Below are 57409 nucleotides of genomic sequence, written 5' to 3' on the forward strand. Positions count from 1 at the left end.
GGGGCGGCGGCGGTAACGGCGGCGCCTCCTGGGGGCTGTACGAGGCCGGCACCGCCGGCACCGGAGGAAGCGGTGGCACCGGCGGCGTCAGCGGCGCCGGCGGAGTGGGCGGCACCAGCACCAACGGTCTAGGTGGCGACGGCGGCGACTCCGGCCAGGGCGGCCGCGGTGGCAACGGCGGTGCCGGTGGCAACGGCGGCAGCGGCTTCCAGGCCAAGGATGGTGGTAGCGGTGGTGCCGCGGGTGCCGGTGGCAGCGCCAGCACCACCGTCGGTGCCGCGGGCAGCCCCGGCGGAATGAACGGCGATGTCGGTAGCGCCGGCACGTCCGGCAATCGTGGCTTCAAAGGCAACCACGGCTGACCTCGGCGGCTGAGCCGGGTGCTGGTGCCCGTCAGGGCACCAGCACCACTTTGCCGACGTTCTCTCGTGCAGCCAGAATTCGGTGGGCCTCCGGGGCGTTCGCGAACGGTACCGCGGCATGCACGATCGGTGCTGCGATACCACTGGACAGTGCGTCAGACAGTGGGGTGATCCAGGGCCCGAGGGTCCCGCGGTCGTCCCACAGGCGCAGCATGTTCAACCCGATGACGGTTTTGGACTGCTCCATCTGGTTGATCAGACTGAAGCCGCGCAGCATCGACAACGCCTGCGGGGCGGCCCGCAGCAGTGATCGTTTCTCGCCCTGCTGCAGCGACGAGAGCCCGTAGGCGACCAGGCGGCCGCCGGGACGCAGCAGCGTCATCGAACGCCGCAGTGAAGTGCCGCCGAGCCCGTCGAGCACGAGGTCGTAGGGCGGCAGCCCGTTCCACCAGTCTTTGCGGCGATAGTCGATGGCACGGTCGATGCCCAGCGCGTCGAGTTGGCCGTGTTTGCCGGGTGATGCGGTGCCGTGCACGATCGCTCCGGCGGCCTTGGCCAATTGAATGGCTGCGATACCGACACCGCCGGCGGCGGCGTGCACCAGCACGCGTTCGCCGGGCTGCAGCGAACCGTAGCCGCGGAGCGCCGCCCAGGCCGTCGCATAGTTCACCGGTACTGCGGCACCCTCTTCGAAGCTCATCGATGGGGGCAGCGGGACGGTGTCGGCGGCGTTGGCGTTGACGATCTCGGCGTAGCCGCCGAACCGCGTGCCGGCCAGGACTCGCTCGCCGACACGCGCCGGGTCCACACCGTCACCGACGGCCTCGATGGTGCCGGCCACCTCGTAGCCGACCACCGCCGGCAGCTTGGGTGCATCGGGATACAACCCCACTCGGGCCAAGTGATCGGCGAAGTTCACCCCCGCCGCTCGCACCCCGATCCGCACCTGTCCGCTGGCCGGCAGCGCAGGTTCGGGGCGATCTTGCACCTGCAGCACTGACGGTGGCCCATGTTTGGTGATGACGACGACGCGCATGGGATCCAGCCTATGGCTCTGACGGGCCATAATCGGTCAGATGGACATCCTTGATGAGCTCAACCGGTTGGTGGCCCTGTCGGGCGATGTGCCGGCGGACTCCGATCCCGCGGTGGCCGATTTCGCCGAGCAGTTCGGCGTCGATGTCTCGAGGATCACCGAAACGCAGCGGGTCCGCTTATGGGAAGCGCTGGGGGAGAAGACCTTCGGCGTGGTGGTGCAGATGTTCGTCGCTGACTTCGCGCCCCGGGTGTATGCCGGCCTAGAGGCTCTCGGGGTGGCGCTGCCATCGCCCGTGGACGTCCCGGAGCCCTCGGGTGACTTGGCGGACGCACTGTTCCATCAGTTCATGCCTGCCGTGGCCCGACTGCGATCCCTGGACCCGGTGACGTCCGAGGTGGTTCGCCTGCGCGGTGCAGCGCAGCACAACTGCCGGCTGTGCAGATCCCTGCGCGAGACGACGGCCCTGGGTGCCGGTGGTTCCGAATCGCTCTATGACGACATCGAGCGTTTCGAGGATTCGGTGTTGCTCACCGAGGCGCAGAAGGCGGCGCTGCGCTATGTCGACGCCCTGATCTGGACTCCCGGGCAGCTCGACGCCGACGTGGTCGCCGGGGTGCGAGGGCACTTCAGCGACGAGCAGGCCGTCGAGTTGACGCTGGACGTGATGCGCAACGCGGGCAACAAGATTGCGGTGGCCCTGGCGGCGGACACGCCCCGGGTCGCCGAGGGCACGGAGCGCTACCTGCTCGATGACGACGGCCAGACCGTGTTCGGGTGAGCTCAGGAGCTGTGGCGCGCCAAGAAGCCCAGGATCGCGTCGGCGAAAATGTCGTTGCGGTCACCGGCGACCATGTGCCCCGCCCCGGCGACATCGACGAACTCCACCTGCGGGAAGCGGGTCAAAAATTCCTCGGCGTTGGCGGCGCTGACCAGATCACTGAGCTGGCCGCGGACCAGCAGCATCGGCACCGCGCCGTCCAGGATGGTCTGGACTGCGGTGTTGAGTCGCTCCACATCGTGGATCTCCATCGGACCCTGGTGGTCGGGACCGCTGATGAACTGTGGGTCCCAGTGCCAGTACCAGCGGTCGCCGCGCCGCCGCAGGTTGGTGGCGAGCCCGCCCAGGTCGGCCGGGCGGGGCCGGTGCGGGTTGTAGGCGGCGATCGCGTCGGCGACCTCGTCGAGTGAGTCGAAGCCGGACTCCATGTTCTCGGCCATGAACGCCTGCACCCGCTGTGCTCCGGAGGGGTCCATGTTGGGCACGATGTCGACCAGGACCACCGCACTGGCCGCCCCGGGTGCCACTTCGCCGGCGAGCAGCATCGCGGTGCAGCCGCCCAAAGAGGCGCCCACCAGCACCGGGTTCGGTGGCAGCGTGCGCAGCACCTCGTGGACGTCGGCGGCGAAACTGACCAATCGGTAGTCACCCTCGGCCGCCCAGTCAGACTCGCCGTGACCGCGCAGGTCCACGGTGACCGCCTGCCAACCGCGCTCGGCCACGGCCGCAGCCGCCCGGCCCCAGGACCGGCGGGTTTGGCCACCGCCGTGCAGGAACACCACGGCACGTGCGTCGGGGTCACCGTGCCGGTCGGCGATGATCCGGACGTCGCCGGGGGCGTGGGTGACGAAGGTTTCCGCGGTCATCCTGGGATAGTAAGCCGAGCTTGGTAATGGCCGATCACTTGGCCGCCGAAAGCTATGGTGACCTGCGGGTTAGCGGGGCTACGATGGCGGGGTCGGCATTGTCGGGGGGCGTTGGGAAGGGTTCGATGGCCCGTCATCTCGCCTTGGCCTACGGGGCGCTCAATTATCTGGGCTTCCTGGCTGTGTTCATGTATCTGGTGGGCTTCCTCGGCAATTTCGTGGTACCGCGCAGCATCGACCACGGCCCGGCCGCGCCTGTCGGGCCGGCTGTTGTCATCGACCTCGTACTGGTGACGCTGTTCGCTGTTCAGCACAGTGTGATGGCGCGCCCGGCATTCAAGCGAGGGCTGACCCGTGTGGTGCCGGCGAGCATCGAGCGCAGCACCTATGTCCTGGCATCGAATCTGGTTCTGGTCCTGCTGTATTGGCAGTGGCGGCCGATCACGGCGACCATATGGAACGCAACCCTGCCGGCGGAGCGGGCGGTGTTGTGGGCTCTGTTCTGGATCGGCTGGGCGATTGCCCTGGTATCGACATTCCTGGTCAGTCACGTTGACCTGTTCGGCCTGCGCCAGGTGTATCTGGCATGGCGAGCGCAGCCGTACTCGCACGTCGGCTTTCACGCGCGGGCGCTCTATCGGGTGGTGCGTCACCCGCTGATGCTGGGGTTCGTGATCGCCTTCTGGGCCACGCCCACCATGACTGCGGGGCACCTGCTGTTCGCGCTCGCGGCCACCGCCTACATCGTGATCGCGGTGCGGCTGGAGGAACGTGACCTGGTCGCCGCCCTCGGCGAGGAATACCGGCAGTACCGGCACCAGGTGCCGATGTTGGTGCCGGTGTGGTGGGGCAGCAGGCGAGGGTGAATAACCGGGCGGCGGACGTGGACACCCAAGCCGCCGGCAGCGTGAAGTTGACGCGTCATCGTCGCGGCCAGAGGCAGGCGCTAGTGTCGTAGCCGCCAGTTGGTTCCAGGGGCGGTAGCTCAGTTGGTTAGAGCCGTGGACTCATAATCCATTGGTCGCGGGTTCGAGCCCCGCCCGCCCTACGTCAGGCGGTGTTTTTCAAGATCAACTCTTGGAGCTCATCGCTTATTCATCGTTTATGAGGGTTTCTGCAGGTCGTGCTACCCGCCGCCACGCCTCGCGGACAATTTTGAGTGCTTCGGTCGCGGAGACGCTCAGGCGGGTCTGGCCGGCCAACTGTGCGTGCCACTGGGCGTCTGCCGGTGCACGGGTGAACATGTGCGGCTCGGGGTTCTTGTTGGTGGGTCCGTGTCGCCGGAACAGGGCTGCTGCGTCCGCGTCGATCGCGCCGAGCCCGCTCAGCGCCCACAGGTCCCACAAATCGCGCGGCGCGAGCCGGTCCGCCCATGTCGCGGTCTTCGACGCAGCGAACGCGGGCAGTGTGGGCACGAGGAGTTCCGCTGCAGGGGCATCGGTGTAGCGCTGGACCAAGTTGCGACGCTCGGTCGGCCACACCACGCGCTCGCGTGCCGAGAGCAGCTGCAGCCGGACCGGTCTTCCTTGTGCGGGGCGCAGCACGACCGCCGCGACGTCCGGTGTGGCGCTCAGGGCGGGTTCCACGGTGAGCCGGCCGTGGGTGCGTGCCACGGCGCGGGGGAGCGCTGCATCAAGCGCCTGCGCGACATCCTTGCGGCTGCCGACCGCGATGAGGTCGATGTCTTCGCTGAGGCGCCCGTGCGGGAGATGGGTGCGGGCCAAGGCGGTCCCGCCAATGAAGTGGATTCGGTCACCGAACTCTCGGTTGAGGAAGGCCAGGACGTGGGAGATGAGGTGGTCGCGCTCGACCTGTTCGGCGGAGACGCCGAATTGTGTTGCGACCGAATCGCGTTCGTCAGGATCCATGGTCGCTTCCGGCCCACTGTTCGGCGCGGCGCAGGGACGCCACCCGGCGCTGGTCGGTGGCAAGGCTTTCGAGGCGTTCCTTGTCGCTACGCGCGTAGAGGGCTGCGACGGCGGCCGGAACGTCGGCTTCGTTGTCACCGAGGGTGGGGCGGTGGGCCAGGTCGAGGACGGTCTGTTCCGGCGTGGTCACCAGCACCGGTCCGAGTTCGGTGCGGATCTGCTCGGCGTCCAGGCTGCCGGTGTCGCGTTGGACGAACTGCACGACGGCGGGCCGATCGGTCAGGGCGATTGGATGGTGTCGGCGTGGCACCGCCACGATTGCGGTTGCCACGGCCCGTGGAACGGCGCCGTGCAGGCGGGCGGCGCTGAGCCCCATGACGACGATCTCGTCATGGCCATAGATCGTGGTGGCGATTCCCGCGGCGGCGGCCTCCAGTTCGGGGATCCACCGACGCCCCACCATGTCTTGAGGCACGACGACGTAGTAGCCGTCGGCGAGTCGGTGCAGGAGTCCGTGATCGGTCAATCGGACCAGCTGGGTCCGGGGATGGGCATACACCGCGCCGGCGTCGCGTGGCCGGAACGTCCGCAGGGGCGCCTGTGCGAGGGCGGCAGGAAGCGGAGTGCTGCGGTTCCGTGCCATGGCTACCTCCAGTACGCATTCCGTACTTCTGTAGAGTACGAAATGCGTACTCACCGTGCAAGCTCAAGTCGAACTTTTCCCGTCATCGCGTTCGTTGACGGCGCGATCGAGCAGATCGATCCGGAAATCCTATGTGCCGCTGGGAAATACCCGGATTTTGTACGCGTACTCCGAGAACGGTCAAAAACGAATCCATTGGTTGCGGGTTTGAGCCCCGCCCGCCCTACAACGTACTGGTGAATGACTTCGGGTCACACCCCGAAGAACGTGTTCACCAGTGCTTGCCACAGCTCGCTGCTGTCGAGCATGGGGATCTCGTTGTAGGTGGTCATGCCGTCGACCACCGATGTGGCCGAGTCGATCTGCTCTGGCGTCAAGCCGAGGTAGACCTGGTGAAGTGCCAATCCGTAGAAGATCTCCTGCCAACCGGTGTTGGTGAACAGGAGTTCCCACCAGTTTCTGCCCAGGGTGTCCGCGTAGATGTCACCTTGGATGTTGAACACTTCCGTGGGGTAGAGGTCGTTGGGGACCGCGGCGGGGTTGGCGCCCAGCATCACGAAACGTAGGGCGTCGGTGGGGACGCCTGCCTCGACAAGTTGCTCCTGGGCGTAGGACGCGATGAGGCTGCTCTGCGAGTAGGTGAAGATCGTCAGTGGGTCACTGCAGACGCCAAGGGCGTCGCAGCCCATCTCGCCGGCGTTGAAGTCGGCGACGATCGAGTCGACGAGGATGGTTTGGCCCAGCGGGACGCTCTGAAAGAAGTCCCAGCTGTTGGGCAGGGTCAGCGGCAGTGTCGACGCGGAGTTGCCCTCGTAGCCCAGCGGCCCGAGATACAGGTCGATTCCATTGCTGATGTAGCCGGCGCCCGGCGTCGAGATGCCCGTGGGGCCCAGGACCAACGCATCGGTCGACCCGTAGAGAAAGTCGTACTGCCTGTCGTTGGCGGCGTTGGCCGCTCCGGCGAACGCTAACGCGGCGCCACACAGTGCGGCCCCGAAGATGAGTTGCTTCATCGATCCCCCTTGTTCGCAGCGTTCAATGGTGACGTTGGCAAGCCGCATGCACGACAAGTGATTACGTCGACCGACATGCCCCCTACAGATGTCGGTCGTACGGCGTGCGGTCAGCAAGCAACTCTCAGAATTGTTGCAAGTTGCGTCAATTTCTGTCGAGGGATTCGAAAGATTTTCTCAACGGAACCGCCCACGCCCGGCCCGCAGATGTGTTAAAGGAGGCACTGGGCGACAATAAGACGACTTATGTCCGCTCCTGGGGACTTGACCAGTGGCAGGGGTGGCCCGTGATTGCGGTGCGTCCGTGGGCCAACGGCCCGCGTTCTCGCCGCACAACAGCGGTCTATCCGCGGACGGCGCACTCAAAATCGCCTATTCCCGCGGCTGGCCAGCGAGCCAGAGTTACCGTAGTGGCTCCAGTCATGAAATGAGTGTTGTGGGATCAGCCAGTCATACCCGGACCACCGTCGGAGTCGCGGTGCTGGCCGCGGGTGCGCTTATCGCGACGCCGACGGCGGCGCCGCCGCCCGAGGCCGTCCTGCAGGCGGTCGCGTTGTCGGCCAACCCACTGGATCCGTATGTGGACCTGATCACCAACACCGTCAACAACCTGGGGACCCTCGGTGCCCACTGGCTGGAAGATCCGCTGCCCACGGTGGTCCAGCTGGCCACCAACTGGTTCGACTACGCCCAGACAACGGTCGACTTGCTCGGCGACACCGCCCGGTCCTTCGTCGATGGGGTGAACAATCTGCCCGGCCAACTCGACACGTTCTTCGAAGCCATCTCGGCCAGTGATGTCACGGCCATTTTGGGTCAGGGCATCATCATCGTGCTGAGCATTTTTCCGGTCGCGGGGCTGGTGGATCGCCTGATGTCGATCCCGTTCGAGATCGTCGGCAATGCCGTGAACGCGGCCATGGCCACGCTGCACGCACTGCAGGTGCCGGTCGGCCTCGCCGCTCTGAGCTCGGTGCAGGCTGCCGTCGCCGAAATCGGGACGCTGGCGCGCGATTTCATCGACGACCTGGCGTCCGGGGATATCGGCGGGGCGCTGGCGGGGTTGATCGGAGCACCGGCGCAATTCCTGGACGCCTATTTGAACGGTGACAGCCCCGGGATGGCAGGTTTGCTCACGCCGTTTGAGGATCTGTACCAAACGGGCTTCGTGGATGCCCTGGTGAACTTCCTGCCCCGCGCGGTGGCCGAGTCTATCGGCGCCGCGTTCTCGCCGATCGACGGATCGCTGCCGCCGGATGTCGGGTTCTTTGCCTTGGGCGACTCGGTTGATCCGAGCGTCCTGCTGCCTGAATTCTGATTCGCTCGGGCGTGCACGGCACGCCCTCGGGGGAATTCCGGCGTGAACAGACGCCAAGTTAATCAGAAGAATTCATTGAGCTCGATCTGTGATCGTGTCGTGTTACCGGTGTGATTATTGATGCCCATTGTTACGGAAGTTGTCTGAGTGATCCGTGAGTGAGTCGGCGTCGTAACCGAATGAGGAGTTGGTCCGTGGTTGATGGGGTGGCCTGTAAACGTTCTCGGCGCCACGCCGGGTGGACGGCCACACTAGCGGTCGCGACCCACCGACTGCGTTGGACCGCCGTGGCCGCCGTGCTGTCGGTGCTCGTCGCCTGGTCCGGGGCTGCGGTGATGGGACTGCCAGGGCTGGCTTCGGCAGCGAGCGCCGAGCCGCAGAACGTGGTGGCCGTGACCACCACCGCCACTCCCGTCAGCGCCGGATTGGTTGCGGTTCCGGCCAATCCGGCCACCCAGTTCGCCATTGTCACCCCGCCGGCGAACGGCACAGCGACCGTCAGCGGCGCCACCTTCACCTACACCCCGGCCAACGGCTATGTCGGCACCGACGCTTTCAGCTACGCCACCACCGATGGTGTGACGGTCTCGACGCCGGCCACCGTCGGTGTCACGGTGATGTCGCCGGCTTCGGCGCCACCCTCGCTGGCGACCGCATGTACTGACCTGGGTCCGGCCTTCACTCCGGTGTGTACGGCCATCGGCGACGTGACCAACCCGGTGGTGAACGCCTGCAGCACCGTAGGGTCCGTCGCCGCGTGCAGCTGGTTCGGCGGCAACAAGCACGGACTGATCAGCGCGTGCTTCGATGTCGCCACCGGACAGCTGGAGTCGGCGTGCAAGACGCTCGATGCGGCAGCACAATTGGTGGCCAGCCAGTGCCGGGTGATCAACGGCCCGATCGACTATTGCGCCCTGCGCAACGGCAGTCCGATCGGCAATCGCTCGGTGCAGCAGTACTTGGCCGGCCCGGTGCACCGGGCACTGGCGCAGCAGTATCGGCTGAACATGACTCTGCCGCTGGGGCAGACCCAGCTCCCTGCCACCCACAACTCGTTCAACTACACCAATGCCAATGTCCCGCCGACGTTGTCGGGCATGGATCCCGACCAGCTGTACTCGTTGGTCGACCAGCTCGACTTGGACATGCGCTTCATCGAGCTCGACCTGCACTGGTATCCCAGCCTGGGTGCTCCCGGCGGTTATCAACCGATCTTGTGTCACGGCTTCGACAACCACCTGGGCTGTACCTTCGAGGGGCCCGCGAGTAAGGGGCTGCAGGAGATCCGGGGCTGGTTGGACGCCCACCCCGACCAGGTGATCGTGCTCTATATCGAGAACCGGCTCGATGACCCGGTCGATGACGTCACCAAGTCGCTGCCGGCTGGGGCCGCGGTCATCGAGAGCACCTTGGGCAACACCTCCGCCCGCGATCTGCTGTTCCGGCCCTCGCAGGTGCAGCCCGGCTCCTCCTGCGACACTCAGCCGATCCCCCTGGGCGTGACCATGGCCCAGATCCTCGCGAGCGGCAAACAGGTGCTGATGTACACCAACAGCGGCTGCGGCCAGAACGCGGCGTGGGACGCCCTCGGATTCAACGACAGCAATGTGGCGGAGAAGGGCAGGCCGGTCACCGTCGCGTACCCCGACTGCTACTTCAGCAGGGCGCAGTACGAGAGCTCCTACACGCGGTTCTTCGACTCCAGCACGCTGGTCGACGTGCTTGCCGGTGGCGGCAATGCCCAGCCGATGACCTCGGCCGACATCCACGAGATGATGAAATGCGGTGCCAACGCGCCCGGGCCGAACTTTCTGGACCCCCAGGCCGACCAGCTGGCGGGCTTCTCATGGAGCTGGTCCTACGGCCAGCCGGTGTCCAGCCCCACCCAACAGTGCGCCGTACACAGCGGCGACGGTCGCTTCCAGGCCGAGGCCTGCGGGCAGTTCCTGAACTACGCCTGCCAGGCCCCGGACGGCTGGCACATCAGTTCCGGCGCCGGTCAGTTCGCCGGTGGGGCCCTGGGGTGCGCGGGTCAGGGCGCCTTCGCAGTACCTCGCACCGGGTATGAGAACGAACTGCTCAAGACGGCCAAAGCCCAGGCCGGTGTCGACCGGGTCTGGCTGGCCTACACCGCCGGCAATGACGGCAACTGGAGCATGGGATCAACGCCGCCGCCGGCGCCGTCGGCCCAACTGCGGCCGGTGACGCCGAGCCTGCCGCCGTACCCGGTGGAGATGCCCGATATGCCGTTCCCGATCACGGTGTCCTGACGCCAGGGGACTGCCTCCCAAACCTCTACAACGGTCATCGTGCCATTGACAAATGGCAGAATTGCTGGTGTCGTGTGTGCCGTGACCGAACCCGAGGGCTCGCCCCTGCCTGACGTTCCCACCCGCGCGCCGATGCGTGCAGTGGTTGGGGGCACCGCCGCCCGCTGGACTTTGCACGTCCTCAACACCATGATCCCGATGAATCCGCTGGGCATCGCGTTTGCGCGCGGACTGATCGCCACCATCATGGGAACGCTCGGGTCGATGCCCGCCGGAACCAGGGTCATCCCGGTACGCGAAGCGGGCGTGCGCGGCGAGTGGGTGCTGGCCCCCGGCGTCGAATTCGGTAGGCGGGCCGGGTATTACGTGCATGGCAGTGGATACGTGTTGTGCTCGACGCGGACCCACCGCAAGCTGGTCGCCCGGCTCTCGGAGGCCACCGGATTGCCGATGTTCGCCGTCGACTACCGACTGGCCCCCGAGCACCCGTTCCCGACCGCCGCCGATGACGTCGAAGCCGGCTATCGCTGGCTGTTGAGCCAGGGCTACGGCGCCCGTGACGTCGTGATCGGTGCGGATTCCGCCGGCGGCCACCTGACCTGCGACATGTTGCTCGCCTATGCCGATGAGCCGGAGTTCCAGCCGGCCGGTGTGGTGCTGTTCTCGCCGTTGGTCGACCTCACGCTGACCCTGGCCGAGCAGCAGGAGAAGCTGCGGCGCGACCCCGCGGCGTCGGCAGCCTCGGCGCGGCGCCTGGTTCAGCTCTACGTGCGGGGCCAAGACCCCGACAACGTGCGGCTTCGCCTCGATTTCGGTCGCTCCGCGCAGTTGCCGCCGGTGTTCACCCAGGTGGGGGGCTTTGAGATGCTCAGCGCCGACGCGCGCCACCTCGACGCGGAGCTTCGCCGCAACGGGGGCACCAGCACCCTGGAGGTGTGGCCGGGCATGGTGCATGTCTTCCAGGCACTGCCCCGGTTGGCTCCGGAGGCCGTACCCGCATTGCGCCGGGTGGCGGCCTTCATCTCCGGCGTCTATGCCGACCAGCGAACCGATGATCTCGGGGCGGCCCGCTGATGTTCGGAATCGACACCGTGCTGGCGCTGCTGCGCAGCGACCGGCGGACCGCCAACGCCAAAGCGGTGGTGACCGGTGCCGGCAGCGGCATCGGCCGTTCGTTCGCCCTGGAGCTGGCGCGCCGCGGCGGCGACATCGTCTGCGCCGACATCAACGCGCAACGCGCGGCCGAGACGGTGGCGCTGATCGAGCAGTTGCCCACCGGTTCAGCGCATGCGGTGCAGTGTGATGTGTCCGATCGCGGGGAGATCGAAGCGCTGGCTATGCGTGCTCAGGAGATCTTTGGTGGCCCGCCAACTTTGGTGATCAACAACGCCGGTGTGGGCATCGGCGGAAAGCCGGTCGGCGACATCGGTTTCGAGGACTGGGATTGGGCTCTCGGCATCAATCTGTGGGGCGTGGTCTACGGCTGCGAGGTTTTCACGCCGCTGCTGCGGGAAGCCGGACGTGGCGGAATCATCAACGTGGCGTCGGCAGCGGGATTCGCCGCGGCACCGTCGATGGCGGCCTACAACGTGTCCAAGGCAGGGGTCATGTCGCTGTCGGAGACGCTGGCCGCCGAGCTGGACGGCAGCGGCATCGCGGTCACCGTGTTATGTCCCACCTTCGTCAAGACCAACGTCTTCACCGATGGCCGGATCACCGCGTCATCGATGAACCTGAGTCAGCAGCTGGCCCGCTGGACCGGCCTGTCTGCGGACAGTGTCGCGGCGCGCACCCTGGACGCACACGACAGCGGGCGACTGTATGTGGTGCCGCAACTCGACGCCACGCTCATCTGGCACCTCAAGCGGCACTTTCCGGAACTCTATGTCCGCGGCACCGGGCTGCTGGCCCGTCTGCTTCCCCAGAACTGAACTGTCGAACAGCCTTCTTGTGAAAGGAATGAACAGATCATGGCGATGAACCTCGACGACATGTTGCAGAAGATCAAGGACAAGCAGTGGGCGCTGGTCGACATCGACTGGGACGCCCCCGGCGCGGAGCTCATCGAGCCGGAGCTATGGGCCAAGCTCAAGCCGTTCATGACTGACCTGATGTGGATCGAAAACGTCGGCGCCCGGGGGTTCGCGGCCCTGGCCAAGAAGGCGCCGACCCCGACCCTGAAGAGCATCTACGAGCACTTTCACGCCGAGGAGCAGAAGCACGCCAACGCCGAACTCGCATTGATGCGACGGTGGGGGATGCTCGACGACGACGAGATCCCGGCTCCCAGTGTCAACGTGCAGCTGGTCATCACCTGGCTGGACAAGTTCTCCGACGGCATGTCGCTGTCCATTCTGGGCACCGTCATCCCCATGCTGGAAGTCGCCCTCGACGGTGCGCTGATCAAGTTCATCACCGAGGAAGTCAAAGACCCGGTGGCCCAAGAGGTCTTCAAACGGATCAACTCCGACGAGTCCCGGCATCTGGCGGTCGACTTCGAGGTGATGGACATCTTGGGTCATGCCAACGTGCGGAAGCTGGCGGTCGAACTGGTCGGCAGCTGGATGAACCCCGCGCTGCTGATCGGCACGCTGAGCTACTTCCCGCTGCTGAACAAGATGCGCGACAACATCGTGGCGATGGGCGTCAATGAAGAGCGTCTGTATCAGGCCATGCGCCGGTTCCAAAGCGTGGGCGAGCGAAGCTCATTCGCCCGCCGGGTGCCGATGTACCGGTTGATCTCCTGGCATGGCAAGAAGGTGATCGATCGCAGTTCGAAGTACCACTGGCTGGCCGACTCGCTGGTCAAGATCACCGGTGTGATCCCGCCGTCCCTGGTGCACAACACCCCGACCTGGTCGCAGGAGCTGACCTACGAGCCGGTCGCGTGAAGGGGCAGGACATGGCGATCTCTGTAGCGATCATCGGAGCCGGATTCGCCGGCATCGGTGCCGCCATCCGACTCAAGGACCAGGGGATCACCGACTTCGTGATCCTGGAACGGGATTCACGAGTCGGCGGCACCTGGCGTGACAACACCTATCCCGGCGCGGCGTGTGACATCCCCTCGCGGCTGTACTCCTACAGCTTCGCGCCCAACCCGGAGTGGTCGCACACCTACTCGGGTAGCGGCGAGATCCTTTCCTACATCGACACCATGGTCGAGTCTTTCGGGATCGCGCCCTATATCCGATTCGGGCACAACGTCACCGCGATCACCTACGACGCAGAAGCCGGTGAGTGGACCATCGACCTCCACGGCCGGGAACCGGTGCGCGCCCGGACCGTCGTGGTGGCCTCCGGGCCGCTGGCCAACGCCAGTTTCCCCGACATCCAGGGGATCGAGACCTACGAGGGGCGCAAGATCCACAGCGCTCGTTGGGATCACGACTACGATTTCGCGGGAAAGCGGGTGGCCGTCGTCGGCACTGGTGCCAGCGGCGTCCAGATCATTCCCGAGCTGGTCAAAGTGGCGGAGTCGGTCAAGGTGTTCCAGCGGACCCCGGGATGGGTGCTGCCGCGTCTGAACACCAGTACCAGCGGCTGGCTGAAGAGGATCTACAAGGATGTGCCGCTGGCCGAGAAGCTGATGCGGTCGGCGTGGTTCTGGGGCCACGAGTCGGTGGCGGTCGGTGTGGTGTGGGACAGCCCCTTCACCCGGCTGGTCGAGGCCCTGAGCCTGGCGAACCTACGCGCCCAGGTGAAGGACCCGTGGCTGCGGCGACAGCTCACACCGGACTTCTCGGCCGGCTGTAAGCGGCTGCTGATGACCAGCGACTATTACCCGGCATTGCAGAAGGACAACTGCAAGTTGGTGACCTGGCCGATCGCCCGGTTGTCACCCAAGGGGATTCGGACGGTGGAAGGTATCGAACACCAAGTCGACGCCATCGTGTTCGCCACCGGTTTCGAGGTGTCCAAAGCCGGAACGCCGATCCCGATCACCGGAGTCGACGGCCGTGACTTGGGATCGGAGTGGAGCGCAGGCGCCTACGCCTACCGCAGTGTTGCCGTGTCGGGCTACCCCAACCTGTTCTTCACCTTCGGGCCCAACTCCGGGCCCGGCCACAGCTCTGCACTGGTCTACATGGAGGCGCAGATCGACTACATCGTGGGCGCCATCGCGAAACTTCTGCAGTACGAATGGAAGTCGATCGATGTACGTCCCGAGGTCCAGGATCGCTACAACCAGGACATCCAGCGTCGGCTGCGGGCCACCACGTGGAACTCCGGCTGCCAGAGCTGGTATCTGACCGCGGATGGTTTCAACGCGACGATGTTTCCGGGCTTTGCCACGCAGTTCGTCAATCAACTCAAGACGCTGAACCTGGAGGACTTCAAGATCACCGCTGCGACGACAAGCGGTGAACCGGTCCTGACTGCCTAGGATGCGAAGGTGACCGAGTACCGGATCGACGATCTTGCCCGACAGGCGGGGACCACCACTCGCAATGTCCGGGTGTATCAGGAGAACGGTCTGTTACCCCGTCCCCAACGCAGGGGGCGGGTCGCGATCTACACCGATCGGCACCTGCGCCAGCTGCAGGCGATCATTCGGCTGCTCGGCGAGGGATTCACCGTCAAGCACATTCTGAAGTTTCTGACGGGGCTCCAGCGGGGCGAGGATCTGCTCGAAGTCCTCGACCTCGCCGACCTGGGTGAGCTGGTGACGGCGCCCTGGTCACATCCGGTGACGAAAACCATGACGCGCGAGCAGTTAGAGGCACAGCTGGGTCAGTTGGATGCGCCGTTGTTGCAGCGCCTGATCGCCAGTGGCGTCATTGAGACCACAGACGCCGGCAATGTCTACCGGGTCACCGACACCGATCAGATATCGGACCTTGCGACATTGATCTCGCGAGGCATGCCACTGCAGGCGATGCTGCAGACCGTTACCGCGGTCGACAAGAAGCTGGACGAAGCGGCCGAGCTGCTGACCCGCAGCGGACACGCCGAGGTGGTGCGTCAGCGTGGCCCGGGATGGTTGCCGGCCAAGGACGACGAGCTGGCGTGGGCCGCCGACCTGGTGGCCGCCATGCGCAGGGTGGCCAGGCGTTCTGCGCATGCCAGTCTTGACCGGGCTCTGGATGCGGCGGTACGTGCCGAATTGCGGCAGTATCGGCAGCACAGTGATGAGCACGAGGCCGTTTCCACGAGCACGGAGTAGCGGCCGCGACAGGTCCACAACTTCTCCTAGGGGGCACCGTGACCGACCCGTTGAGGCCGCAGGGCATTGACGGACCGGACTAAACTCGGTAACTGATGGCTATCCGGCGCGCGGTACTCGTCATCGCCGACATCGGCGGATACACCGCATACATGAATTGGAACCGGACTCATCTGGTGCACGCCCAGATGGCAGTCGCGGCGCTGTTGGAGTCGGTCATCGATGCCGCCAAGGGCATGAAACTGGCGAAACTGGAAGGCGACGCCGCGTTCTTCTGGGCGCCCGGCGGCGACGCCCAGGTCTTGGTCAGCGAGCGGTTGGCGCGTATGCACCAGGCGTTTCTGGATCGCCGAGCCCGCATCGAGAGCGGTCGCCTGTGTGCTTGCGAGAGCTGCGCGCAGTTGATGAACCTGTCGTTGAAGTTCGTCGCACACGAAGGCGAGGTCGCCGAGCAGAAGGTCAAGCGGCACACCGAGCTTGCCGGCGTGGATGTCATCCTGGTGCACCGCATGCTGAAGAATCAGGTGCCGTTGCCGGAATACGTGTTGATGACAGATGCGGTCGCTCAGCGGTTGGACGAACCCGTCCGCGCCGTGTGCACGCCGCTGGTGCACGACTTCGAGGGTCTGGGGCAGACCTCGACCTACTACCTGGACCTGGCCCATTCGGCGATGCAACCGTCGGTCACAGCGATGGGATGGGCAGGCCGGCTGCGGTTCCGGCTGGGGGCACTGCCGTTTCTGTTCGGCACCAAGGAGCCCTGCGAGGGCTTCCGCAGCCTGGGACGCGGCGCCCCCGAGCCCTAGAGCCGCCCGGCGACGAAGTCAGCCGCTTGGTTGACCATGCCCGACGAGATGTAAGCGCTGGCCATGTGTTGCGGCCAGTTCTCCTCCCAGGTGTTCGGGTCGGCGGGGTTGCAGATCGGGTCGGCGCCGTGGCACTGCTCGATGGTGCGATCGTTGTAGATCGGGCTGAAGTTCGTGATGGGCCCCACCCATTGACTGCCGTTGCCGAAGAGCGCTACCGCGGCGATGTGCTCGTCGGCGCCCGGGGGCAGCGGATTGTTGAAGCCGAACGCGGAGAAGGGGACCGCCAGCACCACGTCGGTGACCGCCGCGCCGAGCGAGTAGCCGCCGGGCACAATGCGGGTGTTCGGGCATCCGTTGATCGTGTTCTGAATATGGGCGCTCATGTCGTTGGCGCCCTGGTCGATCTGATTATCCGCTGGGTAGTTCACCGCGTACAGGCTCACGTACTTGGACGTCTTGGAGCGCAGCGCACTGACGAACGCGTTGCCGACCGCGCCGGCCCCGGGCGATTCCAGCCGCCCTCGGGCGAACACCACTTCGACGTCGGGGCAGGCCGCGCTGGCCGGTGCAACAGCACCCGGTGCGCCCGCGGGAATCACGACGGGCGCGGTCAGCAAGGCTGCCGCCAGTACAGTGCCCACGCCAGTGAGCCGCAATCGCCGGACCGAAGAATCGCTCACGAGGGGGATAGTAGTGCGCGGTTGTTACCGCGTCGTCACCGACTGGGGGCGCTATTCGGACTCGGCCGGTCCCAGCAGGCGCATCTCCTCCAGATCCATCTCGGCCTGCACCTCCCGCAAGACGATGTCGTCGATCCGATTTCGGTCGCGCAGTTCGGTGACGGCACCGCGCTGGTGCTCCAGGACGCCCAGCTGCACCCGGCGCACCACGTGATCGCGCTCGGCGGCGTGGCTGTACTGGTCGATCGCGGTCACCAGCGCCGCCTGATCCTGGTACTCCGTGCGCAACTGCTCCGCCAGGTCCGCGCTGATGCCCAGCTCTTCGGCCACCCGTGGCAACGCCTCCAGTGCGGCTTCGGCGGCTCGGGTCCGTGCCAGATGCAGTTCCGCGGCGTGCTCGGTGTCCTCGGGCATCCGGGCCCAGCGCACCACCGCGGGCAACGTGCTGCCCTGAACCAGGACGGTCACCAGGATCACGACGGTCACCACATAGATGATCAGATTGCGATCGGGAAAGGGCGTGCCGGCATGGGTGGTCAACGGCACGGCCAATGCCGCGGCCAGCGAGACCGCGCCGCGGAATCCCGCCCAACTCGAGACCGCGCGCTGTCGCCAATTCACGCGACGAGCCTGCTGGGCCGGGCGCCGGTCCAGGGTCCGCAACAGCAGCGTGGTGATCTCCGTCCAGGCGATCCGGGTCACGACGACGACCCCGGTGACCGCCAGTGCGAGCAGCGTGGCGTGGGCCAGGCCTTCACCGACATTGACGATCCCGTGCACGGCGCCCGGGATCTGTACACCGACGAACACCCACAGTGAGCCGTTGATCAAAAACGTGGTCATGTCCCAGAACGCGAAGGCCTGCAGCCGCGAGCGAGCGCCGACCACTCGCGGGCCGACGTAACTGAGTACCAGGGCCGACACCAAGACGGCGACGACGCCGCTGCAATGAAATGTCTGGGCGAGCAGGAACGCCGCGAACGGCGTCAACACGCTCAGGGCGCCTTCCTCCAGTGGTGAGTCGATGCGCCGGCGCAGCAGCGTGACCGCCACCCCGATGACGAGCCCCGCCAGGATTCCGCCGAGGTACGAGCCCACGAATCGGCCCACCAGATCGATGGGGCCGATGGCCGGGCTGCCGACTGCCACGGCGACCGTCACGGCGAACAGCACCAGGGCTGTTCCGTCGTTGATGATGCTCTCGGCGCGCAACACGGTCAGCGGGCGACGAGGCAGGTGTTTGGCCAGCCCGGCCACCGCGGCGGCGTCGGTGGGTGACAGCACGGCTCCCAGAACCGAAGCGGCGTGGGGATCCATCCCCAGTGAACGTGCCGTCCAGGACACCGCCAACGCGGTCGCGATCACCAATCCCACGCTGATCAGCACGATCACGCGCAAGTTCGCCCGTATCTCCCGAAAACTGGTGTTCATGCTTTCCCAGTAGAGGATCGCCGGCAGGAACAGCAGCAAGACGATCTCGCCGTCGAGTTGTGTCTCACCGAATCGGGGGATCAGGCCCAGTGCACCGCCGAGCAGGATGAGCAGCACGGGAGGGCCGACGCGATACCGCTTGCCCAGGAGCGTGCCCGCGACAACGGTGGCGACCAGCGTGACAACGACGACGAGGCCAAACACCCTCACATCCTCGCGTGGGCGTCCGAGTTTCGCAGCCGCTCAGCCGATACGTGACTGATCCAGATACGCCGCCAGCGCATTGGTGAGCCCGCGGCGGGCCTCATCGAGGTCGGCATAGGAACCCAGTTGGCGTTCGGAGACCAGCCCGCGCATCGCGCCGGGAATGAGGGCGGCGACCTCGCGCACTCGCTGAGGGTCGACACCGAGATCGGCGAAGGCTGCGTGACACGTGGTCAGCCAGCTCTTGCCCCACGAATACAGCTCCGCCGCGGTGCGTGGATAGAGCCGTTCCAGTTCGTGGTGGTCGCGGGGGAGGGCGGCCCGCAGATTCTCGATCGCGCGGGAATCCGGCGACGCCAGTCCGTCATAGAGAGTGTCGATGATCGCCGCTACTCTTTCCCGCAGCGGCGCATCGGATTTCACGCTGCCAAAAGCCGCGATCGCCGCGTCGCGACGTTCGGCGGTGCGGTGCAGCACAGCGGCCCAGAAGCCGTCGACATCGCCGAACTGATATTGCACCGCGCCCCAGGTGGCGCCGCTCTCCTTCGCGATCCTGCTGGCCGACACCGCCCCGGGGTCGCCGGTGGCCAGGGCGCGCACCGCGGCGTCCAGCATCGCTTCGCGGGTGGCCTGCCCCCGCTTGTTGGTGCGTCGTGTCTCCGCTTGAGCCATCGCCGGAATCCTAGCAACATTTACATAGCGGTCACTATGATTCTGTGTGGGCGCGCACTATGCTGCGACAGTCGGCCCGCTGGCGAGACCACAGAGAGGACGCGTTGACATGGCCAAACCGCCCTTGTCGATGAACCCGACAGGCTGGTTTCAAGTCGCTTGGTCCGACGAGATCGGCATCGGCGATGTCCATTCCATGAAGTACTTCGGCCGGGAGATGGTCGCCTGGCGCGCCGAGTCCGGCCAGCTCACCGTGATGAACGCCTACTGCGAGCACCTGGGCGCACACCTGGGCTTCGGCGGAACCGTCTGTGGCGAGGTGCTGCAGTGCCCGTTCCACGGCTGGCAGTGGAATGCCCAGGGTCGCAATGTCTGTATTCCCTACCAGGACAAGCCCAATCGTGGGCGGCGCATCACCACCTATCCCGTCGTCGAACGCAACGAGTCGGTCTACATCTGGAACGACGCACAGGGGCGTGAGCCGTTCTTCGACGCACCGGACGTATTCGCCAGCTTCGACGATCGCCGCGCCGCCGACTACTACCCGCAACAGCGCCTGTTTCGCCAGGGCCTGGAGATGCACCCGCAGTACGTACTGGAGAACGGCGTGGACTTCGCCCACTTCAAGTACGTGCACCAGACGCCGATCGTGCCGGTCTTCACCCGCCACGATTTCGGCGAGCCGGTGTCCTATGTGGACTTCACGATCACCTTCGAAGGCGACGACGGTCAGAAGATCGAGGACGTCAACAGTGGCGTGGAGGCCATCAACGGCGGCTTGGGCATCGCGGTGACCAAGAGCTGGGGGATGATCGACAACCGCACCATCTCGGCGATCACCCCGGTCGACGACTCCACCTCGGATGTCCGCTTCATGGTCTACATCGGGCGCACACCGGGTGGCGATCCCGCCCGCGCTGAGGCCAGGGCCTGCGATTTCGGCCGCGAAGTGATCCGGCAGTTCGAGCAGGACATTCATATCTGGTCGCATCAACGCTATTCGGACCCGCCGGCTCTGGCGACCGCTGAATACGAGGGCTTCACCGCAATTCGGCAGTGGGCCAAGCAGTTCTATCCCGACGGCATCGGTGGCAGTGCCGCTGAGGTCGCTGAACTCACAGCGCAGAGAGGTTTCACCGCATGAACGCAGCCGCCGCACCCATCCGCGTGTTCCAGGTCGCCACCGGCAACGTCGGAACAGAGATGATCCGGCGGTTCGCCGCCCGCGATGACCTCGAATTGATAGGCGTGCACTGCTATTCCCCGGAGAAGATCGGCAAGGATGCCGGCGAGCTGGCCGGCATCGCGCCCAATGGGGTGATCACGACGGGCAGTCTCGAGGAGATCATCGCTGCCAAACCCGATGTTCTGACATTCCACGGGGTGTTCCCCGACGAGGACCTCTACGTCGCCATCCTCGAGGCCGGCATCAACATCGTCACCACCGCAGACTGGATCACCGGATGGCACCGCGACACCAACCACCCCCATCCGTCGGGCAAGCCGGTGACTCAACTGCTGGCCGAAGCCTGTGCACAAGGCGGTGCGACCTTCTACGGCACCGGAATGAATCCGGGAGTCAATCAGATTCTGGGCGTGGTGTGTTCGGCCGATGTCGCCGAGATCGAGAACATCACCACCATCGAGTCGGTGGATGTGTCCTGCCACCATTCCAAGGACACCTGGATCGAGGTGGGCTACGGCCAGCCGGTGGATGACCCGGAGATCCCGGCCAAGTTGGAGAAGTTCACCCGGGTGTTCGCCGACAGTGTGTTGATGATGGCGGACTGCTTCGGCCTGACTCTGGACGAAGTCGCGTTCAGCTACGAATTGGGCGCCTGCACAAGGGATGTCAACCTGGGCTGGTACACCCTGCCGAAGGGTTCCCTGGGCGGCAACTACATCAAGTATCAGGGCATGGTCGACGGCGTGCCGCGGGTGGAGACGCACCTGGAGTGGCAGATGACGCCGTTCACCGAACCGAACTGGAACATCAAGGGCTGCTACATCACCCGGGTCACCGGCGATCCGTGCGTCTACAACAAGCACATGATCTTCCCCAAGCCCGGCGTGGACCTGTCCAACCCGGACAACTTCGCCTCGATCGGCATGACGGTCACCGGACTGCCCGCACTCAACGCGATCAAGTCGGTGGTGGCGGCCCCGCCGGGCCTGTTGACCAGTGCCGACCTGCCGTTGCGCGGATTTGCGGGGCGATTCAAGCTCTGACCGCCACCGAACCCGCGTGGCTCAGGGAGCCTCGGCGGGAAGCGGCGTCCCGGAGCTGCCTTCGGTCAGTGGGGTTCCGGAACTGCTGGGCGGGGGAGCGGCCGGTGCGGGAGTGGCGGGCCGTGGCGGGGCGACACGCGCAGGTGCCGGCGCGCGATGGGTTCCGCCGCTCGCCGGGAGCTGGGAGCCGCTCGAAGAGGCCGGGGGCTGCGGCGGGGCCTGCGGTGCCGGCGCCACCCATCGGATCAGGTCATTGCCGCCGGTTTGATAGACCATGCTGTTCGGCGCGTCGCCGGTGACGTCGAAGTAGACCTTGCCGCTGGTCTTCTGGCCCTGGGTGAGGCCGGTCGGGACGATGCCCTGGGGCGTGGGCACGGTGAACAATGCCTGGTAGTTCTGACCGCTGGCCGAACGGGCGCTGAAGTTGGCGACGATCGGAAAGACGGTTCCCTGGATCGCCTCGTCGGTGGCGGTGGCCTCCCACAGCGTGCCGCGCGGCTGGTAGGGGATCGCGTCGGAGCTGGGACGCAGATCAACGACCGTCCAGCCGTGGACACCGGGGCCTTCGGTCACGGTGCCCTGGGTGCCGATCGCCTGGCTGGCCGGGTCCGGGTCGGCGCCGGCGACCCCGGTGCTGAGGGCACCTGCAGCTGCCAGGGCGCCCGCGGCCAGGACGGTCGAGATGGACTTCATGGGTCTCACTCCTCACATCGGCTGTATCCCGATGAATTTGATCTTGGAATTGATTCGATCGTAACGGGCGACGGATCAGGCTACCCAGAAACAACTCCGGCTCGGTCAGTGCGAGGTGGTCGAGGTTCCTGAGCCACTGGCTGAGGCGTTGCCCTCCGTGCCGGAGGTGCCGGACGAGCCCGCCGTGCCGCTCGCTCCGGTTGTGCCGGTCGAACCCGCCGCCTCCGAGGTCGATGTCCCGGAAGCCTCGGCGGGCAGCGGGGTGCCGGAGCTGCCGGCGGCAGCCGCGTTCTCAGACTGAGCCGGCGTTCCGGGCACCTGCTGAAAGGACGGGGCGGGGCCAATCTCCGAACCGGACTCCGAGCCGGCCGCCGCGGCCGGGGTACCGTCGGCCTCGGTCGGCAACGGCGTGCCCTGACTGTTGGCGGGTAGCGGCGTGCCCTGGCTGCCGGCCGCGGTCGGCACGGTCTCGGTCGCCGCCGGGACGCCTTGGGTGCCCGATTGGGCCGGCTTCGCGCCGGTGGCCGCGGGACCCGACGAGTGCTGGGCACCAGTGGCGGCCGGGCCGGCCGGTCCGCCTGCCGGGGTCGGCGGCGGGGTCCACACCAGCAGGTCCTGACCCGAACCCTGGTACACCGCGCTGTCGGGTGCGTCACCCGTGACGTCGAAGTAGACCTTGCCGGTGGTCCTCTGGCCCTGCGTCAGGTTCGCCGGGTTCACGCCCTGGGCGGTGGGGACCGTGAACAACGCTGGATAGGTCTGGCCACTGGCCGAGCGGGCGCCCAGGTTGGCGATCACCGGGATGACCGTGCCCTGGATGGCCACATCGGTGGCCGTGGCCTCCCACAGCGTGCCGCGAGCCTGGTAGGGAATGGCATCTGAACTGGGACGCAGGTCGCTGACCGTCCAGCCTTGGATGACGCCGCCGTTCTCCACGGTGCCCTGGGTGCCGATCGGATGCGTCGAAGGCGCGGCATCACCGGCATCCGCGTTGGCGGTCGCGACGGTAGCGGCTCCGGCCGCGGCGAACGCGCCGACGGCCGCCACGGCAGTGGTGAAGAACTTCATCGTTGATTGACTCCTCAGCTCGACCGGATCTCGCCAGGTGACTGCGTCACTCCAAAGCGGGAGCGTAACGGATCTCACTACCGCGGTGGTTCGCGTTGGGCGCGGCCACCGTCAGGAGTGCGAACTCCACCACGTGTAGAACTGCTCCAGGGTGGGCGTGTTGCGTTCGGTCCGCAATGAGCCGATCACCAGGTTGGCGTCGTTGGTCCATACCAGCACCGGTGAGCCCTGACGAGTGCCGCACAGCAAGGTGCCGGCCGTCTTGTCCGGGGTGGCGGTGCGGTGCCAGGCGCCGGGCGACTGGATGCGGCCCGGACAGGTGACGACGTTGGTGGCGTCGACGATGTCGCCGAAGCTCTGCCTCAGCGCTGCGGTATCGGGGAACAGTGAATAGGTGGCTATCGGCGGTCCGTCGACGTCGACGTTGCGACCGCAGGTCACCTCCGCGACTGCTCCACCCGTCGGTGTGGTCGAGCTGCAGGTGCCCGCCGGGTAGCCCGACGGCAGCAGTTTGAGCAGCCGCGCCTGCGCTTCGGCGGGTGAGACCGTGGTGGTGGGCTCGCTGGCGCCGGCGGCAGAGGTGGCGGTGTCGGCCGCCGAGTCGTCGGAGTCCGATCGGCTCGTCATCCACGTGATCAATCCGATGACCAGGAGCAGTGCCGCCCCGATCCGCAGCAGCCGTTTGCGTTTATCGGGGTCGCGTTGCAGGCCGGCGCGGTGCGGCGGCGTGAGCCAGTCGTCGTCGGTGGTCGCGGCGGGCTGGGCGGCAACCGGGGGTGAAGGCGACTCCGGGACGTCCTGAATCGGTGCGGCAGGTGGCTCGGCCGGCCGCACGGGCTCGGCAGGCACCACCTCGGCCGTACTTGACGCCTGCTCGATCAGCGGCGGAGTGGACTGCTGGCTGGCCTCGTAGATCTGCAGGGTGCGGTGCTGGTCGGGTGCGCTCAACGCCTGGTAGGCGGCGGTCGCCAGCTCTGCGGCGCTGCTGTAGCGGTCCCGCGGATCCTTGGCCATTCCCGTGGCGACCACCTCGTCGAGGGCCGCGGGGATGGTGGTCCCGGCAAGGCTGGGCCGCGGAATCGGCTTGGTCTGGTGCGCGTTGGACAGCATCGTGAAGCTGTCGGCGCGGTAGGGCGGCGAGCCCGTCAAGCACTGGTAGAGCACGCAGGCCAGGGAATAGACATCGACTGCCGGGCCGAAGTCGTCACCGGAGAACAGTTCCGGCGCGGCGTACTTCCACCGGGCACCGGCGTTCTCGGCGTCGGCCGCGGCTGCCCCGGGGGCGCCGGCGAGCCCGAAGTCCACCAGGTAGACGAAGTCGTCACTGGTCAGCAGGATGTTGCGCGGCTTGACACCCCGATGGATCACCCCGGCGCTGTGCGCGGCATCCAGGGCCGACGCCGCCTGCCAGACGACGTTGACCGCACGTGAGGGGGGCAGTACCCCGGTGCGCTTCAACACGGAGGCCAAGTCGCTGCCCTCGACCATGGGCATGTCGAGGAACACCTGGCCGTCGAGTTCGCCGTAGTCGCGAATCGGGACCACGTGGGGCTCCTGCACCCGGCCGACGACCAGGGCTTCGCGCTGCAGCCAATCACGGAATTCTGGATTGCCGCCCAACGCCGGTGCCAGCAGTTTGAGCGCGGCGGTGCGGTCCTTGTGGGTGTCGATCGCCTCGTAGACCTCACCGGTGGTGCCGTGGCCCAGGAGTCGTTTGAGAAGGTAACGGCCCACCCGTGACCCAGCCCGCGAACCCGACGCGGTCTCGCCCATCACCGACTCCTCACGGCCCATCCCATGAAATCCGGCCACCGAACTGCGTGCCCGACGGCATTGCCGGTAATGATTTCATCATCGAAGCCGTGGTTGCTCAGCGCCCGGTGAGGTTGCTGATCGTCATGATCTCCATATTGCGATACGCGCGACCGGTGGGCTGCACCAGATCGTGGAACCACACCTGCGGCTCAGCGGTGTAGGGATGGTCCCAGGAGTCCCACGGCAGGTAGGTCTGTGTTCTCCCGGCCACGAAACCCCAGTTGTAGGCCCCCACGTTATGGCGTTTCATGATCGGCAGAATCCCGTCGATGGTGTTGCCACGGGTGCGGGCCAGGTACTCGGTGCACATCATCGGCCGGCCGAACGGCGCCAGTTCGGCGATGCGCTCACTGAAGGTCGCCGGCTTGTCGTAGGAGTGGAAGGTGATCACGTCGGAGCTGTAGAGCTGGGTGTTCACGATCGTGCTGCCCTGCCGTGAGCCCTCCCAGATACCGCTGGTCAAGGGCTGGCGGGCGTCGACGGATCGCGCCCAGTTGAACACCTGGGGCAGCAGGTCGCTGATCAGATCGAGCTTGTCCGACCTCTCCACGGAGCTGTACTCGCGGGCCATGTTGTCCGGCTCGTTCCACAAGTCCCAGGCCAGGATTCGTTCGTCGTAGCGGAACTGGGACATCACACCGGTGACGTAGTCATACAGAGTGCGGTAGTAGTTGCGATCGCCCAACCGGTCGGCCCCGGGGCTCTGCACCCAGCGTGAATTGTGGATCCCCACTCGGGGAGCGGGCTGTGCGCCGGCCTTGGGATGCGGGTCCCAGCAGGAGTCGAAGAGCACGAACATCGGCTTGATCCGGTGGCGGGCGGCGACGGAGACGAACTGGCCCAGTCGGTACTGGAAGCCGCGCTGATCGGCCGCCCACAGCTGGTCGTGCAGGAAGACCCGGACGGTGTTGAAGCCCGCCGATTGAGCCCAGCCAAGCTCGGCGTCGATCCGGCGCAGATCGAAGGTGGCCGGCTGGAACATCTCCAGCTGATTGACCGCCGTGGAGGTGATGTAGTTCGAACCGACCGGCCAACCCTGCGCCTGATACCAGCGATTCACCCGGTCGATCGACCACCGGCCGGGGTCCGCGCCGGCTCGCGGGAGCCGGCTCAAAGTGGGACCCGCCGCCAGCAGAAGGGGGAGCCCCAGTGCCGTTCGACGCTTCACGAAGTAAACATAACGTCCGGAGTTGTTCTCGGACGGTCGAACGCGCCGCCTGTCGCCGAGCAAATCGGGCGGCCGTAACAAGTGCGGCCTTGGCCCCCTAAACTGGCCGACTATGTCGCAGCACTTGCAGGGCAAAGTCGTGGTCATCACCGGTGCCGGCGGTGGATTCGGCAAACTGATCGCCGAGAAATGTGCCGCCGCGGGGGCCCATGTTGTGGGCGTCGACATCGGAGCCGAAGGCCTCGCTGAGGTCTTCGACGGGATACGCGAAGCGGGCCTGTCCGGCACCTATCAGGTGGCCGACGTCACCGACATCGAGCAGATGCACGCCGCGGTGCAGCATGCGGTGCAGACCTTCGGAGCGGTCGACGTGATCGTCAACAACGCCGGCGTGATGCCGCTCGCCTTCTTCGCTGACCACGAGAAGGCGTGGCCGCATTGGCACCGGGCGATCGACATCAACATCAAGGGTGTGGTCAATGGCATCTCGGCGGTTTATGACCAGATGATCGCCCAGGGCCGAGGTCATGTCGTCAACATCTCGTCGATCTACGGCAACGCCGGGGTGGCCGGGTCCGGGGTGTACAGCGCGACCAAGGCCGCGGTCGCCGTGCTGTCGGATTCGCTGCGCAGTGAGGCGAAGGGAAAGATCAAGGTGACCACGGTCAAGCCGACCGGAGTCCTGGGCACCAATCTGGGCAAAGGAGTGGTCAACGGCTCGGCGATCCTGGGCATCGTCGGTTCCCGTGGCCAGAGCTACATGGAATCGGTGACCGCGTTCGCCAAGGGCACCTTGGCCCCGGAACAGACCGATGTCGACTCGGTGAAGTACTGGCTGATCACCCCCGAAGACCTCGCCGAGGCGGTGGTTCACGTGATCGACCAGCCCTGGGGCATCAGCATCAGCGACATCACCGTGCGCGCGAGCGGCGAAGACTACATCTACTGACCATCGAGTGGCCTAAGGCGGTAAGCGACGATGTCTCCCGAGATCGACTGGGAATCGCCCGCATACACCCCCGCCGAGGTCGCCCACTACCACGCTGTGGGCTGGTGGTCGCAGCGCACTCTGTCCGATGCGGTACGCCACAACGCAAGGCAGTTCCCCGACCGGGTGGCCTATGTCGATTATCCCGGTGTTGGGCTGACCTGGCCCGACTTCGACAGCGCGGCTGACGCGCTGGCCGCACGACTGGCCGCCACCGGCGTGGGCCCCGGTGACCGGATCGCCGTGTGGCACGGCGACTCTGCAGCCATCCACGTGCTGTTCGTGGCGATCGAGCGCTGCGGTGCGGTGGTCGTGGGTACCGGTGCGCGGGCCGGAACCCGTGAGGTCGGCGCGATTCTGGCCGCCTCGCAGGCCCAGCGACTCATCACCGACCAGCAACGTCTCGACACCGCGGCCGGGCTTGGGATCCCGACCATGAGCAGCGAGGCGCTTGGCGCCGCGACAGGCGTGGGCGTGCCGGGCCGGCCGCTGGGAGCGGACGACGTCTTCCTGATCAATTCCACCTCGGGGACCACGGGGTTGCCCAAATGCGTGGTGCACACCCAGAACCGTTGGTACTACTTTCACCAGTTGGCCGTCGCCAACGGCCAACTGAGCTCCGATGACGTCTTCATGCCGATCATTCCGACGCCGTTCGGCTTCGGAATCTGGACCAGCCACCTGACCCCGATCCACCTCGGCGCCACCGCCGTGCTGCTGGACCGCTTCAGTGCTGCCGCCACCTGCGCTGCCATAGAGCGACACCGAGTGACCGTATTGTGCTGCGTCAGCACTCAATTGACCATGATCATGGCTGATGCGGCCAGCCGTGAATTCGATCTGAGCTCGCTGCGGGTGGTCTACACCGGGGGAGAGGCGTTGCCCTACCGGCCGGCTGCTGAGTTCGAGGCGCTCACCGGGGCCAAGATCTTGCAGTTCTACGGCTCCAACGAGACCGGGGTGCTCAGTGCGACCACGCTCAAGGATCCCGTGGAGCGGCGGTTGCGGACCGGTGGGCGCATCGTCGCTGAGATGGCGGTGCGGCTGTTCGGGGGTGAGGACGGCAACACCGACGTGACCGCGTCCGGTCGTGGCCAGCCGGCCTGCCGGGGGCCCGCCACCAGCTTGGGCTATCTCAACGGTGTCGATCACGACAAACTGTTCACCGCCGACGGCTGGATGCGGATGGGAGACATCTGCCAGATCGACGCCGACGGCTATCTGAGCGTCACCGGCCGCACCTCCGACTTCATCCTGCGAGGCGGCAAGAACATCAGCGCCGCCCAGGTCGAAGACGCCGTCATGACCCATCCGGCGATCGCGGTGGCGGCCGCCGTGCCGATGCGCGACGAGGTGTTCGGTGAAAAGGTCTGCGTCTATGTCGAGCTCGCCGATGTCGAACTCACGGGTGCGCGCAGCCTGGGGCTGGCCGAGCTCGTTGCGCATCTGTTGGAGCTCGGGGTGTCCAAAGAGCTGCTGCCCGAACGTCTTATCGTCGTCGATCGGTTGCCGCGCTCGTCCGGTGGCAAGATCGCCAAGGGGCAGTTGCGTGAGATGAGCGGTTACTCGCTGCCGTCATAGGCCGGGGCGCTCGCGGGTGGGGGTCTGGGTCGGGCTCGTCATCGAACAGTGCCAGGTCCGCGCGGATGGCTTCCCGTGCCGCCGCGGTGGGCGGCATCGTAGCCACCCTGCGTGCGGTCACAAGTCACGCCGTGCCGCACCCGGGAACTGTCAGCGGCGTTCGGTAGGGTCCGTCGGCGTGAGCGCGAACGTGACCCTCAAACCGGTGAATACCCGCATTGCAGAGGAACTGGCAGTAACAGAGCGGCAGGTGGCGGCAGCCGTCGCGCTGCTCGACGAGGGAGCGACGGTGCCGTTCATCGCGCGTTACCGCAAAGAGGTGACCGGCAGCCTCGACGATGGCCAGTTGCGCACCCTGGAAGAGCGGCTGCGCTACCTGCGTGAGCTCGACGACCGTCGGGCGGCGGTCCTGTCGTCGATCGAAGAACAGGGCAAGCTCACCGACGATCTGCGCAACGCGCTGCTGACCGCGGACACCAAGGCCCGCGTCGAGGACATCTACCTGCCCTACAAGCCCAAGCGACGCACCAAGGCGCAGATCGCCCGCGAGGCCGGACTGGAGCCGCTGGCTGACAGGCTGCTCGCCGATCCCACCCTCGACCCCCAGCAACTCGCCGCGGAATACACCGGCGAGGAGGTCGCCGACGCCGCGGCAGCGCTGGAGGGTGCCCGGGCAATCCTGGTCGAACGCGCCGCCGAGGACGCCGAGCTGGTGGGAGCGGTCCGCGAGAAGTTCTGGTCGGCTGGATCCCTGCGGACCATGCCGCGCTCCGAAGATGCCGCGAAAAGTGCTGCCGCACAGAAATTCCGCGACTACTTCGAGTTCAGCGAAGCGCTGGAGACCATGCCGTCGCATCGGGTACTGGCGGTGTTGCGCGGCGAGAAGGAAGACGCCCTGGCGCTGGCCTTCGACGGCGGCGACAACGAGCCCTACCACGCGATGGTCGCCAAGTCGCTGAGTGTGAACATGACCGGATCAGGCCCGGCCACGCCCTGGCTGGCCGATACCGTGCGGTGGGCGTGGGACACCCGGTTGGCATTTTCGGCGGCCGTCGATGCCCGAATGCGGTTGCGGCAACGTGCCGAGCAGGACGCGGTGACGGTGTTCGCCAAGAACCTCAAAGACCTGCTGCTGGCGGCGCCGGCGGGCAACCGCACCACACTGGGTCTGGACCCGGGCTTTCGGACCGGAGTGAAGGTCGCCGTCGTCGACGGCACCGGCAAAGTTGTCGATACCTGCGCCATCTTCCCGCACCAACCGCAGAAGCAGTGGGATCAGGCCAAGGCCGCGCTGGCCGCGCTGGTGGCCCGCCATGGAGTCGACCTGATCGCCGTCGGCAACGGCACCGCCTCGCGGGAGACCGACGCCCTGGCCGCCGAGCTGATCGCCGATCTGCGTGCGGCGGGTGCCCCCGCACCGGTCAAGGCGATGGTGAGCGAAGCCGGGGCATCGGTGTACTCGGCGTCGGCGTACGCCGCCCATGAGCTTCCCGACCTCGACGTCACCCTGCGCGGGGCGGTGTCGATCGCCCGACGGCTGCAGGACCCGCTGGCCGAGCTGGTGAAGATCGAGCCGAAGTCGATCGGCGTTGGCCAATACCAGCACGATGTGACGCCGGGAATCCTCGCGCGCAGCCTCGATGCGGTGGTCGAAGACGCGGTGAACGCCGTGGGCGTGGACCTCAACACCGCCTCGGCTCCGTTGCTGGCCAAGGTGTCGGGGGTGTCAGAGTCCCTGGCCGAAGCCATCGTCGCCCACCGCGACCAGACCGGCCCGTTCCGCAACCGGGCCGCCTTGCTCGACGTTCCACGGCTGGGGCCCAAGGCGTTCGAGCAGTGTGCCGGCTTCCTGCGTATCCGCGACGGAGATGACCCGCTGGATTCCTCGGGGGTGCATCCGGAGGCCTATCCGGTGGTGCGGCGCATCTTGGACCGCTCGGCTGTCTCGCTGGCCGAGATCATCGGCGACGAAAGAACATTGCGGTCGCTGCAACCCGGCGACTTCGCCGACGAGCGTTTCGGGATCCCGACTGTGACCGACATCCTGGCCGAGCTCGAGAAGCCCGGGCGTGACCCGCGGCCGGCGTTCTCCACGGCGACGTTCGCCGCGGGAGTCGAGAAGGTAGGCGACCTCAAAGTCGGCATGATCTTGGAGGGTGTGGTGACCAACGTTGCCGCCTTCGGGGCCTTCGTCGACGTCGGCGTGCACCAGGACGGCCTGGTGCACGTCTCGGCCATGTCGGACCGCTTCGTCTCCGATCCGCACGAGGTGGTCCGATCCGGGCAGGTGGTCAAGGTCAAAGTGATCGACGTCGACGTCGACCGCCAGCGCATCGGGCTGACGCTGCGGCTGGGTGACAAGTCGGGGGACAAACCCGCCCGTGGCCCGGCGGCCAAACCGGCTGCGCGAGCCGACACCGCCAAGCAGAATCGTGGGCGGCGTCCCGGCAACAGTGCTGGGCGTCGGGACGCGGCACCGGCAGGCGGGTCGATGGCTCAGGCGCTTCGTGACGCCGGATTCGGAAGGTAGGGATTCCATGGGCACGGTAGACACCGACGCCACGCAGAGGTTCGCCGACATTGTCGGAGCGACCGGACTTCTGACCGGTGAGCAGATCGGCCCCGACTACGGCCACGACGAGGCGCTGGTCGGGGCGCCGGTGCTACCGCGCTATGTCGCCCGTCCCCAGACCGCCGAGCAGGTTGCGGCGCTGCTGGCCGCGGCGACCGAAGCCAAGGTTCCGGTGACCGCGCGCGGATCGGGCACCGGCATGTCGGCTGGGGCGCGACCGTGTCCGGACGGGCTGCTGATCTCCTTCGAGCGGATGAACGCCATCCTCGAGATCGATACCGACAATCAGGTCGCCGTGGTGCAGCCCGGGGTGACGCTGGCCGACCTCGACATCGCGACGGCTCCGGCGGGCTTGATGTACACCGTCTTCCCCGGCGAGCTCTCGGCTAGCATCGGGGGCAACGTCGGCACCAACGCCGGCGGGATGCGCGCGGTCAAATACGGGGTGACCCGCAATAACGTGCTCGGGCTGCAGGCGGCGTTGCCGACCGGCGAGCTGATCCGCACCGGCGGCCGGATCACCAAGCTGTCCACCGGTTATGACCTGACCCAGCTGATCATCGGCTCCGAGGGCACCTGCGCGTTGGCCACCGAGGTGACCGTCCGGCTCTACCCCCGGCTGGGGCACTCCGCGACGTTGCTGGCGCCGTTCACCGACCTGCCCGCGGTGATGCGCGCGGTTCCGGAAGTGGTGCGCAGCGGGGTGGACCCGGTGATCCTCGAATACGTCGACAAGCTCACGCTGGCGGCGATCAGTTACTCGCAGAATCTGAACCTGGGTATCCCTGACGAGGTCCGTGAGACCGCGGAGGCCTTCCTCGTGGTGGGAGTGGAGAACCGTGATCGCGAACGTCTCGACGACGATGTCGCCATGCTGGGTGAACTTCTGGCCACACTCGGTGCCGTTGATGTCTATGTGCTGGAGGGCAATTCGGCCCATGCGCTGATCGAGGCTCGGGAGAAGGCGTTCTGGACGGCGAAGGCGGCCGGTGCCCACGATGTCATCGATGTGGTGGTCCCGCGGGCGATGATGCACCAGTTCCTCACCAAGGCGCAGGGATTCGCGCAGGGTGTGGGGGCCGGCGTGGTCGGCTGCGGACACGCCGGCGACGGCAACGTCCACCTGGCCGTGTTCTGCGCCGACGACGAGGTCCGGCACGGGCTGCTGCATGACATCTTCGCGGCCGCCATGGACCTCGGTGGCGCCATCTCCGGAGAGCACGGTTTGGGACGGGTCAAGACACAGCATTTCCTGGAGCTGGAGGACCCGGTGAAGATCGCGTTGATGCGCCGGATCAAGGACGCCTTCGACCCCGCCGGGATCCTGAACCCCGGCGTGCTTCTATAGGCAGCAGATCGCGAGCATTCCTCCTACCCCGGTGCCCGGCAAGAAAGGCAGCCACATGACAAACGGAGCCCAGGCCCTGATCGCCACTTTGGTGGACAGCGGGGTGCAGGTCTGCTTCGCCAATCCCGGAACCTCGGAGATGCACTTCGTGGCTGCCTTGGATTCGGTGCCGCAGATGCGCGGGGTGTTGTGCCTGTTCGAAGGTGTGGTGACCGGGGCCGCGGACGGGTATGCCCGGGTGGCGGAGAAGCCCGCGGCCACTCTGCTGCACCTGGGACCCGGTCTGGGTAACGGCTTGGCGAACCTGCACAACGCCCGCCGTGCACACGTGCCGATGGTCAACGTGATCGGTGATCACGCCACCTATCACAAGAAGTACGACGCGCCCCTGGAATCCGACATCGAGCCGCTGACGGACTGGACTCACGGCTGGTCGCGACGCACCGGTGCCGGTGGTGACGTGGGCCGCGACGCCGCGGAGGCGGTCGCGGCCTCGATGGCCAGTCCGGCGGTGGTGGCCAATCTGATTCTGCCCGCCGACATCTCCTGGGAAGACGGGGCGCAGGCGGCAGGACCGGTCGACCCGGTTCCGGCGGCTGCTCCCGACCCCCAGGCCGTCGCCGAGGTCGCCGCCGTCCTGGGCAGCGGCGAACCCGTGGCCCTGCTGATCGGTGGGCCCGCGGTCGCTGATGTGCGTGCGATGGAGGCCGCCGATCGGATCGCGGCAGCGACCGGCGCGCGCGCCCTCGTCGAGACCTTCCCGGCGCGGCTCGTTCGTGGCGCCGGGGTGCCGGCGATAGACCGCCTCGGCTACCTGGCCGAGCAGGCGGCATTCCAGCTCGACGGCATCAGGCATCTGGTGGTGGCCGGCACCCGCTCGCCGGTGTCGTTCTTCGCCTATCCCGGTAAGCCCAGCGACCTGGTCCCCGAGGGCTGCGTCGTGCACAACCTCGCCGGCCTGGAGACCGACGTGGTGGCCGCCCTAGAGCAGTTGGCCGAGGCGGTAGCCGCTGGGGTGCAGCCGCGTCCGGCGCCCGCCGCCGTCCCGGAGCTGCCGAGTGGCCAGCTCACCCCGCAGAACTGGGTACAGGTGGTCGGGGCGCTGCTGCCCGAGAACGCGATCATCTCCGATGAGGCCAACACCTCGGGCCTGATGCTGCCCGCCGCCACCGCGGGGGCGCCGCGCCACGACGTTCTGACCCTCACCGGTGGGGCGATCGGGCAGGGTCTGCCGGTCGCGCTGGGTGCGGCCGTGGCCGCACCCGACCGGCCGGTGATCGCACTGCAGGCCGACGGCAGCGCTGCCTACACGATCTCCGCACTGTGGACCATGGCGCGCGAGAACCTGAACGTGACCACGGTGCTGATCAACAACAGCGCGTACGCCATCCTGCGCCTCGAGCTGGCGCGGGTGGGCGCCGAGGGTGGCGGGCCCAAAGCAAACGACCTGCTGGACCTGTCGCGGCCCAACATGGACTTCGCCAAGATCGCCGAGGGGTTCGGCGTACCGGCAACGGTCGCCACCACCTGCGAAGAGCTCGCCGAGCAGTTCAGCCGGGCCATCGCAGAACCGGGCCCGCATCTGATCGACGCGCGGATTCCGACGCTGTTCTGACCGCCCTCGCCGGGCCGGGTGGCGCTAGTTGCCGCCCTGGCCCGCGGTGACGCGATTCGCCACAAACGTCGCGGCCTCAATGGCCTTACCGTCCTGCACGTACATCAGGTGCGGGACGACACTGCCGCTGTCTTCGCAGTAGATGTCACCGGCCAGGCAGAAATCGATGGTCTTGGGCTGGTAGGTCGAGGCCAGGACCGGCAGCGGGCCGCCCCACAGCGAGGTGGAATACGGGCTCGACGGCGGGCCGAAAAGTGCCACCGCGACGACGTGGTTGGCCACCGGAGCCGGCAGGGCATTGCTGGACATCGCAATGACACTGGCCCCCTGCGAGTAGCCGCCGAGCACCAGTTTGGTCTTGGGGCAGTTGGCGACCGTGCCCTGAATGTGGGCGGTGGCGTCACTCTCGCCGAGCACGGCGCTGTTGCGATAGTCGGTGCTCGCCGGGTATTCGACCGCGTAGACGCTGACGTCTCGATCCGGCAGCTGGTCCTTCAGCGAGGAGACGAAGGCGTCGCCCACGTCCCCGAGTCCGACGGGCTGCCCAGAGCCCCGGGCGAAAACCACCTCGGTGTCCGGGCACGGCTCCGCAGAAGCTGACGGCACGCCCACCGGTGCTGCCACCAGGGTTCCCGTCAGCATGACCAAGGCGGCGAAAAGACGAACCGAGTTAGGCAGATTCATCCCTGAATGCTGACATGTCCGGGTTGCGGCGGTGGTCCGCGGGTCGGGGATCAGCAAACCGCAACGACGTTCGTATGGGCCGAACACCGTGGTTAGAGCCGGTTTGCCGCGTAGGACGCGCCTTCGTCCGCGATCCCGTTATAGGCGCCCGGCGCGTGCGCTGAGAAATTGAGTCCTTCGGAACAGACCGGGTCTTCGGGCATGCAGAGCTGGATGGTCTTGGGGACGTACGCCGGACCGATGACCAGCGGCGGTTGGCCGAGGAAGTTCATCGCCCGCTCGTTCGGGGTACCGAAGAGCACCACGGCGGCGACGTGGTCGGCCACCTCTGGGGGCATTGGGCGAGGTATGTCCACGCCTTCCACCCCGTCCGGTATGGCGTTGGCGGTCGAGAAGCCCATGACCGCTGCGCCTTGCGAGAAGCCACTGAGCACCATCTTGGTGTCCGGGCAGTTCGCCGCGGTGGCCTCGATGTGACTGGTGGCATCGCGGATGCCCTGAATGCCCGTCGGCCAGTCGTTGGTGGCCGGGTAGTCGATCGCGTAAACGTCCATCGGCCGCTCGGGCAACCGGGCCCGTAACGAGTCGACGAATGCTTGCCCGGTCGCGCCGAGGCCGGGGTCCTCGGTGGTACCTCTAGCAAACAAAACTTGGACATCGGGACAGGGGTCCGCGAAGGCGAGGGGAGGGGTGACGGCGGTGCTGTGCAGCAGCCAGGTCAGGGCCAGAACAACACCGAGGGAACGAGGTATCCGACGTGGGTTCACCGCTCCATGGTGGCATATGTGGCCCCTTTTTCGCAGCAGACACCGCTGGCAGTGAACATATTCAGTGTTTTCTGACCACACCCGGGCGGGACGCTGAGTAGCCCCTGGCGAAGATCTGAGTTACAACTGAGACCCGTTGTGAATCAGCTTCCGGTTACCGGGGGGTGTCTGCAATGTATCGTCCAGATGACCCCGACTGCTGGAGTCCCGAGCAAACTATCTGTCGCACCGCGAACCTTGCTGCGGCCCCTGTTCAGGAACGGCGGCGGCGACCTAGCGGTGACCTTCGGTGAGCGTTCTCCGGCGCACCAAACGGTCTGCAATGCGGGGTTTATCGGAGATTCACCGATAAAATTGGCCCGATCGGCGCGCATCGACCGCCGGAGGACACCGTGGATGGGACAGCATGGCGCAAGAGACTGGCCCCGCGTTGGGGATGTCCGTCGGGGCGACCACACTGGCGGCAGTCACCGCCGATCGTGCGATCACCCGTCGCCCAGTACTGACGCTGTTTCGGGATCGGCCGTCGCAGATCGGCATGCCGTCGGAGAACTCTGCGGTCAGTTCCGATCTGCATGAACGTGGGCTCGCGGTGAGCGATTTTGTGGACCGCGTTGGTGGCGGTGGTCCGGTGGTGGCCAGCGATGGGTCTACGCACCGCGCCGAGCAGCTGCTCGCCGATGGGTTGCACGCACTGGCCTACGCGGTCACCGAGGGCCGACCGATACCGCCCGCGGTAGCGGTCAGTTATCCCGCGCACTGGTCGCGCGACGCTGTCGGGGCGCTGCGTACGGCGCTCGGCCGCGTGTCGGAGTGGGCGCAGCATCCGGTGACGCTGCTCTCCGATACCCAAGCGGTTCTGACTGCACTGCAAGCTAATCCGGGTCTGCCCGATGACGGGGTCATCGCGGTGTGTGACTTCGGGGGCAGCGGAACCAACGTCACGCTCGTCGATGCCGCCCGTGGTTTCGAGCCGCTCGGTGCCACCCAACGCAGCACTGTCCTATCTGGTGACGTGATAGATCAGGCGTTGCTTGATCACGTGGTGGCCGATCTGGGAGGCAACAGCGACGGGCCTGCCACGGTGGGTTCGCTGACCAGATTGCGCAGTCAGTGCCGTGACGCCAAGGAGCAGCTGTCGTCAGAGACGGTGGCCGAACTCGCGGGCTTCCACGGCGGGGTATGGCTCACCCGGGTGGAACTCGACGAGGCCCTGCGGCAGCCCCTCGAAGGCTTTTTCACGTTCTTGCACCAGACCTTGGAGCGCAGCCAGCTGCGCCCCAATGGGCTGGCGGCGATCGTCTCGGTGGGCGGTGGGGCGAACATGCCGACGGTCACGACGGGGCTGTCGCAGCGCTTCGGGGTCCCCGTCATCAGCTCGCCGCGACCCCAGTTGACCGCCGCGATCGGTGCGGCACTGAGCGTTGCGGGCAACGTCGCGGCCGCTCCGAAGACGGCACCGCCACCTGAGACGGCGCCGCCACCTGCGGCACCCACATCGTTCCCGGAGCCGCTGTCGCCGCCAGAGCAGGCGCCGCCTGCGGCAGTCGAGTTCGCCCCCGACCCGGGGCTGCAGCCCGTGGTGACCCCACCGCCGTGGTCGGCGCCCGTCCCGCTGACGCAGCCGGCTCCGCCGGACCCGGAGCTGCTGGGCGAGCATGGCACCGCGGCCTGGTATCGACGGCCGGTGCCGGTGGTGCTGTTGGCCGCACTGATTGCGCTGTTGCTGGGCACGGTGGCAGTGCTGGTGTTGCGCCGGGCCGCTGACACCGGTCCGGACTCCAGCGTTCGCACCACGGTATCGATCACCACCACGATCGACCCGTCGCCGACCTTCGAGCCGCCACCCGCATTCACTCCCAGCCCCGAGCCAGTCGTGCCACCGGCCCCGGAGTTCCCGGAGAATCCGGCTCCAGAGCCCACCGAGGCACCGGCCGGCGAGATCCCGGTCAGCCCCTAGCGCTGCTTGGCCAGGACGACCAGCGCCAGCGGAATCTGCACCTGCTGCGGGCTGCTCGCCAGCCGGGCAGCTACGCCGGCCTCCAGGTGGCGCTGGAAATCGGTCGCGCGCGGGTCATCGGCCCCACCGGCCAGGGCGCCGGCCAGCGTCGGAAACACCGCGGTGCTGATGAAGGAGGCCCAGCGTGCGCCCAGCGCGCCCGCGTCTCCGTCGAGCAGGTAGCGATCCCAGAAGCGATCCTCGGCATCGAATACCTCGAGGTGTTCGATCGTCAGTGACTCGAACCGTCCCGCCGGTGCGAACGGAGCGCGAAGCTCCTTCTCGGTGCGTCCCAGTGCGGGGATCGTCATGCGCGCAACTTCGTCCCGGGTGAGCTGCCCATCGCGCACCTGCTCCTCGAGCACGGTGACGATGGCGTCGAGCAGCGGCTGGTAGCCCGACCGGCCCGCAGCGTCGACGGCCGCGGTCAATACCAGCAACTTCCCGCCGGGGCTCAGTTCCCGGCCGCGAAACGCGACGAAGTCATGCCAGTCCTGAGCGGCCCGGCGGGCGTAGGCGCGCCGCGCGGCATCATCGCCACTGTGCTCGACATGGACGTGGCCGGAGAACTCCGGCAGCCCGCCAGCGGGCCCGCGCAGCCACATCGTCGCCCAGGACGTCCAGCCCAGGGTGACGCTCTGCGAGGGCAGAATCTGATGGTAGAAAGAGCGGCCTATCGCCGATGGGAAGGCAGCCGGGTCCTTGCGGGTGTAGCTGTCGGGGTCCTCGGCCAGCGTGGTGAACAGCGCGGTGAAATCGTTGTCCGGCAAGTCGGTGTGGGCGACCAACACGGGATGGTCGGCCCGGGTCCGCCGGCGAAATGCTGCGATCGCGGCGCCGATCGCAAGCATCGAGTTATAGCCGGTGGCGGCGCCGTAGTCGGCGACGACGATCGGATGCGGCGCGGCGGGCAGCGGAACTGTGGCCGCCAGCTGCCCGAAGACTGCGGTGGCGTGGGCCAGCCCGGCCGCCTGCAACCGGTTCGAGGGAGTGCCGCCGGGCTCGGGTCGGACGACGATGCTTGACTCTGGCATGGGCACCTCCGACCGCGGCGAACCTTCATCGATATCACCACTGACGGTAGCGCCCCGGGTAATCCGTGGCACACTTCCGTAAGTGAGCGCGCGCCAGGCGATCCGACGCATTCCGGCTGCGGTGGCGGTCGGCCTGATGGCGATCGGGCTGATCGGCTTCGTGGTGGCGCTGATACTGAACGTCTTTGTGCTCGACCGCTACGACGCCTACGGCGAGGTGCCGATTCCGGGCTCTGGTACCGTGCATCTTCCCGCGGGTGAGGTCACGGTCAATCTGCACACCCGGGTCATCTCCAGTCCCTCCGGAGGTGGGCTGCCGGTACCGCCGATCAGCGTGTCGGTGACGCCGCCGGCCGGGGTGGCCGAACCGGAGTTCCAGGAGAGCATCGGGATGACCACCACCGTCAACAACGACACCCGGCGGCGGCTGTGGCGGGTACAGGTCGCCCAGGCGGGCGACTATCAGATCACCACCGACGGGGAGGTCGGCGCCTACATCGCGCCGCGACTGGCGTTCGGGAAGCCCTCCGGTCACTGGGCTTACGTCTGGGTGTTCCCGGTGGTCTTTGTTGTCGGCCTGCTGGATCTGTTCGCAGCGCGGTTGTTTCGGCCGCGCCGGAGCAACTCGATGGGCGCGGCGACCGGCCCGGAGACAGATGTCAGCCAAGGCCGATTCGTTCCCGAGGGGGAAGGAATCCGCATCGAGCAGCTCAAAACGATAACGGCCCTGCGTGATTCCGGGGCGCTGACCGAGAAGGAGTTCGCAGAGGAGAAGCGGCGAATCCTGCGCGGGCACTGAGGTTCAGCGGCAGGACTGCTCGCGGCGCGTCGTCAGTGGCGGTGCTGGTGGGCCACTTCCTTCGTGCCGCTCGTTCCTCGCGGCGCGTCGTCAGTGGCCGCGGGCCACCCACTCGTCGTAGTGAACCAGCTCGTCGCCGATCCTGGTGCTGTCGCCGTGCCCGGTGTACACCACGGTGTCGGGCGGCAACTGGCCGAGCCGTTCCGAGATCGAGGCCAAGATGGTCGGGAAGTCCGAGAAAGATCGGCCGGTAGCCCCCGGGCCGCCGCAGAACAGCGTGTCGCCGCTGAACACCGCCCCCAGATCGGGTGCATGCCAGCAGACCGATCCCGGCGAGTGGCCGGGGGTGTGCAGTGCCCGCAGTTCCAGGCCGCCGACGGTGATCGTGTCCCCGTCCGCCACCGCGCGAAAGTCACTGTCCGGGTGCGTCATCTGCCACAGCATGTCGTCGCCGGGGTGCAGCAGCACCGGCGCGTCGAGCCGGCGGCCCAGCTCCGGCGCCACGGTGATGTGGTCATTGTGGCCGTGGGTGCACACCACAGCCACCACATTGCGTCCACCGACGGCTTCGACGATCGCGCCCGCATCGTGCGCGGCGTCGAACACCACCACGTCGGATTCGTCACCGACCACCCAGATGTTGTTGTCGACTTCCCAGCTGCCGCCGTCGAGTTCGAACGTACCGTGGGTGACCACCCGTTGGATCGGACCGGCGGTCACAGCACCACAACCGACCGCAGCACTTCACCGTGATGCATCCGCTCGAAGGCCTTTTCGACGTCCGTCAGGCCGATGCGCTCTGAGACGAATCGCTCCAACGGCAGGCGGCCCTGCAGGTACAGGCTGATCAGGGTGGGGAAGTCGCGCTCGGGAAGGCAATCGCCGTACCAGGACGACTTCAGCGACCCGCCGCGGGAGAAGAAGTCGATCAGCGGCATGTCCAGACGCATATCGGGCGTCGGAACACCCACCAGCACAACAGTTCCGGCCAGGTCTCGCGCGTAGAACGCCTGCTTCCAGGTCTCCGGCCGGCCGACCGCGTCGATCACCACGTCGGCGCCGAAGCCGTCGGTGAGCTCCTGGATGGTCTCGACGGGGTCCTGGCTGCGGGCGTTGATCGTGTCGGTCGCGCCGAAGTCGCGGGCCCAGCTCAGCTTGGTGTCATCGGTGTCGACGGCGATGATCCGCTTGGCGCCCACCAGGGCCGCCCCCGCGATCGCCGCGTCGCCCACACCACCGCAGCCGATCACCGCGACGGTGTCGTCGCGGGTGACGCCGCCGGTGTTGATGGCGGCACCCAGGCCGGCCATCACGCCGCAGCCCAGTAGCCCCGCCACCGCCGGGTCGGCGCTGGGATCGACCTTGGTGCACTGGCCTTCGTGGACCAGTGTCTTGTCGGCGAACGCGCCAATGCCCAGGGCCGGGGTGAGCTCGGTCCCGTCGGTCAGGGTCATCGGAGCCGAGGCGTTGAACGTGTCGAAGCACAGGTGCGGACGGCCGCGCTTGCAGGCTCGGCACTGCCCGCACACCGCGCGCCAGTTCAAGACCACGAAGTCGCCGGGCGCCACCGCGGTGACCGCAGATCCCACCGACTCGACGGTGCCGGAGGCCTCGTGCCCCAGCAGGAACGGGTAGCTGTCGTTGATTCCACCGTCGCGATAGGTCAGGTCGGTGTGGCACACCCCGCAGGCGGTGATGGCGACGACGACGTCGTTGGCACCGGGGTCGGGAATCACGATGTCGGTCACCTCGACCGGCTTGCCCTTTTCGCGGGAGATCACTCCGCGCACTGTCTGACTCATGGGTTCAACCTTATGTTGCCGCTGTGGCGTCCGGTGCCGTGGCTTGTGCGGCCGCCACCCCGACCGCCGGCGTGCGGGTGTCGGCGCGCAGGAAACTTCCGGTGCGCTGCGCGCCGAGCAGGTTGGTGGGTTGACCGTCGAGCACCACCGCCCGGCCGGAGACGAACACCGCGGGCACCGCTTGGTCGTTGCGGTTGACCATGCGTGACAGTCCGCCATAGGCGGCGAAGGCCTCTTCGGCGTAGCCGTCCAAGGTGTCGTCGAGGTGGGCGGGGTCGACCACCACGATGTCGGCGCGGTCGCCCACACGCAGATGGCCGGCGTCCACCCGATACCAGTCGGCCAGCTCACCGGTGAGCCGGTGCACCGCCTGCTCGACGGACATGAATCCCCGCCCGGCCCGTTCGGCGTCGAGCACGTGGCGCAGCAACCGCAGGCCCATGTTGTAGAACGCCATGTTGCGCAGGTGCGCGCCCGCATCGGAGAAGCCCATCTGGATGCCGGGCTCGGCTGCGAGCTTCTTGAGCACCTCGGGGCGGTGGTTGGAGATCGTGGTGTGCCAGCGCAGTGCTGTCCCGTGCTCGACCACCAGATCGAGGAAGGCATCCACGGGGTGCACGCCGCCGCGCTCGATCCCCACCTGCCCGAAGGACTTTCCGATGACCGACGCATCGGGGCAGTCGACGATCTCGGCGTCGAAGAAGTCGCGATGCCATACCCGCGGGCCGTACTTGTTCTCGTAGTCCTTGCGGAATCGGCGCCGGTAGCCCTCGTCACGCATCAACGCGTCGCGTTCGACGGACTCCCGCAGGTGCAGTGCCTCGGCGCCCGAGCCGAACTCCTCGAAGATCACCAGATCGATTCCGTCGGCGTACACCTCGAACGGCACCGGGAGGTGCTGCCAGCGGAAATCGGCGCCCAGCCGGCTCAGCATGCGCGACGACTTGATGATGGTCGGAATCGCCAGTCGGTTGCTCTTGACGTCGGCGGCGGCCAGCAGCGTGGACTTGAGTGGTCGCCGGATGATGCCCAGGGCCTGCGCCAGTTGGGACACCACGTCAAACGGATTCTTGATGTCCGGACCGGCCTGCAGAATGCGTCCGCTGCGGCGCAACTTCGACTTGAGCCGGCGCAGTTCTTTGGGCTTGGCATACGTCGAGGGCAGTGTGCGCGAGCGGCAGACGTCGCCATCCATCTTGTCGAAAAGCAGTTGCTGGGAGGACATCCCGACGAATCCCGCCGCAAGGGCCTCATCGAGCATCTGCTCCATGCGGGCCTGCTCGGAGGCGGTGGGCCGATCATCGGAGCGGGTGGCGCGATCCAGGCCCATGGTCGCGGCCCGCATATCGGAGTGCCCGATGAACGCGGTCACATTCGGCCCCAGCGGCAGCTTCTCCAGGCTGGCGATGTATTCCTCGCACGTCGACCAGTTCTTCTTCGCGTCGATCGTGTCGACCACGTACCGGCGTGGGATGGCTTCCACCCGGCCGAACAGGTCGCCGGCGTCCTGACCGTCAACGTGAATGGTGGACAGCGAGCATGAGCCCACCAGCACCGTGGTGACGCCATGGCGCACCGACTCCGAGAGCCCCGGGGCGACGAGGATCTCGACGTCATAGTGGGTGTGGATGTCGAGCAGGCCGGGCATCACCCATTTGCCGCCAGCGTCGATCACCTGGTCGCAGCCCGTCACGTCGAGCGGCTCGGCGGAGATCGCGGCGACGTGCCCGTCGCGGATACCGATGTCGCGGATCAAAGAGGGCGCGCCGGTGCCGTCGAACCACCGGCCACCACGAATCACGGTGTCAAAACTCACGGACGTTCCTTTCCGCCGGATGCCGTTCCCAGCATGTCCCGCCGCGCCAGCGAAGTCTTGACATCTGCGGACATTTCTTTGATATTTGCGGACATGTCGGTCGTGCGCGGCACCGCGCTGTCCGGTTACCCCGATCTGGTGACCGAGCTCGGCGGCGACCCTGCGGCACTGCTGCGCGCAGCGGGGGTGCCTGAGCGGGCCGTCGGCACACACGATGTGTTCGTGCCGTACCTCGCCGTCATCCTGGCCGTCGAGGGCGCCGCGAGTGCTACGGGCACACCGGATTTCGGCCGCCGGCTGGCGTTGCGGCAAGACATCGGGAACTTCGGGCCCCTCGGGGTGGCCGCCCGTACCGCGGCCACCGTCGGCGGGGGATTTTCGATCGTGGAGCGATTCCTGTCCGCCTACAGCCCAGCGATCTCGGCACGCATCATTCCCGGCGCCGAATCGGGCGAATCGTTCTATGCCTTCGGGGTGCTCATCGAGCGATCCCCGCCGCACCCGCAGACCACCGAACTGTCCCTCGGGGTCTCACTGGGCATCATGCGCATGATGTTCGACGCCCCGTATGCGCCGCTGTCGGTGCACCTTCCGCACGAAGCGCTCACCCCGGTGCGCGACTACCTGGCCTACTTCGGCTGTCGCCCGTACTTTGCCCAACCCGTCGCCGGCTTCACCTTTCGCAGCATCGACCTGGACCGCCCGCTGCACCGAGACGACCAGGCGCACCAGGCCATGGTGCGTTACCTGCAGGGCATCACCGCCGAGACGCCGGGCATCTCAGGCTCGGTGCGCGCGATCGTCCGCCAGCTGCTGCCCACCGGGACCGTCAACTTGGAGCTGGTGGCCGGCCAGCTCGGGCTGCATCCCAAGGCGCTGCATCGGCGGCTGGCGGCCGAACAGACCACCTTTGCCGCCCTGGTCGACGGGGTGCGCCGCGATGCCGCGCACCGCTACCTTCGGGACACCGACATCAGCTTGGCGCACCTGACCCGTGAATTGGGCTACGCCGAACAAAGTGTGCTCAGCCGTTCCTGTCAGCGCTGGTTCGGCTGCAGTGCGAGCAGTCACCGCAGGGCGATCCGTGAGTCCCTGCGCGCGTAGCAGCCGGCCGGAGGGCAGGCCCGCTGCCGGTGACCCGCCTCGCCGTTAGGCTGGCTGCCGATGTGCGCCGCTGAAGCCCTGGCCCCCCTTGCCGCCCTCGACGATTGGCCGGTCGATCACGTGGCCGCCGCTGTCGTCGGCCCGCAGGGTGTGCTGGCCACCCATGGCGACGTCGGGCGGCCGTTCTACCTGGCTTCGGTGACCAAGCCCTTGGCGGCGCGGGCCGTGCAGGTCGCGGTGGAGGAGGGTGCCATCGAACTGGACACCCCAGCCGGGCCGCCGGGCGCTACCGTGCGCCATCTGCTCGCGCATGCCTCCGGGCTCTCGCCGGACTCCGACCGAATCCTGGCCAAGCCGGGAACCCGGCGGGTGTACTCCAACCACGGTTTCGCGGTGCTCGCCGAGGCGGTGGAGCGGGCAACCGAAATCGAGTTCGGCCGTTATCTGGCCGAGGCGGTGTTCGAGCCGCTGGGTATGACTGCGAGCCGGCTGGACGGGGGAGCGGCCCGGGCCGGTTTCGGGGGCACCTCGACCCTCACCGACCTGGTTGCCTTCGCCGGTGATCTGCTGGCGCCGGTCACCGTGTCTGCGCAGCTGCATGCCGAGGCGATCAGTGTGCAGTTCCCAGGTCTGGACGGCGTGCTGCCCGGGTACGGGCCGCAGCGCCCGAATGACTGGGGCCTGGGCTTTGAGATTCGGGACGGCAAAACGCCGCATTGGACAGGTGCGACGAACTCGGTGCGCACCTTCGGGCATTTCGGCCAATCAGGCACCCTGATCTGGGCCGATCCGGCCATCGGGCGGGCGCTGGTGGTGCTCACCGATCGCAACTTCGGGGACTGGGCGCTGGACCTGTGGCCGGCCCTGTCCGACGCGGTGGTGGCAGCCTACGGCCGGGACTAGCCAACAGGCGTCACACAAGGCACAATAGACACATACAACACTAAATACTCAGCAGCATCACTGTTCAATTCGGTACCGCCAGGTCGTTGGGGAAGACGTCCCTCGTGGAGCCGAAGGAGCAACTGATGCGCGCGACGAATCAATTCGCCGACGTGACCAGCGGCGTGGTGTACATCCACGCTTCGCCGGCGGCGGTATGCCCGCATGTCGAGTGGGCTCTGACCTCGGCTCTGGGTGCCCGCAACGGCCAGGCGAAGCTCAACTGGACCCCGCAGCCGGCCATGCCGGGGCAGCTGCGGGCCGTCGTCAACTGGGTCGGTCCGGTGGGAACCGGCGCCCAATTGGCCAGTGCGCTGCGCTCCTGGTCGGTGTTGCGGTTCGAGGTCACCGAAGACCCCAGCGCCGGAGTGGACGGCCAGCGATTCAGCCACACCCCACAGTTGGGACTGTGGAGCGGGACGATGAGTGCCAACGGCGACGTGATGGTCGGCGAGAACCGCCTGCGCACCTTGATGGCGGCCGGTGCCGATGCGTTGGCGGCCGAACTGGAGACGGTGTTGGGCACCGCATGGGACGACGCGCTGGAGGCCTACCGCGACGGCGGTGAAGGCGCTGAAGTGTCCTGGCTCAGCCGGGGCGTGGGATAACTCACAGGCTCGCAAAGCTGCTGATACCTGCTTCTTAGGGTAGGTTAACCCGAGCGCATCCCCCGGCGTTCGTTCCTTTCGAATTGTCTTGCGCTGTAATCATTGTCGCGTGTCTTGACGCGCGCTGCCCTCAGCGTCAAGGAGTGATCATGCATGCCCTGAGGTGGCCGGCTGCTGTCGTCACGGTGATGTCGGCGGCCTCTGGTCTGGTCGCCGTCAGCGCAGCGCCGCCCGAGGCAGCCCCCACCCGCGTCGCCGTTCAGTTGACCGCCGACGGTGACTTGGCCAACGTTCCGCTCAACCTGCTCTACACCCTCATCAACATCCCGGCCAATGCGCTCAAGGCCGTCGACGCGTTCTCCTACTCACAGTTCTTCAGCGGGCCATGGTTCGTCCCGAGTGAGACCAACATCTGGGGTATCGATCTGGGCGACCCGCCGCGAATCCAGGCATTGATCGACATGTTGATTCCGATTCCGGCGCTCTCGAAGCCGCTCGGTGAGCAAGTGATCGGTCTGCTGCAGGCTCAACTGCCCACCAACACCGCGTGCGACTCCATGTTCTGCAGTTTCGATGGCTGGGTCGCGCTGCTGCAGGGCTACGGCCAGGTGCCGATCTCGGAGCTGCGGAGTGGCTACACCTTCCCCACGGAGGGCCCCACCATCACTGACCCACACGGCGCGGTCGAGGGTGCGTTCGGAATCCCCGGTACCGTCATCGGTTCAGACGGCTCAGACGTCTACCCCTGGGCCGGCACCACGTTCACCTTGGATTTCGGCAAGCCATGGGCGGACTTGTGGGCCAGCTTGACGGCCGACCCCTCGGACAATCCGCTGGTACCGATGCCGCACCTCGTCCAGGTGCTGATCGACTTCGCGGCATCGTGGTACGTGATGCTGAACCCGTTCCTGCCCGGGGGCACTTACACCCCGATTTTCCCCTGGCTGGACACCGACGGACCGGAGCCTGCCGACTTCAGTGCCCCTGTCGAAGCGCTGGTGGATCAGCTCGGCGACCTGTGGACCTCGCTCATCTCCTGAGACCGGTCAGGGCGTGCGCAGGATCTGCAAGGCACCCGGCACCGCCGACACCGTCACCGGCAGCGGACCCACGTAGTCGCCGTCGGCATAGGCATTGATGCCGGGACACTCGACCCGGATCGACGTGGCCCGGCGGGTGCTCACCTCATCCAGCAGCACGTGCGTGCCCTTGAACACGGTGGGGAACAGCCGGATCAGCTTGGTGCGCGAGCCCGAGTGCACCATGGTGACATCCAACAGGCCGTCGGCATGGTCGGCGCCGGGGCAGATCAACATGCCCCCGCCGTAGCTGCGGGTGTTTCCGAACGCCGCCAGGGTCAGCTCGATGTCCAGCGGTTCGTCGTCGTCGAAGGTCAGCCGGAACGGCAGCAGCCGCAGCTTCGACATCTCCGCCACCATCGCCACGTTGTAGCGCATCCGGCCGTGCGGCCACCGCATCCGGTTGACCCGGTCGCTCACCAGCGAATCAAATCCTGCCGCCATCACGGTGCCGAACCAGGAGACGGTGCCGCCGTCATCGGTGATACGGCCCAGATCGATGGTCTCGGTCCAGCCGTCGGCGACCACATCCGCGGCAGCCGCCGGATCGCCGACGGGCAGCCGGTATTCGCGAGCGTGGTCGTTGCCGGTGCCGGCCGGGATGATCCCCAGGGGAACATCCCCGAGCGCCAGCGACTGCAGTGCCAGAGAGATCACACCGTCGCCACCGGCGATCACCACGGCATCGGTGCCGGCCGCCAGTGCCTCGTCGAGCAACCGCCGCGCATGGCGGGCGTCGGAGCCCACGATGTGGTTGACGTTGATGCCGCGTTGCTGAAAGCGCGCCAGTGCCTTCTCGGCGGCATGCCGGGCGTTACCGTGGCCGGCCGCCGGATTGGTCAGCAGCGTGATCCTGCTGATCTCTCGCTTGGTCATGGAATCAGTTTGCCGGGGTTGAGGATTCCAGCGGGGTCCAGCGTGGCCTTGACCGCGCGCAACACCTGCACACCCAGGTCACCGACCTCGGCGGCCATCCAGGGCCGATGATCGGCGCCCACGGCATGGTGATGGGTGATGGTGCCGCCGGCACGCATGATCGCGTCGCTGGCTGCGGCTTTCGCGGCGTGCCACTGCTCGACGGGGTTGCCGCGCTGGCCGGCGACCACGGTGAAATACAGCGATGCCCCGGTCGGGTAGACGTGCGAGATGTGGCACAGCACCAGGGCGGGCGTGCCGCTGTCGGCCAGCGCGGTGGTCAACGCCTCGGTGACCGCCGCCTTGAGTGCGGGGACCCCCGCCCAGTCGGTGGCGGTCTCCAGGGTCTCGCACAGGGCTCCGGCCGCCAGCAGCGAATCACGCAGGTAGGGCGCGGCGAATCGGCCGTGCTCCCAGGCGCGGGCCGGAGCTTCGCCCAGGGGCGTACCACCGTTTGCGGCCATGACCGCACGGGTCTCGGCGTGCCGGCTTTCGGTGTGCTCCGCGGTGCCTTCGAACACGGTGATCGCCAGGCAGCCCCCGGTGATCTGCTGCTCGCCGATCTGCTCGGTGGTGGCCAGGTTCACCCCCGTCTCGGCTTCGTCGGACAACCGGATGACGGTCGGGCCGGCGCCGGTCTGGGTGACTGCGCGCAGCGCCGCGGCGCCGGTGGCGAAGTCGGGAAAGGACCACGCCTCATAGCGGGTGGTCGCGGGGACCGGATGGACTCGTACCCGGACCCGGGTGATGATCCCGAATACGCCCTCTGAGCCCAGCACCAGCTGGCGCAGATCCGGGCCGGCCGCCGAGGCCGGAGCGCGGCCCAGATCCAGCACCCCGGCCGGGGTGATCATCCGCAGGCCGCGGACCATGTCGTCGAAACGGCCGTAGCCGGCCGAATCCTGACCCGATGACCGGGTCGCGGCGAATCCGCCCAGGGTGGCGAACTGAAAGCTTTGCGGGAAGTGGCCCAGCGAGAAGCCTCGCTCACCGAGCAGCCGTTCGGCTTCGGGGCCGGTGACCCCGGCGCCGAACTCTGCCTCGCCGGAGACTTCGTCGAGGTTCAGCAGTTGATCGAACCGGCGCAAGTCCAGCGAGACAACGGCGTTCAATGCCGCACCGCGGATCGGGTCGAGCCCGCCCACAACGCTGGTTCCGCCACCGAAGGGGACCACCGCTATCGCCTGCCGGCTGCAGTAGTCGAGGATGGCGGCCACCTGATCCTCGCCGTCGGGGCCGCCGGGCAGCAGCACCGCGTCAGGTGCGTCCTGCGTTTCCAAGCCATTGCGTCGCAGCAGATCCAAGGTCGACTTGCCGCCCGCGCGCAGGAGTCGCGCGGTGTGATCGGTGCGGCAGAAGCCCTCCCCGACGATTTCCGCCAAGGCGGAACGGTCCGCGTCGGTCAACGCCGACGGGGTCAGCGACACCTGGTCGGGATCGGGCTCTGGGGCGCTGGAGCCGTCCACTCCCAGCGCGGCCTTGAGGAGCTGGCGGATGCCGTCGCTGAGGGGCTTGGCCGCCGCGGGATCGCCCCAGGCGTTCCACTTCATCGGAGGGTTCAGGGCGTCCTGGGCATCGGCCTGCGTCATGCGTTACAGTATTACATATGCTGTCAACTAGTAATGACGAGCAGGTTGACGTGGGGGAGCGGATCCTCGATGCCGCCGCCAGTTGCCTGCTGGCCATGGGTATGGAGCGGGTGACCTTGTCGGCCATCGCGCGCCGCGCCGGGGTCAGTAGGCCGACGGTGTATCGCCGCTGGCCGGACAGTCGCTCGGTGATCGCCGCGCTGCTGACCGAACGGATCACCGCAGCCTGGACGGAGCTGTCCCGGCCCGGAACCGGACGTGAAGCCCTGGTCGAGCGGATCGTGGCGGTGGCCGCGCGGATCCGCCACGACGAGGTGGTGATGCAGGTGCTGCACCACGCTCCGGATCTGGCGATGGTCTACATCGCTCAGCGGATGGGCGCCAGCCAACGGCGGTTGGTCGACCTGGTGGCGGCCGAACTCGGTGGTGCGCAAGCCTCTGGGAGTGTGCGGGCGGGGGATCCGCGCCAACTCGCCGCGATGTGCCTGCTGATCACCCAATCGGCGATCCAGTCGGCGCAAGTCGTTGCGCCGATCCTTGATGAACAGTCCCTCTCCGCCGAACTGGCCTACACCCTGAACAGGTACCTCTCGTGATGCCCAATACCGCCGCACTCAACGCCGCCCGCCGTACCGCCGAATTGAGCGCCCTGGCCGAGGGTGGCCCCGTCGACGTCGTGGTGATCGGCGCCGGGATCACCGGGGCCGGAATCGCCCTGGACGCGGCCACCCGCGGACTGCGGGTGGTGTGCGTGGACAAGCACGACCTCGCCTTCGGGACCAGCCGCTGGAGCTCCAAGCTGGTTCACGGCGGCCTGCGCTACCTGGCGACCGGCAATGTGGGAATCGCCCGGCGCAGTGCCATCGAGCGCGGCATCCTGATGACCCGCACCGCACCTCATCTGGTGCGGGCCATGCCCCAACTGGTGCCCTTGTTGGGATCGATGCGCGGGTGGGATAGGGCACTGGTGCGAACCGGGTTTCTCGCCGGTGACGCGCTGCGCCGGCTGGCCGGCACGCCGGCGACGGTGTTGCCCCGCTCGCGGCGGGTGTCCCGGGAGACGGCCGTGGAGTTGGCGCCGACAGTGCGTCGAGAAGGCCTCGACGGTGGGCTGCTCGCCTACGACGGGCAACTGATTGACGACGCCCGTCTGGTGACGGCGGTGGCACGCACCGCGGCCCAGCACGGTGCGACGATCCTGACCTACGTGGCTGCTACGCACGCCGCCGGGGACGCGGTGCGTCTGACCGACCAGCTCTCCGGTGAATCGTTCGAGGTCCGCGCGCTGGCCGTGATCAATGCGACCGGGGTGTGGGCCGCCGATATCGACCCGGGACTGCGGCTGCGGCCCAGCCGGGGAACTCACCTGGTGTTCGACGCGGCCGCCTTCGGCAATCCGACTGCCGCCCTGACCGTTCCGATACCGGGCGAACTCAACCGGTTTGTGTTCGCCATGCCCGAACAGCTCGGCCGGGTATATCTGGGCCTGACCGATGAAGAGGCGCCCGGACCGGTTCCCGATGTGCCGCAACCCACTTCCGCAGAGATCTCCTTCCTGTTGGACACCGTCAACACCGCGCTGGGCACCGCTTTGAGTACGGCCGACGTCCGCGGCGCCTACGCCGGGCTGCGGCCCCTGATCGACACCGGCGAGGGTCGCACCGCAGACGTCTCGCGCAACCACGCCGTCGTCGAGTCGGAGTCCGGAGTGTTCAGCGTGATCGGGGGCAAGCTGACCGAGTACCGGCACATGGCGCAAGACGTGCTGGACCGGGCCGTGCGTCTGCGGGCCCTGAGCACTGCGGCCTGCCGCACCCGGGACCTGCCGTTGATCGGCGCGCCGACCAATCCGGGCCCGCAGGTGCCATCCGCGGCCGCACTGCCGGCCTCGCTGGTGCTGCGCTACGGCGCAGAGGCACCCAACGTGCTGGCCTCCGCGACCTGCGATCGGCCGGGGGAGACGGTGGCCGACGGAATCGACGTGACCCGTGCCGAATTCGAGTACGCGATCAGCCACGAGGGTGCCCTGACCGTTGAGGACATCGTGGAGCGCCGGACCCGGATCGGGCTGGTGGCCCACGACCGGGATCGGGTGCACGAGGTGGCCCGGGAGCTGCTCGACGCGGCTGAGTGAGGCCCGTCTCCGCGGCCTAAGGTCGCCGCCGCAGGATCAGATCCCTGACCGCCGAACTGGTGTGGGGCTGCCACAGTGCCTGTATCGGTACCAGGAGCGGCTCATCGAGGTCGACGATCATCACGGCGCCGTTGAGGGCCGGGCCGGCCGGTGCGGTGACGAAGGCAGCGGCGCTCTCGGTCAGCGCCGCCACCTCGGGCGGACAGCCCTGTACGCGGCTGACCCGGTAGTGCGGCTCGAACCCCGCACGCCGGCAGGCGTTGATGAGGAAATCGCTGTAATAGGACGCCCCGGGTGGTGCCCACAGCGCGATCACGTCGTCGGCGAGGTCGGCGATCCCGATAGGGGCGCGTGCCGCCAATCGGTGCTGGGCGGGCAACGCGACCCGCAGCGGCTCATAGCCGATCACCGCGCCGGCAAGGTGGTCCTGGGGCACCACCGCGCGACGCAGCCCCAGCTGCACGACGCCGTCGCGCACCCCGGCGGTAAGCCGTTCGGGAAACAGCTGCATGACGGTGAAAGACGTGTGGGGCGCGGCCGCTATCGCCGGTTCGATCAGCGCGTAGACATCGTGATTGCTGATCGCGGGCGAGTGGCCGACGACGAATACATCCGGCTGGGCGCTGGCCGCAGCCCGGGTGTGCGCCGTGAGGGTCGTGGCCGCCGCCAGCAGCGCCCGCCCCTCATCCATCAGGGTTTGCCCGGCGGGGGTCAGCATCACGTGGCGGCCCGAGCGAATCAGCAGCGCCGCGCCGATCTCTTTCTCCAGCTGTTGCACCGAATGCGACAGCGCCTGCTGCGACAGGTGCAGCTGCTTGGCGGCGCTGGTGAAGCCGGCGGATTCGGCGACTGCGATGAAGTGGGTGAGACGGCGCAGGTCCGGGGTCGGCGACATCGAACCATGCTAACCACAAGCAGTACTTGTTGATCACTCGCAAAATGCTGTTTCTCATTTGTGGAACGCGCGGATAGCTTCGTGTTCAGAGGCAGAAAGGACTCCGATGAACGATCTGACGGGGAAATCGGCGGTGGTCGCGGCTGGCGCCAAGAACCTGGGCGGGCTGATCAGCACCACCTTGGCGAATCGTGGCGTGAACGTCGCCGTGCACTACAACAGCGACGGATCCGAAGCCGAAGCGGACAAGACGGTGGCCGCGGTGCGGGCCGCTGGCGCCCATGCCATCAAGGTTCAGGGCGACCTGACCGTTGCGGCCAATGTCGCCGCCCTGTTCGATGCCGCGGTGGACGCCTTCGGTGGGGTGGATTACGCCGTCAACACCGTCGGCAAAGTCCTGCGCAAGCCCATGTTGGAAACTACTGAGGCCGAGTACGACTCGATGTTCGACATCAACGCCAAGGCGGCCTATTTCTTTTTGCAGCAGGCGGGCAAGCGCCTCAACGACAACGGTTCGGTGGTCACCATCGTGACCGCCCTGCTGGGCGCCTTCACCGACGGCTATTCCACGTACGCCGGTTCCAAGAGTCCGGTGGAGCACTTCACCCGCGCCGCGGCCAAAGAGTTCGGGAGCCGGGGAATCAACGTCAACAGTGTCGCGCCCGGGCCCATGGACACACCCTTCTTCTACCCCCAGGAGACCCCGGAGCGCGTCGAGTTCCACAAGTCGCAGGCCATGGGCAACCGGTTGACCCGGATCGAGGACATTGCACCGTTGGTGGCGTTCCTGCTCGACGGCGGGCATTGGATCACCGGGCAGACCGTCTTTGCCAACGGTGGCTACACCACCCGGTGAGCCCGGTCAGTCGCGGGCCAGTGCCGCGGCCGCCTCGCGCTGCAGATCGACGAAGGCCTCCTTGCTGACGTCGATGACCACGGCCTGGATGCTCCCGCCGGTGAAGGTGCCCGGGTTGCGGTACTGACCGGAAACGTTGTCGCCGCTGTCGTACCCGACGCACAGGCCGTCGCCGGCGAGGGTGAATTTTCCTGCCTGGGCGCGCATCGGTCCTGAGTCCACTGCTTTACCGTTAACGTAAAGCGTTGTCGTTCCCAGAGATTCCCCATACTTACCGGAATCCTTGCGAACGAACTCCATGCCGAGTGTGTGCTTGCCCGGAGTCAGTCGCTGCGAGACGAATTCCTGTTCGGGTTTGATGCCCAGGAAGTTGTACACATAGTGCAGCTTGCCGTCCTGGATGAACAACACATGCCCGCCGAATCGGGATCCGTGGGCAAACAGGACCCCCTGAGCTTCTGGGGTGAGCTCGACGTTCGCGACGATCTTGTACGACCGTCCGCGGATATTGGCCGCCACTCCTTCCGGTACGGGTGCGGTGTCGGGATAGTAGGTGTAGCGATCCCGAGGCGGTTCGAACTGCGGGCGGGGGATGTTGATCATCTCGGTGGCCGTGCGGTCATCCAAGGGCAGCACGTAGTTGTTCTTGGCCTCGATGTGCCACGCATCGATAAGCGCCTTGAGTTTGTCGGGGTGCTGGTCGGCGAGATTCGTCGATTCGGAACGGTCTTCGTCGACGTGGTAGAGCTCCCAGCGGTCCTGATCGAAATGGCCCTTGCCGCTGATCGGGGCGTGCAACGCCGACGCCTTCCAGCCGTCTTCCCAGATGCCGCGCGTGCCCAGCATGGCGTAGTACTGCCTTTTCTTGGCGGTGGGCGCATCGGGGGAGTCGAAGCTGTAGCGCATCGACACCCCGTTGAGCGGGTACTGCTTCACGCCGCGGTACTCCGCGGGCATCGAGATTCCGGCCGCGTCGAGGATGGTGGGCACGATGTCGGTGGCGTGGTGGTATTGATGGCGCACTTGGCCTTTGGCCTTGATGCCCGCCGGCCAGTGGATCACCATCGGGTCGCAGGTTCCACCGGAGAACTGCGAGTACCGCTTGAACATCTGAAACGGGGTGGAGAACGCAGCTGCCCAGCCGGTCGGATAGTGGTTGTAGGTCTCGGGCGTCCCCAGCGCGTCGAGATAGCGCATGTTCTCGGCCAGATCGTCGGGGTAGCCGTTGAAGAACTTGTTCTCATTGACCGAGCCGTTGGGCGAGCCCTCGCCCGAGGCGCCGTTGTCGGCGCAGTAGAAGATGAGCGTGTTGTCCAGCTGTCCGGTGTGCTCCAGGTAGTCGACGATTCTCCCCACTTGGGCGTCGGTGTATTCGGAGAACCCGGCGAAAACCTCGGCCATCCGCGAGAACAATCGGCGCTCATCGGCGTTGAGTGAACCCCAGGGCCGCACCGAATCCACCGGCGCGGCCACATCGCTGGGAAGGGGATTCAACGGGGTCAGCCGGGTGCCCTTGGGCATGATGCCCTTGTCGACCATCCGGGCCAGCACCCACTCCCGGTACGCCTCGTAGCCGTCGTCGAACCTGCCGCGGTATTTCTCGGCGTACTCGGTCGGGCTGTGGTGCGGAGCATGATTGGCCCCCGGGCAGAACCACATGTACCAGGGCTTGGACGGGTTGCTGGAGCGTTGATCGCGCAACATGCGAAGTGCGTTGTCGGCGAGGTCCTTCGACAGGTGGTAGCCGTCTTCTGGACTGTAGGGCTGTTCGATGAATCGGTTGTCCTCCACCAGATCCGGATACCACTGGTTGGTCTCACCGCCGAGAAAGCCGTAGAAGCGGTCAAAGCCCTTCTGCAGCGGCCACTCCGACTTGCTTCCTCCGCTGGAGACGTCCTCTTCGGGCACGTTGTGGTTCTTGCCCACCCAGAACGTGCTGTACCCGTTGCTGGAGAGCACCTGTCCGATCGTCGCGCATTGCGCGGGCAGGCGGGCCGCCGCGCCGGGGAATCCGTCGGAACCCTCGGTGATCGAGGCGAAGCGGTTCACGTGATGATTGCGTCCGGTCAGAATGCAGGACCGGGTCGGTGAACATAATGCCGTGGTGTGCCACTGGGAGTAGGTCAGCCCGTTGTCGGCGAGGCGCTGCATGACGGGCATGTCGATCGCCCCGCCGTAGGGTGACCACGCCGCCATCCCGGTGTCGTCATAGAGCACCACCAGCACATTGGGCGCGCCCTGGGGAGCGTGCTTGAGCTCGAAGGGTCCCCAGTCCGGCTCCGAGTCGCGCACGTCGAGTTCGATCTTTCCGTCGAACCCGTCGTTGATCCCGGTCCCATAGCTTGGGGCGCCCGCGGTCTGCGCGCCGCCACTCTTGGTTTCGCAACCGGTCGTCAGCGCCGCAACGCCGGCGCCACCCAACGCGGCCAGACCACCCAACACCTGGCGTCGCCGCAGCATGGCGCGCGGAGGACTGCAGTCGGTCTCGGATTCACCGGGTGCGCCCTGAGATGCCTCGTCGAATGACTCCATGGGAATGGAGTATTCGCCGTTGCCGCCACGAGCGTGCACAAACGCGCGCGCATTCTCGGCGTTTCGGCGTGCAGACACGCACGCTCGCGCGAAGTGGGCCGCGCGAGTGGGAACGTCGGGCAGGGGCTACAGCGGGATGTTCTTGTGGCGGCCGCGCCGTGCGGGCGCCTCAGCCAGCGCCTGGGTGATCTTGCCGCGGGTGTGCGACGGGTCGATCTTCTCGTCGACGACGCCGATATCGATGGCGCTGTCCACCCCGCCGGCGATCCGCTCGTGCTCGGCGGCCAGCTCCTCGTGCAGGGCCTCGCGCTCGTGGTCGGGCGCGGCGGCCAGCTTCTTCTTGTGCAGAATCCCGACCGCGGCCTTGGCGCCCATCACGGCGACTTCGGCGTCCGGCCAGGCGAACACCTTGGTGGCGCCCAGCGAACGGGAGTTCATCGCGATGTAGGCCCCGCCGTAGGTCTTGCGGGTCACCAGCGTGACACGGGGGACGGTGGCCTCACCGAACGCGTGCAGCAGCTTGGCGCCGCGGCGCACCACGCCACCCCATTCCTGGCCGACGCCCGGCAGGTATCCCGGAACGTCGACGATCACGATCAGCGGAATGCCAAACGCGTCGCACAGCCGCACGAAGCGGGCCGCCTTCTCGGCGCTTTCGGAGTTCAGGCAGCCACCCAGGCGCAGCGGGTTGTTGGCCAGCACCCCGACGGTGCGACCCGACAACCGGCCCAGCCCCACCACCATCGACGGCGCCCACTTGGCCTGGAACTCATCGAACGGGGTATCGGCGTCGAGCAGGGCGTGCACCAGCGGGTGCACGTCGTAGGCGCGTCGTGCCGACTCCGGCAGCAGCGCGTGCAGGTCTACCTCGCCCGCCTCGGCCTTGGTGCGGTCGAAGTGCCCCTGCTGGCAGAACAACCCGACCAGACGGCGGCCCCGCTCGTAGGCGTCGAGCTCGTCGTCGGCCACGATGTGGCACACCCCGGACTTCTTGTGGTGGGTGTCGGGACCGCCGAGAGCGGCCATGTCGACGTCCTCACCGGTGACGCTGCGCACCACGTCGGGACCGGTGACGAACACCCGGCCCTCCGGGGCCATCACGATGACGTCGGTGAGCGCGGGGCCGTACGCGGCGCCGCCGGCGGCGAAACCGACCACCACCGAGATCTGCGGGACGAACCCGGATGCCCGGATCATCGCCTCGAAGACCCGCCCCACCGCGTGCAGGGCTCGCACGCCCTCGGCCAACCGGGCGCCGCCCGAGTGCCACAGCCCCACGATCGGGCTCTGCTCGGCGATCGCGGTGTCGTAGGCGTTGACGATGTGATCGCAGCCCTCGATGCCCATCGCACCGCCCATAACGGTGCCGTCGGTGCAGAACGCGATGGTCCGCACTCCGTTGACGGTGCCGCCCGCGGCCAGCACGCCGGAGCGGTCACGCTCGTGCAGCAATTCCACGGTGCCGTCGTCGAAGAACGTCGACAGACGCAGCAGGGGGTCGCGCGGGTCGAGCGATTCGCCCACCGTTTCGGGAGCCATAGTCGTCATCGCGCCTCTCCTTGGTCTGAATTCTTGGTCGCGGGTCTCGCCTCTGGTGTTCAGTGCCGACCGAAGACGATGGCGACGTTGTGTCCGCCGAACCCGAATGAGTTGTTGA

Annotated in this window: 50 protein-coding genes, 1 tRNA gene and 1 pseudogene (1 of these 52 cut by a window edge); 28 read left to right on the forward strand and 24 right to left on the reverse strand. The window is 67.0% G+C overall.

Annotation, left to right across the window (positions count from 1 at the left end):
• Positions 1-362 (forward strand): annotated as a pseudogene (locus BST15_RS22100) (PGRS repeat-containing protein); the annotation flags it as partial.
• Positions 363-393: 31 nt separating this feature from the next.
• Here the strand turns inward: BST15_RS22100 and BST15_RS11620 are convergent.
• Positions 394-1398, reverse strand: a complete 1005-nt coding sequence (locus BST15_RS11620) for a zinc-binding dehydrogenase (protein ID WP_046190318.1) — start codon at positions 1396-1398, stop codon at positions 394-396.
• Between the two features lie 40 nt (positions 1399-1438).
• On the opposite strand from BST15_RS11620, the gene BST15_RS11625 reads away from it, so the two are divergent.
• Positions 1439-2179 carry a carboxymuconolactone decarboxylase family protein gene (locus tag BST15_RS11625; protein WP_052751511.1) on the forward strand — a complete coding sequence of 247 codons (741 nt, stop codon included), beginning with the start codon at positions 1439-1441 and terminating at the stop codon, positions 2177-2179.
• A gap of 2 nt (positions 2180-2181) precedes the next feature.
• Here BST15_RS11625 and BST15_RS11630 read toward each other — a convergent pair whose 3' ends face one another.
• Entirely contained in the window at positions 2182-3045 is an 864-nt protein-coding gene (locus BST15_RS11630) for an alpha/beta fold hydrolase (protein WP_046190320.1), read from the reverse strand.
• 125 nt (positions 3046-3170) lie between these two features.
• Here BST15_RS11630 and mddA point away from each other — a divergent pair, with 125 nt between their 5' ends.
• Both mddA and BST15_RS11640 read left to right on the forward strand, forming a co-directional pair.
• Positions 3171-3911 carry a methanethiol S-methyltransferase gene (gene mddA / locus BST15_RS11635; protein ID WP_046190321.1) on the forward strand — a complete coding sequence of 247 codons (741 nt, stop codon included), beginning with the start codon at positions 3171-3173 and terminating at the stop codon, positions 3909-3911.
• A gap of 108 nt (positions 3912-4019) precedes the next feature.
• Positions 4020-4093, forward strand: a tRNA-Ile gene (locus tag BST15_RS11640).
• A gap of 43 nt (positions 4094-4136) precedes the next feature.
• On the opposite strand, the gene BST15_RS11645 is transcribed toward BST15_RS11640, so the two are convergent.
• The 3 genes from BST15_RS11645 to BST15_RS11655 form a co-directional block, all read right to left on the reverse strand.
• Complete coding sequence (locus tag BST15_RS11645) at positions 4137-4913, reverse strand: nucleotidyl transferase AbiEii/AbiGii toxin family protein (RefSeq protein WP_046190322.1); 777 nt, start codon at positions 4911-4913, stop codon at positions 4137-4139.
• Positions 4903-5556 (reverse strand): type IV toxin-antitoxin system AbiEi family antitoxin domain-containing protein, encoded by a 654-nt coding sequence (locus tag BST15_RS11650; RefSeq protein WP_046190323.1) that lies wholly within the window; start codon positions 5554-5556, stop codon positions 4903-4905. Before BST15_RS11650 ends, BST15_RS11645 begins: the two co-directional genes overlap by 11 nt.
• Before the next feature lie 251 nt (positions 5557-5807).
• The gene (locus BST15_RS11655) at positions 5808-6569 is read right to left on the reverse strand and encodes a PE-PPE domain-containing protein (protein WP_046190335.1); all 762 of its coding nucleotides are present in this window, start codon (positions 6567-6569) and stop codon (positions 5808-5810) included.
• A gap of 427 nt (positions 6570-6996) precedes the next feature.
• Between BST15_RS11655 and BST15_RS11660 the strand changes: the two genes are divergently transcribed.
• The 8 genes from BST15_RS11660 (at position 6997) to BST15_RS11695 (ending at position 16130) form a co-directional block, all read left to right on the forward strand.
• The gene (locus tag BST15_RS11660) at positions 6997-7887 is read left to right on the forward strand and encodes a hypothetical protein (RefSeq protein WP_131701222.1); all 891 of its coding nucleotides are present in this window, start codon (positions 6997-6999) and stop codon (positions 7885-7887) included.
• Positions 7888-8174: 287 nt separating this feature from the next.
• Positions 8175-10157, forward strand: a complete 1983-nt coding sequence (locus BST15_RS11665) for an Ig-like domain-containing protein (protein WP_046190325.1) — start codon at positions 8175-8177, stop codon at positions 10155-10157.
• A gap of 132 nt (positions 10158-10289) precedes the next feature.
• The gene (locus tag BST15_RS11670) at positions 10290-11231 is read left to right on the forward strand and encodes an alpha/beta hydrolase (protein ID WP_046190336.1); all 942 of its coding nucleotides are present in this window, start codon (positions 10290-10292) and stop codon (positions 11229-11231) included.
• Complete coding sequence (locus BST15_RS11675) at positions 11231-12088, forward strand: SDR family NAD(P)-dependent oxidoreductase (RefSeq protein ID WP_046190326.1); 858 nt, start codon at positions 11231-11233, stop codon at positions 12086-12088. The genes BST15_RS11670 and BST15_RS11675 overlap by 1 nt, the downstream gene beginning before the upstream one ends.
• A 39-nt stretch (positions 12089-12127) precedes the next feature.
• Positions 12128-13048 carry a reductase gene (locus BST15_RS11680; protein ID WP_046190327.1) on the forward strand — a complete coding sequence of 307 codons (921 nt, stop codon included), beginning with the start codon at positions 12128-12130 and terminating at the stop codon, positions 13046-13048.
• An 11-nt stretch (positions 13049-13059) separates the two neighbouring features.
• Positions 13060-14544, forward strand: coding sequence for a flavin-containing monooxygenase (locus BST15_RS11685; protein ID WP_046190337.1), 1485 nt, complete (start codon positions 13060-13062; stop codon positions 14542-14544).
• A 9-nt stretch (positions 14545-14553) separates the two neighbouring features.
• Positions 14554-15324, forward strand: coding sequence for a MerR family transcriptional regulator (locus tag BST15_RS11690; RefSeq protein WP_046190328.1), 771 nt, complete (start codon positions 14554-14556; stop codon positions 15322-15324).
• 95 nt (positions 15325-15419) lie between these two features.
• Positions 15420-16130, forward strand: coding sequence for a DUF2652 domain-containing protein (locus tag BST15_RS11695; protein WP_046190329.1), 711 nt, complete (start codon positions 15420-15422; stop codon positions 16128-16130).
• On the opposite strand, the gene BST15_RS11700 is transcribed toward BST15_RS11695, so the two are convergent.
• From BST15_RS11700 to BST15_RS11710, 3 genes are read right to left on the reverse strand one after another with little or no spacing between them, the layout of a single operon-like run.
• Positions 16127-16813, reverse strand: a complete 687-nt coding sequence (locus BST15_RS11700) for a cutinase family protein (RefSeq protein ID WP_046190330.1) — start codon at positions 16811-16813, stop codon at positions 16127-16129. The genes BST15_RS11695 and BST15_RS11700 overlap by 4 nt on opposite strands.
• Before the next feature lie 51 nt (positions 16814-16864).
• On the reverse strand, positions 16865-18448 hold the full coding sequence (locus BST15_RS11705) for a Na+/H+ antiporter (protein ID WP_046190331.1): 1584 nt from the start codon (positions 18446-18448) through the stop codon (positions 16865-16867).
• Between the two features lie 39 nt (positions 18449-18487).
• A complete protein-coding gene (locus BST15_RS11710; protein ID WP_046190332.1) occupies positions 18488-19120 on the reverse strand; it encodes a TetR/AcrR family transcriptional regulator in 633 nt (210 codons plus the stop codon).
• Positions 19121-19229: 109 nt separating this feature from the next.
• Here BST15_RS11710 and BST15_RS11715 point away from each other — a divergent pair, with 109 nt between their 5' ends.
• Together BST15_RS11715 and BST15_RS11720 are read left to right on the forward strand one after the other, a co-directional pair.
• A complete protein-coding gene (locus tag BST15_RS11715) occupies positions 19230-20264 on the forward strand; it encodes a Rieske 2Fe-2S domain-containing protein (RefSeq protein WP_046190333.1) in 1035 nt (344 codons plus the stop codon).
• Positions 20261-21349 carry an NAD(P)H-dependent amine dehydrogenase family protein gene (locus BST15_RS11720; RefSeq protein ID WP_046190334.1) on the forward strand — a complete coding sequence of 363 codons (1089 nt, stop codon included), beginning with the start codon at positions 20261-20263 and terminating at the stop codon, positions 21347-21349. The genes BST15_RS11715 and BST15_RS11720 overlap by 4 nt, the downstream gene beginning before the upstream one ends.
• 21 nt (positions 21350-21370) lie before the next feature.
• Here the strand turns inward: BST15_RS11720 and BST15_RS11725 are convergent, their stop codons facing one another.
• The 4 genes from BST15_RS11725 to BST15_RS11740 form a co-directional block, all read right to left on the reverse strand.
• A complete protein-coding gene (locus tag BST15_RS11725) occupies positions 21371-22042 on the reverse strand; it encodes an MPT63 family protein (protein ID WP_083070961.1) in 672 nt (223 codons plus the stop codon).
• 105 nt (positions 22043-22147) lie between these two features.
• Entirely contained in the window at positions 22148-23110 is a 963-nt protein-coding gene (locus tag BST15_RS11730; protein ID WP_052751363.1) for a DUF1942 domain-containing protein, read from the reverse strand.
• Between the two features lie 111 nt (positions 23111-23221).
• Complete coding sequence (locus BST15_RS11735; RefSeq protein WP_046188349.1) at positions 23222-24883, reverse strand: serine/threonine-protein kinase; 1662 nt, start codon at positions 24881-24883, stop codon at positions 23222-23224.
• A gap of 97 nt (positions 24884-24980) precedes the next feature.
• Positions 24981-26093 (reverse strand): glycoside hydrolase 5 family protein, encoded by a 1113-nt coding sequence (locus BST15_RS11740; protein ID WP_046188331.1) that lies wholly within the window; start codon positions 26091-26093, stop codon positions 24981-24983.
• A 112-nt stretch (positions 26094-26205) separates the two neighbouring features.
• Between BST15_RS11740 and BST15_RS11745 the strand changes: the two genes are divergently transcribed.
• The 5 genes from BST15_RS11745 (at position 26206) to BST15_RS11765 (ending at position 34197) form a co-directional block, all read left to right on the forward strand.
• Entirely contained in the window at positions 26206-27042 is an 837-nt protein-coding gene (locus tag BST15_RS11745) for an SDR family oxidoreductase (protein ID WP_046188330.1), read from the forward strand.
• Positions 27043-27072: 30 nt separating this feature from the next.
• The gene (locus BST15_RS11750; RefSeq protein WP_046188329.1) at positions 27073-28662 is read left to right on the forward strand and encodes a class I adenylate-forming enzyme family protein; all 1590 of its coding nucleotides are present in this window, start codon (positions 27073-27075) and stop codon (positions 28660-28662) included.
• A 178-nt stretch (positions 28663-28840) separates the two neighbouring features.
• Entirely contained in the window at positions 28841-31192 is a 2352-nt protein-coding gene (locus BST15_RS11755) for a Tex family protein (protein ID WP_046188328.1), read from the forward strand.
• 7 nt (positions 31193-31199) lie between these two features.
• Positions 31200-32582, forward strand: coding sequence for an FAD-binding oxidoreductase (locus tag BST15_RS11760; RefSeq protein WP_046188327.1), 1383 nt, complete (start codon positions 31200-31202; stop codon positions 32580-32582).
• 55 nt (positions 32583-32637) lie between these two features.
• Complete coding sequence (locus tag BST15_RS11765) at positions 32638-34197, forward strand: acetolactate synthase large subunit (protein ID WP_046188348.1); 1560 nt, start codon at positions 32638-32640, stop codon at positions 34195-34197.
• A 24-nt stretch (positions 34198-34221) separates the two neighbouring features.
• Here BST15_RS11765 and BST15_RS11770 read toward each other — a convergent pair whose 3' ends face one another.
• Complete coding sequence (locus BST15_RS11770) at positions 34222-34881, reverse strand: cutinase family protein (protein ID WP_109370689.1); 660 nt, start codon at positions 34879-34881, stop codon at positions 34222-34224.
• Between the two features lie 92 nt (positions 34882-34973).
• Positions 34974-35648, reverse strand: coding sequence for a cutinase family protein (locus BST15_RS11775; RefSeq protein WP_052751361.1), 675 nt, complete (start codon positions 35646-35648; stop codon positions 34974-34976).
• Between the two features lie 406 nt (positions 35649-36054).
• Between BST15_RS11775 and BST15_RS11780 the strand changes: the two genes are divergently transcribed.
• Complete coding sequence (locus BST15_RS11780; RefSeq protein WP_052751360.1) at positions 36055-37608, forward strand: Hsp70 family protein; 1554 nt, start codon at positions 36055-36057, stop codon at positions 37606-37608.
• On the opposite strand, the gene BST15_RS11785 is transcribed toward BST15_RS11780, so the two are convergent.
• On the reverse strand, positions 37605-38681 hold the full coding sequence (locus BST15_RS11785; RefSeq protein ID WP_046188326.1) for a class I SAM-dependent methyltransferase: 1077 nt from the start codon (positions 38679-38681) through the stop codon (positions 37605-37607). The genes BST15_RS11780 and BST15_RS11785 overlap by 4 nt on opposite strands.
• Before the next feature lie 136 nt (positions 38682-38817).
• Here BST15_RS11785 and BST15_RS11790 point away from each other — a divergent pair, with 136 nt between their 5' ends.
• Positions 38818-39480 (forward strand): SHOCT domain-containing protein, encoded by a 663-nt coding sequence (locus tag BST15_RS11790; RefSeq protein ID WP_052734886.1) that lies wholly within the window; start codon positions 38818-38820, stop codon positions 39478-39480.
• A 90-nt stretch (positions 39481-39570) separates the two neighbouring features.
• Here the strand turns inward: BST15_RS11790 and BST15_RS11795 are convergent, their stop codons facing one another.
• From BST15_RS11795 to BST15_RS11805, 3 genes are read right to left on the reverse strand one after another with little or no spacing between them, the layout of a single operon-like run.
• Entirely contained in the window at positions 39571-40200 is a 630-nt protein-coding gene (locus tag BST15_RS11795) for an MBL fold metallo-hydrolase (protein ID WP_046188324.1), read from the reverse strand.
• Positions 40197-41282, reverse strand: a complete 1086-nt coding sequence (locus tag BST15_RS11800) for an S-(hydroxymethyl)mycothiol dehydrogenase (protein WP_046188323.1) — start codon at positions 41280-41282, stop codon at positions 40197-40199. Before BST15_RS11800 ends, BST15_RS11795 begins: the two co-directional genes overlap by 4 nt.
• Positions 41283-41292: 10 nt before the next feature.
• Complete coding sequence (locus BST15_RS11805; RefSeq protein ID WP_082104077.1) at positions 41293-43098, reverse strand: N-acyl-D-amino-acid deacylase family protein; 1806 nt, start codon at positions 43096-43098, stop codon at positions 41293-41295.
• A 93-nt stretch (positions 43099-43191) separates the two neighbouring features.
• On the opposite strand from BST15_RS11805, the gene BST15_RS11810 reads away from it, so the two are divergent.
• The 4 genes from BST15_RS11810 (at position 43192) to BST15_RS11825 (ending at position 46792) form a co-directional block, all read left to right on the forward strand.
• Positions 43192-44202, forward strand: a complete 1011-nt coding sequence (locus tag BST15_RS11810; RefSeq protein WP_046188343.1) for an AraC family transcriptional regulator — start codon at positions 43192-43194, stop codon at positions 44200-44202.
• Between the two features lie 60 nt (positions 44203-44262).
• Positions 44263-45105, forward strand: coding sequence for a serine hydrolase domain-containing protein (locus tag BST15_RS11815; protein WP_234708194.1), 843 nt, complete (start codon positions 44263-44265; stop codon positions 45103-45105).
• 125 nt (positions 45106-45230) lie between these two features.
• Positions 45231-45752, forward strand: a complete 522-nt coding sequence (locus BST15_RS11820; protein ID WP_046188341.1) for a DUF3145 domain-containing protein — start codon at positions 45231-45233, stop codon at positions 45750-45752.
• Between the two features lie 149 nt (positions 45753-45901).
• Positions 45902-46792: a hypothetical protein gene (locus tag BST15_RS11825; RefSeq protein ID WP_131701170.1), complete on the forward strand. Its 891-nt coding sequence runs from the start codon at positions 45902-45904 to the stop codon at positions 46790-46792.
• A 6-nt stretch (positions 46793-46798) separates the two neighbouring features.
• On the opposite strand, the gene BST15_RS11830 is transcribed toward BST15_RS11825, so the two are convergent.
• Both BST15_RS11830 and BST15_RS11835 read right to left on the reverse strand, forming a co-directional pair.
• A complete protein-coding gene (locus tag BST15_RS11830) occupies positions 46799-47707 on the reverse strand; it encodes a diacylglycerol kinase (RefSeq protein ID WP_046188321.1) in 909 nt (302 codons plus the stop codon).
• Positions 47704-49296 carry an FAD-binding oxidoreductase gene (locus BST15_RS11835; protein ID WP_109370690.1) on the reverse strand — a complete coding sequence of 531 codons (1593 nt, stop codon included), beginning with the start codon at positions 49294-49296 and terminating at the stop codon, positions 47704-47706. The genes BST15_RS11830 and BST15_RS11835 overlap by 4 nt, the downstream gene beginning before the upstream one ends.
• A 56-nt stretch (positions 49297-49352) precedes the next feature.
• On the opposite strand from BST15_RS11835, the gene BST15_RS11840 reads away from it, so the two are divergent.
• Complete coding sequence (locus BST15_RS11840; protein ID WP_046188319.1) at positions 49353-49931, forward strand: TetR/AcrR family transcriptional regulator; 579 nt, start codon at positions 49353-49355, stop codon at positions 49929-49931.
• Positions 49931-51469, forward strand: a complete 1539-nt coding sequence (locus tag BST15_RS11845; protein ID WP_109370688.1) for a glycerol-3-phosphate dehydrogenase/oxidase — start codon at positions 49931-49933, stop codon at positions 51467-51469. The genes BST15_RS11840 and BST15_RS11845 overlap by 1 nt, the downstream gene beginning before the upstream one ends.
• A 16-nt stretch (positions 51470-51485) precedes the next feature.
• Here BST15_RS11845 and BST15_RS11850 read toward each other — a convergent pair whose 3' ends face one another.
• Positions 51486-52364, reverse strand: a complete 879-nt coding sequence (locus tag BST15_RS11850) for a LysR family transcriptional regulator (protein ID WP_046188317.1) — start codon at positions 52362-52364, stop codon at positions 51486-51488.
• 106 nt (positions 52365-52470) lie between these two features.
• Between BST15_RS11850 and BST15_RS11855 the strand changes: the two genes are divergently transcribed.
• Positions 52471-53220 (forward strand): SDR family oxidoreductase, encoded by a 750-nt coding sequence (locus tag BST15_RS11855; protein WP_046188316.1) that lies wholly within the window; start codon positions 52471-52473, stop codon positions 53218-53220.
• A gap of 6 nt (positions 53221-53226) precedes the next feature.
• Here the strand turns inward: BST15_RS11855 and BST15_RS11860 are convergent, their stop codons facing one another.
• The 3 genes from BST15_RS11860 to kasB all read right to left on the reverse strand — a co-directional run.
• Positions 53227-55680 (reverse strand): arylsulfatase, encoded by a 2454-nt coding sequence (locus tag BST15_RS11860; protein WP_046188340.1) that lies wholly within the window; start codon positions 55678-55680, stop codon positions 53227-53229.
• 198 nt (positions 55681-55878) lie between these two features.
• On the reverse strand, positions 55879-57300 hold the full coding sequence (locus BST15_RS11865; RefSeq protein ID WP_046188315.1) for an acyl-CoA carboxylase subunit beta: 1422 nt from the start codon (positions 57298-57300) through the stop codon (positions 55879-55881).
• Positions 57301-57350: 50 nt separating this feature from the next.
• Positions 57351-57409, reverse strand: partial view of a 3-oxoacyl-ACP synthase KasB gene (gene kasB / locus BST15_RS11870; RefSeq protein WP_046188314.1) — the end only. The gene runs 1210 nt beyond the window's last position; 59 of the gene's 1269 nt are visible here — the last part of the coding sequence; its start codon lies beyond the right edge, outside the window; its stop codon occupies positions 57351-57353.

This window comes from Mycolicibacter arupensis, from assembly GCF_002086515.1.
Taxonomy (GTDB): domain Bacteria; phylum Actinomycetota; class Actinomycetes; order Mycobacteriales; family Mycobacteriaceae; genus Mycobacterium; species Mycobacterium arupense.

Coding starts and splice junctions, on each gene's coding strand:
- BST15_RS11620 (WP_046190318.1), bottom strand. CDS start 1,398: ATGCGCGTCGTCGTCATCACCAAACATGGGCCACCGTCAGTGCTGCAG.
- BST15_RS11625 (WP_052751511.1), top strand. CDS start 1,439: ATGGACATCCTTGATGAGCTCAACCGGTTGGTGGCCCTGTCGGGCGAT.
- BST15_RS11630 (WP_046190320.1), bottom strand. CDS start 3,045: ATGACCGCGGAAACCTTCGTCACCCACGCCCCCGGCGACGTCCGGATC.
- mddA (WP_046190321.1), top strand. CDS start 3,171: ATGGCCCGTCATCTCGCCTTGGCCTACGGGGCGCTCAATTATCTGGGC.
- BST15_RS11645 (WP_046190322.1), bottom strand. CDS start 4,913: ATGGATCCTGACGAACGCGATTCGGTCGCAACACAATTCGGCGTCTCC.
- BST15_RS11650 (WP_046190323.1), bottom strand. CDS start 5,556: ATGGCACGGAACCGCAGCACTCCGCTTCCTGCCGCCCTCGCACAGGCG.
- BST15_RS11655 (WP_046190335.1), bottom strand. CDS start 6,569: ATGAAGCAACTCATCTTCGGGGCCGCACTGTGTGGCGCCGCGTTAGCG.
- BST15_RS11660 (WP_131701222.1), top strand. CDS start 6,997: ATGAGTGTTGTGGGATCAGCCAGTCATACCCGGACCACCGTCGGAGTC.
- BST15_RS11670 (WP_046190336.1), top strand. CDS start 10,290: ATGCGTGCAGTGGTTGGGGGCACCGCCGCCCGCTGGACTTTGCACGTC.
- BST15_RS11675 (WP_046190326.1), top strand. CDS start 11,231: ATGTTCGGAATCGACACCGTGCTGGCGCTGCTGCGCAGCGACCGGCGG.
- BST15_RS11680 (WP_046190327.1), top strand. CDS start 12,128: ATGGCGATGAACCTCGACGACATGTTGCAGAAGATCAAGGACAAGCAG.
- BST15_RS11685 (WP_046190337.1), top strand. CDS start 13,060: ATGGCGATCTCTGTAGCGATCATCGGAGCCGGATTCGCCGGCATCGGT.
- BST15_RS11695 (WP_046190329.1), top strand. CDS start 15,420: ATGGCTATCCGGCGCGCGGTACTCGTCATCGCCGACATCGGCGGATAC.
- BST15_RS11710 (WP_046190332.1), bottom strand. CDS start 19,120: ATGGCTCAAGCGGAGACACGACGCACCAACAAGCGGGGGCAGGCCACC.
- BST15_RS11715 (WP_046190333.1), top strand. CDS start 19,230: ATGGCCAAACCGCCCTTGTCGATGAACCCGACAGGCTGGTTTCAAGTC.
- BST15_RS11720 (WP_046190334.1), top strand. CDS start 20,261: ATGAACGCAGCCGCCGCACCCATCCGCGTGTTCCAGGTCGCCACCGGC.
- BST15_RS11725 (WP_083070961.1), bottom strand. CDS start 22,042: ATGAAGTCCATCTCGACCGTCCTGGCCGCGGGCGCCCTGGCAGCTGCA.
- BST15_RS11730 (WP_052751363.1), bottom strand. CDS start 23,110: ATGAAGTTCTTCACCACTGCCGTGGCGGCCGTCGGCGCGTTCGCCGCG.
- BST15_RS11735 (WP_046188349.1), bottom strand. CDS start 24,883: ATGGGCGAGACCGCGTCGGGTTCGCGGGCTGGGTCACGGGTGGGCCGT.
- BST15_RS11745 (WP_046188330.1), top strand. CDS start 26,206: ATGTCGCAGCACTTGCAGGGCAAAGTCGTGGTCATCACCGGTGCCGGC.
- BST15_RS11750 (WP_046188329.1), top strand. CDS start 27,073: ATGTCTCCCGAGATCGACTGGGAATCGCCCGCATACACCCCCGCCGAG.
- BST15_RS11760 (WP_046188327.1), top strand. CDS start 31,200: ATGGGCACGGTAGACACCGACGCCACGCAGAGGTTCGCCGACATTGTC.
- BST15_RS11765 (WP_046188348.1), top strand. CDS start 32,638: ATGACAAACGGAGCCCAGGCCCTGATCGCCACTTTGGTGGACAGCGGG.
- BST15_RS11770 (WP_109370689.1), bottom strand. CDS start 34,881: ATGAATCTGCCTAACTCGGTTCGTCTTTTCGCCGCCTTGGTCATGCTG.
- BST15_RS11780 (WP_052751360.1), top strand. CDS start 36,055: ATGGCGCAAGAGACTGGCCCCGCGTTGGGGATGTCCGTCGGGGCGACC.
- BST15_RS11785 (WP_046188326.1), bottom strand. CDS start 38,681: ATGCCAGAGTCAAGCATCGTCGTCCGACCCGAGCCCGGCGGCACTCCC.
- BST15_RS11790 (WP_052734886.1), top strand. CDS start 38,818: ATGGCGATCGGGCTGATCGGCTTCGTGGTGGCGCTGATACTGAACGTC.
- BST15_RS11800 (WP_046188323.1), bottom strand. CDS start 41,282: ATGAGTCAGACAGTGCGCGGAGTGATCTCCCGCGAAAAGGGCAAGCCG.
- BST15_RS11810 (WP_046188343.1), top strand. CDS start 43,192: ATGTCGGTCGTGCGCGGCACCGCGCTGTCCGGTTACCCCGATCTGGTG.
- BST15_RS11815 (WP_234708194.1), top strand. CDS start 44,263: ATGTGCGCCGCTGAAGCCCTGGCCCCCCTTGCCGCCCTCGACGATTGG.
- BST15_RS11820 (WP_046188341.1), top strand. CDS start 45,231: ATGCGCGCGACGAATCAATTCGCCGACGTGACCAGCGGCGTGGTGTAC.
- BST15_RS11825 (WP_131701170.1), top strand. CDS start 45,902: ATGCATGCCCTGAGGTGGCCGGCTGCTGTCGTCACGGTGATGTCGGCG.
- BST15_RS11830 (WP_046188321.1), bottom strand. CDS start 47,707: ATGACCAAGCGAGAGATCAGCAGGATCACGCTGCTGACCAATCCGGCG.
- BST15_RS11835 (WP_109370690.1), bottom strand. CDS start 49,296: ATGAAGTGGAACGCCTGGGGCGATCCCGCGGCGGCCAAGCCCCTCAGC.
- BST15_RS11840 (WP_046188319.1), top strand. CDS start 49,353: ATGCTGTCAACTAGTAATGACGAGCAGGTTGACGTGGGGGAGCGGATC.
- BST15_RS11845 (WP_109370688.1), top strand. CDS start 49,931: ATGCCCAATACCGCCGCACTCAACGCCGCCCGCCGTACCGCCGAATTG.
- BST15_RS11850 (WP_046188317.1), bottom strand. CDS start 52,364: ATGTCGCCGACCCCGGACCTGCGCCGTCTCACCCACTTCATCGCAGTC.
- BST15_RS11855 (WP_046188316.1), top strand. CDS start 52,471: ATGAACGATCTGACGGGGAAATCGGCGGTGGTCGCGGCTGGCGCCAAG.
- BST15_RS11860 (WP_046188340.1), bottom strand. CDS start 55,680: ATGCTGCGGCGACGCCAGGTGTTGGGTGGTCTGGCCGCGTTGGGTGGC.
- BST15_RS11865 (WP_046188315.1), bottom strand. CDS start 57,300: ATGACGACTATGGCTCCCGAAACGGTGGGCGAATCGCTCGACCCGCGC.